This window comes from Rhizobium sp. 10N414, from assembly GCF_056394785.1.
In genome coordinates, this window is record NZ_JBFTIN010000019.1 from 1 (window position 1) to 54751 (window position 54751).

Annotated in this window: 59 protein-coding genes and 1 other RNA gene (1 of these 60 cut by a window edge); 21 read left to right on the plus strand and 39 right to left on the minus strand. The window is 61.2% G+C overall.

Translation table 11 applies throughout. From position 1 onward, the window contains the following. Positions 1–289: 289 nt before the first annotated feature. Positions 290–925, plus strand: coding sequence for a LysE family translocator (locus tag AC1DE4_RS17785; RefSeq protein WP_169682573.1), 636 nt, complete (start codon positions 290–292; stop codon positions 923–925). A gap of 1 nt (position 926) precedes the next feature. On the opposite strand, the gene AC1DE4_RS17790 is transcribed toward AC1DE4_RS17785, so the two are convergent. The 3 genes from AC1DE4_RS17790 to AC1DE4_RS17800 are packed head-to-tail and all read right to left on the minus strand — an operon-like array spanning position 927 to position 2292. Then, positions 927–1478: a DUF4865 family protein gene (locus AC1DE4_RS17790; protein ID WP_169682575.1), complete on the minus strand. Its 552-nt coding sequence runs from the start codon at positions 1476–1478 to the stop codon at positions 927–929. Next, the gene (locus AC1DE4_RS17795) at positions 1475–1876 is read right to left on the minus strand and encodes a cupin domain-containing protein (protein ID WP_169682578.1); all 402 of its coding nucleotides are present in this window, start codon (positions 1874–1876) and stop codon (positions 1475–1477) included. Before AC1DE4_RS17795 ends, AC1DE4_RS17790 begins: the two co-directional genes overlap by 4 nt. After that, on the minus strand, positions 1873–2292 hold the full coding sequence (locus tag AC1DE4_RS17800; RefSeq protein ID WP_018858905.1) for a tautomerase family protein: 420 nt from the start codon (positions 2290–2292) through the stop codon (positions 1873–1875). Before AC1DE4_RS17800 ends, AC1DE4_RS17795 begins: the two co-directional genes overlap by 4 nt. A gap of 108 nt (positions 2293–2400) precedes the next feature. Here AC1DE4_RS17800 and AC1DE4_RS17805 point away from each other — a divergent pair, with 108 nt between their 5' ends. After that, positions 2401–3330 carry a LysR substrate-binding domain-containing protein gene (locus tag AC1DE4_RS17805; RefSeq protein WP_018858904.1) on the plus strand — a complete coding sequence of 310 codons (930 nt, stop codon included), beginning with the start codon at positions 2401–2403 and terminating at the stop codon, positions 3328–3330. Here the strand turns inward: AC1DE4_RS17805 and AC1DE4_RS17810 are convergent. After that, positions 3321–4265, minus strand: coding sequence for a GlxA family transcriptional regulator (locus AC1DE4_RS17810; RefSeq protein ID WP_112646239.1), 945 nt, complete (start codon positions 4263–4265; stop codon positions 3321–3323). The genes AC1DE4_RS17805 and AC1DE4_RS17810 overlap by 10 nt on opposite strands. Positions 4266–4384: 119 nt before the next feature. Between AC1DE4_RS17810 and AC1DE4_RS17815 the strand changes: the two genes are divergently transcribed. Next, the gene (locus AC1DE4_RS17815; RefSeq protein WP_192241705.1) at positions 4385–5182 is read left to right on the plus strand and encodes an SDR family NAD(P)-dependent oxidoreductase; all 798 of its coding nucleotides are present in this window, start codon (positions 4385–4387) and stop codon (positions 5180–5182) included. Between the two features lie 34 nt (positions 5183–5216). Here AC1DE4_RS17815 and AC1DE4_RS17820 read toward each other — a convergent pair whose 3' ends face one another. The 8 genes from AC1DE4_RS17820 to AC1DE4_RS17855 form a co-directional block, all read right to left on the minus strand. Then, the gene (locus AC1DE4_RS17820) at positions 5217–6191 is read right to left on the minus strand and encodes a threonine ammonia-lyase (protein ID WP_018858901.1); all 975 of its coding nucleotides are present in this window, start codon (positions 6189–6191) and stop codon (positions 5217–5219) included. Positions 6192–6333: 142 nt separating this feature from the next. Next, a complete protein-coding gene (gene ggt, locus AC1DE4_RS17825) occupies positions 6334–8073 on the minus strand; it encodes a gamma-glutamyltransferase (RefSeq protein ID WP_477882349.1) in 1740 nt (579 codons plus the stop codon). Between the two features lie 97 nt (positions 8074–8170). Continuing rightward, complete coding sequence (locus AC1DE4_RS17830) at positions 8171–9244, minus strand: alpha/beta fold hydrolase (RefSeq protein ID WP_192241703.1); 1074 nt, start codon at positions 9242–9244, stop codon at positions 8171–8173. A gap of 63 nt (positions 9245–9307) precedes the next feature. Then, positions 9308–9922, minus strand: coding sequence for a tetratricopeptide repeat protein (locus tag AC1DE4_RS17835; RefSeq protein WP_112646231.1), 615 nt, complete (start codon positions 9920–9922; stop codon positions 9308–9310). Between the two features lie 103 nt (positions 9923–10025). Continuing rightward, complete coding sequence (gene ykgO / locus AC1DE4_RS17840; protein ID WP_003582204.1) at positions 10026–10151, minus strand: type B 50S ribosomal protein L36; 126 nt, start codon at positions 10149–10151, stop codon at positions 10026–10028. Between the two features lie 164 nt (positions 10152–10315). Next, positions 10316–11392 carry a 5-(carboxyamino)imidazole ribonucleotide synthase gene (locus AC1DE4_RS17845; protein ID WP_192241702.1) on the minus strand — a complete coding sequence of 359 codons (1077 nt, stop codon included), beginning with the start codon at positions 11390–11392 and terminating at the stop codon, positions 10316–10318. Then, positions 11389–11883, minus strand: coding sequence for a 5-(carboxyamino)imidazole ribonucleotide mutase (gene purE / locus AC1DE4_RS17850; RefSeq protein ID WP_018858896.1), 495 nt, complete (start codon positions 11881–11883; stop codon positions 11389–11391). The genes AC1DE4_RS17845 and purE overlap by 4 nt, the downstream gene beginning before the upstream one ends. A gap of 16 nt (positions 11884–11899) precedes the next feature. Continuing rightward, entirely contained in the window at positions 11900–12103 is a 204-nt protein-coding gene (locus AC1DE4_RS17855) for a YdcH family protein (RefSeq protein WP_025660870.1), read from the minus strand. A 230-nt stretch (positions 12104–12333) separates the two neighbouring features. Here AC1DE4_RS17855 and AC1DE4_RS17860 point away from each other — a divergent pair, with 230 nt between their 5' ends. Further along, the gene (locus AC1DE4_RS17860) at positions 12334–12507 is read left to right on the plus strand and encodes a YdcH family protein (protein ID WP_018858894.1); all 174 of its coding nucleotides are present in this window, start codon (positions 12334–12336) and stop codon (positions 12505–12507) included. Between the two features lie 154 nt (positions 12508–12661). Here the strand turns inward: AC1DE4_RS17860 and AC1DE4_RS17865 are convergent, their stop codons facing one another. Together AC1DE4_RS17865 and AC1DE4_RS17870 are read right to left on the minus strand one after the other, a co-directional pair. Further along, positions 12662–12922 (minus strand): ArsR/SmtB family transcription factor, encoded by a 261-nt coding sequence (locus tag AC1DE4_RS17865; protein ID WP_018858893.1) that lies wholly within the window; start codon positions 12920–12922, stop codon positions 12662–12664. A gap of 69 nt (positions 12923–12991) precedes the next feature. Continuing rightward, positions 12992–13756, minus strand: coding sequence for a sulfite exporter TauE/SafE family protein (locus AC1DE4_RS17870; RefSeq protein WP_018858892.1), 765 nt, complete (start codon positions 13754–13756; stop codon positions 12992–12994). Positions 13757–13863: 107 nt separating this feature from the next. On the opposite strand from AC1DE4_RS17870, the gene AC1DE4_RS17875 reads away from it, so the two are divergent. Further along, entirely contained in the window at positions 13864–14517 is a 654-nt protein-coding gene (locus tag AC1DE4_RS17875; protein ID WP_018858891.1) for a thiamine phosphate synthase, read from the plus strand. Between the two features lie 10 nt (positions 14518–14527). After that, positions 14528–15610 carry a tetratricopeptide repeat protein gene (locus AC1DE4_RS17880; protein WP_018858890.1) on the plus strand — a complete coding sequence of 361 codons (1083 nt, stop codon included), beginning with the start codon at positions 14528–14530 and terminating at the stop codon, positions 15608–15610. 56 nt (positions 15611–15666) lie between these two features. On the opposite strand, the gene AC1DE4_RS17885 is transcribed toward AC1DE4_RS17880, so the two are convergent. Together AC1DE4_RS17885 and AC1DE4_RS17890 are read right to left on the minus strand one after the other, a co-directional pair. Then, a complete protein-coding gene (locus AC1DE4_RS17885) occupies positions 15667–16407 on the minus strand; it encodes a 3-oxoacyl-ACP reductase family protein (RefSeq protein ID WP_477882352.1) in 741 nt (246 codons plus the stop codon). Positions 16408–16478: 71 nt separating this feature from the next. Further along, on the minus strand, positions 16479–17057 hold the full coding sequence (locus AC1DE4_RS17890; RefSeq protein ID WP_018858888.1) for a TetR/AcrR family transcriptional regulator: 579 nt from the start codon (positions 17055–17057) through the stop codon (positions 16479–16481). Between the two features lie 214 nt (positions 17058–17271). Here AC1DE4_RS17890 and AC1DE4_RS17895 point away from each other — a divergent pair, with 214 nt between their 5' ends. The 3 genes from AC1DE4_RS17895 to AC1DE4_RS17905 all read left to right on the plus strand — a co-directional run bounded on the left by AC1DE4_RS17895 (position 17272) and on the right by AC1DE4_RS17905 (position 20309). Continuing rightward, positions 17272–18072: an inositol monophosphatase family protein gene (locus tag AC1DE4_RS17895; protein WP_018858887.1), complete on the plus strand. Its 801-nt coding sequence runs from the start codon at positions 17272–17274 to the stop codon at positions 18070–18072. A 101-nt stretch (positions 18073–18173) separates the two neighbouring features. After that, on the plus strand, positions 18174–19274 hold the full coding sequence (locus AC1DE4_RS17900) for a hypothetical protein (protein ID WP_018858886.1): 1101 nt from the start codon (positions 18174–18176) through the stop codon (positions 19272–19274). A 3-nt stretch (positions 19275–19277) separates the two neighbouring features. Next, positions 19278–20309: a peptidoglycan -binding protein gene (locus AC1DE4_RS17905; RefSeq protein WP_025660877.1), complete on the plus strand. Its 1032-nt coding sequence runs from the start codon at positions 19278–19280 to the stop codon at positions 20307–20309. A 2-nt stretch (positions 20310–20311) separates the two neighbouring features. Here AC1DE4_RS17905 and AC1DE4_RS17910 read toward each other — a convergent pair whose 3' ends face one another. Together AC1DE4_RS17910 and AC1DE4_RS17915 are read right to left on the minus strand one after the other, a co-directional pair. Further along, positions 20312–21562 (minus strand): RNA polymerase sigma factor, encoded by a 1251-nt coding sequence (locus AC1DE4_RS17910; RefSeq protein WP_477882354.1) that lies wholly within the window; start codon positions 21560–21562, stop codon positions 20312–20314. Positions 21563–21569: 7 nt separating this feature from the next. After that, positions 21570–21908, minus strand: a complete 339-nt coding sequence (locus AC1DE4_RS17915; RefSeq protein WP_025660879.1) for a YciI family protein — start codon at positions 21906–21908, stop codon at positions 21570–21572. A gap of 221 nt (positions 21909–22129) precedes the next feature. Between AC1DE4_RS17915 and AC1DE4_RS17920 the strand changes: the two genes are divergently transcribed. After that, positions 22130–23770 carry an FAD-binding dehydrogenase gene (locus AC1DE4_RS17920; RefSeq protein ID WP_018858882.1) on the plus strand — a complete coding sequence of 547 codons (1641 nt, stop codon included), beginning with the start codon at positions 22130–22132 and terminating at the stop codon, positions 23768–23770. A gap of 30 nt (positions 23771–23800) precedes the next feature. Here AC1DE4_RS17920 and AC1DE4_RS17925 read toward each other — a convergent pair whose 3' ends face one another. The 4 genes from AC1DE4_RS17925 to AC1DE4_RS17940 form a co-directional block, all read right to left on the minus strand. Next, positions 23801–23989 carry a YegP family protein gene (locus AC1DE4_RS17925; protein WP_018858881.1) on the minus strand — a complete coding sequence of 63 codons (189 nt, stop codon included), beginning with the start codon at positions 23987–23989 and terminating at the stop codon, positions 23801–23803. A gap of 150 nt (positions 23990–24139) precedes the next feature. Further along, the gene (locus AC1DE4_RS17930; protein ID WP_477817567.1) at positions 24140–24304 is read right to left on the minus strand and encodes a hypothetical protein; all 165 of its coding nucleotides are present in this window, start codon (positions 24302–24304) and stop codon (positions 24140–24142) included. Further along, positions 24304–24579, minus strand: coding sequence for a hypothetical protein (locus AC1DE4_RS17935; RefSeq protein WP_477882357.1), 276 nt, complete (start codon positions 24577–24579; stop codon positions 24304–24306). Before AC1DE4_RS17935 ends, AC1DE4_RS17930 begins: the two co-directional genes overlap by 1 nt. Positions 24580–24726: 147 nt before the next feature. Further along, positions 24727–26529 carry an ABC transporter transmembrane domain-containing protein gene (locus AC1DE4_RS17940; RefSeq protein WP_026372007.1) on the minus strand — a complete coding sequence of 601 codons (1803 nt, stop codon included), beginning with the start codon at positions 26527–26529 and terminating at the stop codon, positions 24727–24729. A gap of 193 nt (positions 26530–26722) precedes the next feature. Between AC1DE4_RS17940 and rpmE the strand changes: the two genes are divergently transcribed. Beyond that, the gene (gene rpmE / locus AC1DE4_RS17945) at positions 26723–26944 is read left to right on the plus strand and encodes a 50S ribosomal protein L31 (protein ID WP_007527409.1); all 222 of its coding nucleotides are present in this window, start codon (positions 26723–26725) and stop codon (positions 26942–26944) included. 62 nt (positions 26945–27006) lie between these two features. Here the strand turns inward: rpmE and AC1DE4_RS17950 are convergent, their stop codons facing one another. Next, on the minus strand, positions 27007–27246 hold the full coding sequence (locus tag AC1DE4_RS17950; RefSeq protein ID WP_018858877.1) for a hypothetical protein: 240 nt from the start codon (positions 27244–27246) through the stop codon (positions 27007–27009). Positions 27247–27250: 4 nt separating this feature from the next. After that, entirely contained in the window at positions 27251–28825 is a 1575-nt protein-coding gene (locus AC1DE4_RS17955; protein WP_192241700.1) for a winged helix-turn-helix domain-containing tetratricopeptide repeat protein, read from the minus strand. Between the two features lie 118 nt (positions 28826–28943). Here AC1DE4_RS17955 and AC1DE4_RS17960 point away from each other — a divergent pair, with 118 nt between their 5' ends. Then, on the plus strand, positions 28944–29378 hold the full coding sequence (locus tag AC1DE4_RS17960) for a cupin domain-containing protein (protein ID WP_477882359.1): 435 nt from the start codon (positions 28944–28946) through the stop codon (positions 29376–29378). Positions 29379–29397: 19 nt separating this feature from the next. Continuing rightward, on the plus strand, positions 29398–29880 hold the full coding sequence (locus tag AC1DE4_RS17965; RefSeq protein WP_018858874.1) for a RidA family protein: 483 nt from the start codon (positions 29398–29400) through the stop codon (positions 29878–29880). Positions 29881–30226: 346 nt separating this feature from the next. On the opposite strand, the gene rcdA is transcribed toward AC1DE4_RS17965, so the two are convergent. From rcdA to AC1DE4_RS17980, 3 genes are all read right to left on the minus strand, one after another. Further along, on the minus strand, positions 30227–30742 hold the full coding sequence (gene rcdA / locus AC1DE4_RS17970) for a protease adaptor protein RcdA (protein WP_018858873.1): 516 nt from the start codon (positions 30740–30742) through the stop codon (positions 30227–30229). 377 nt (positions 30743–31119) lie between these two features. Next, positions 31120–31311, minus strand: coding sequence for a DUF1192 domain-containing protein (locus tag AC1DE4_RS17975; protein ID WP_018858872.1), 192 nt, complete (start codon positions 31309–31311; stop codon positions 31120–31122). Positions 31312–31333: 22 nt separating this feature from the next. Then, a complete protein-coding gene (locus AC1DE4_RS17980) occupies positions 31334–32614 on the minus strand; it encodes an MFS transporter (RefSeq protein WP_018858871.1) in 1281 nt (426 codons plus the stop codon). 170 nt (positions 32615–32784) lie between these two features. On the opposite strand from AC1DE4_RS17980, the gene AC1DE4_RS17985 reads away from it, so the two are divergent. Next, complete coding sequence (locus AC1DE4_RS17985; RefSeq protein WP_018858870.1) at positions 32785–32949, plus strand: hypothetical protein; 165 nt, start codon at positions 32785–32787, stop codon at positions 32947–32949. Here AC1DE4_RS17985 and AC1DE4_RS17990 read toward each other — a convergent pair. The 8 genes from AC1DE4_RS17990 to tkt all read right to left on the minus strand — a co-directional run bounded on the left by AC1DE4_RS17990 (position 32946) and on the right by tkt (position 42431). Beyond that, on the minus strand, positions 32946–33863 hold the full coding sequence (locus tag AC1DE4_RS17990) for a PhzF family phenazine biosynthesis protein (protein WP_018858869.1): 918 nt from the start codon (positions 33861–33863) through the stop codon (positions 32946–32948). The two genes, AC1DE4_RS17985 and AC1DE4_RS17990, sit on opposite strands and share 4 nt — an antisense overlap. A gap of 140 nt (positions 33864–34003) precedes the next feature. Then, positions 34004–35029 carry a class I fructose-bisphosphate aldolase gene (locus AC1DE4_RS17995; RefSeq protein ID WP_113471236.1) on the minus strand — a complete coding sequence of 342 codons (1026 nt, stop codon included), beginning with the start codon at positions 35027–35029 and terminating at the stop codon, positions 34004–34006. 222 nt (positions 35030–35251) lie between these two features. Then, complete coding sequence (locus AC1DE4_RS18000; RefSeq protein ID WP_018858867.1) at positions 35252–36454, minus strand: phosphoglycerate kinase; 1203 nt, start codon at positions 36452–36454, stop codon at positions 35252–35254. A 70-nt stretch (positions 36455–36524) separates the two neighbouring features. Then, positions 36525–38375 carry a potassium/proton antiporter gene (locus tag AC1DE4_RS18005; RefSeq protein ID WP_018858866.1) on the minus strand — a complete coding sequence of 617 codons (1851 nt, stop codon included), beginning with the start codon at positions 38373–38375 and terminating at the stop codon, positions 36525–36527. Positions 38376–38710: 335 nt separating this feature from the next. Next, complete coding sequence (locus tag AC1DE4_RS18010; RefSeq protein ID WP_018858865.1) at positions 38711–39031, minus strand: hypothetical protein; 321 nt, start codon at positions 39029–39031, stop codon at positions 38711–38713. A 92-nt stretch (positions 39032–39123) separates the two neighbouring features. Then, on the minus strand, positions 39124–39252 hold the full coding sequence (locus AC1DE4_RS18015) for a hypothetical protein (protein ID WP_018858864.1): 129 nt from the start codon (positions 39250–39252) through the stop codon (positions 39124–39126). Positions 39253–39385: 133 nt separating this feature from the next. Next, positions 39386–40396 (minus strand): type I glyceraldehyde-3-phosphate dehydrogenase, encoded by a 1011-nt coding sequence (gap, locus tag AC1DE4_RS18020; RefSeq protein WP_018858863.1) that lies wholly within the window; start codon positions 40394–40396, stop codon positions 39386–39388. Positions 40397–40457: 61 nt separating this feature from the next. Next, entirely contained in the window at positions 40458–42431 is a 1974-nt protein-coding gene (tkt, locus tag AC1DE4_RS18025; RefSeq protein WP_192241699.1) for a transketolase, read from the minus strand. A 335-nt stretch (positions 42432–42766) separates the two neighbouring features. Between tkt and AC1DE4_RS18030 the strand changes: the two genes are divergently transcribed. The 3 genes from AC1DE4_RS18030 (at position 42767) to ssrS (ending at position 43648) form a co-directional block, all read left to right on the plus strand. Then, a complete protein-coding gene (locus AC1DE4_RS18030; RefSeq protein ID WP_025660886.1) occupies positions 42767–43039 on the plus strand; it encodes a DUF4164 domain-containing protein in 273 nt (90 codons plus the stop codon). A gap of 13 nt (positions 43040–43052) precedes the next feature. Beyond that, positions 43053–43430, plus strand: a complete 378-nt coding sequence (locus tag AC1DE4_RS18035; RefSeq protein WP_018858861.1) for a cell division protein ZapA — start codon at positions 43053–43055, stop codon at positions 43428–43430. Between the two features lie 59 nt (positions 43431–43489). Further along, positions 43490–43648: non-coding RNA, 6S RNA (ssrS, locus tag AC1DE4_RS18040), on the plus strand. 478 nt (positions 43649–44126) lie between these two features. Here ssrS and AC1DE4_RS18045 read toward each other — a convergent pair. Then, positions 44127–44363 carry a hypothetical protein gene (locus tag AC1DE4_RS18045; RefSeq protein WP_477882364.1) on the minus strand — a complete coding sequence of 79 codons (237 nt, stop codon included), beginning with the start codon at positions 44361–44363 and terminating at the stop codon, positions 44127–44129. A 534-nt stretch (positions 44364–44897) separates the two neighbouring features. On the opposite strand from AC1DE4_RS18045, the gene gnd reads away from it, so the two are divergent. From gnd to AC1DE4_RS18065, 4 genes are all read left to right on the plus strand, one after another. Then, positions 44898–45917 carry a phosphogluconate dehydrogenase (NAD(+)-dependent, decarboxylating) gene (gnd, locus tag AC1DE4_RS18050; RefSeq protein ID WP_018858858.1) on the plus strand — a complete coding sequence of 340 codons (1020 nt, stop codon included), beginning with the start codon at positions 44898–44900 and terminating at the stop codon, positions 45915–45917. 153 nt (positions 45918–46070) lie between these two features. After that, complete coding sequence (locus AC1DE4_RS18055; RefSeq protein ID WP_477882366.1) at positions 46071–48179, plus strand: mechanosensitive ion channel family protein; 2109 nt, start codon at positions 46071–46073, stop codon at positions 48177–48179. A gap of 250 nt (positions 48180–48429) precedes the next feature. Then, entirely contained in the window at positions 48430–51033 is a 2604-nt protein-coding gene (mprF, locus tag AC1DE4_RS18060; protein ID WP_018858856.1) for a bifunctional lysylphosphatidylglycerol flippase/synthetase MprF, read from the plus strand. After that, the gene (locus AC1DE4_RS18065; protein WP_025660890.1) at positions 51030–52412 is read left to right on the plus strand and encodes a virulence factor family protein; all 1383 of its coding nucleotides are present in this window, start codon (positions 51030–51032) and stop codon (positions 52410–52412) included. Before mprF ends, AC1DE4_RS18065 begins: the two co-directional genes overlap by 4 nt. Positions 52413–52433: 21 nt before the next feature. On the opposite strand, the gene AC1DE4_RS18070 is transcribed toward AC1DE4_RS18065, so the two are convergent. The 3 genes from AC1DE4_RS18070 to ruvA all read right to left on the minus strand — a co-directional run. Next, complete coding sequence (locus tag AC1DE4_RS18070; protein WP_192241695.1) at positions 52434–52997, minus strand: DinB family protein; 564 nt, start codon at positions 52995–52997, stop codon at positions 52434–52436. 36 nt (positions 52998–53033) lie between these two features. Further along, positions 53034–54074 (minus strand): Holliday junction branch migration DNA helicase RuvB, encoded by a 1041-nt coding sequence (gene ruvB / locus AC1DE4_RS18075; RefSeq protein WP_007527359.1) that lies wholly within the window; start codon positions 54072–54074, stop codon positions 53034–53036. A 79-nt stretch (positions 54075–54153) separates the two neighbouring features. Next, positions 54154–54751, minus strand: the 3' portion of a protein-coding gene (gene ruvA / locus AC1DE4_RS18080) for a Holliday junction branch migration protein RuvA (RefSeq protein ID WP_477882369.1). It continues 20 nt past the right edge of the window; the window shows 598 of its 618 coding nt (coding positions 21–618); its start codon lies beyond the right edge, outside the window; its stop codon occupies positions 54154–54156.

Consider the following 54751-nt stretch of genomic DNA (forward strand, 5'->3'; position numbering starts at 1 on the left):
GCCAAACCTGGGGTGGCCCAGCAAGTGGCAGCAAATGCCGGTCGCTGGTGGCGCAACAGCGGCAAGCTCCTTAACGCCACCCTCACCATTAGATGGGCTGACCAACTTGGAATGCCCAGGCTCGTCTAACCTCAATCTCTCGAACCGCCTGGTGCGGACCCGCATGCCGGGTGGTGTGGCAGGGGTGCGATCACATCGAGCGCCCCCTATGCCGATTTCAGTCAGCCCACGCCCCTTGTGTATGGCCGATGCACGTGCAAGTTTCCCCTGCAGAGATCGGGAGGGCACCATGCAGACAGTCACACTTCTTGCGTTCGCAGTCGTTTCCTTCGTGGGTATTGCCACGCCGGGGCCGACCGTACTCCTGGCAATGACCAACGGCTCCCGCTACGGTGTCAGGCGTGCCGCTGCCGGCATGGTTGGAGCGGTGCTCTCGGATTTTGTCCTGATCGGCGCCGTTGCGATCGGTCTCGGGGCACTGCTCGCGGCTTCCGAATTCTGGTTCTCGGCCCTGAAGTACGTTGGGGCAGCCTATCTGGCGTTTCTCGGGATCATGATGCTCTGGTCGAAAGGCACGATCGATGCGGCGTTGAGGCAGGGGGCGGCGGATGCGGGCGGGACGCCGGTTTCGATCGCGTTGAAGAGCTTCATGGTCGCAGTCACCAATCCGAAGGGCTACCTCTTCTTTTCGGCCTTCCTACCGCAGTTCATCGATCCGACCGGCCTGCAGGCAACGCAGTATGGCGTGCTGGCACTGGTGTTCGCCTCCCTCGATTTCATCATCATGCTGGCCTATGCCGTGTTCGGCGTGCAGGCCGTCCGATTCCTCACGACGAACGGCGCGTTGTGGCTTGAGCGCGCCTGCGGCTGCGCGCTGTTGGCGTTGGCCGGTTCGCTTGCGCTCTATCGTCGGGCGGCGGCCTGATTTAGGGCAGTGATACGTGTCCGACACGATAGATCTGGCCTGAACCTGCAATGAGCGGCGCCGATCGGCGCAAGCTGAAGCGCACCAGCGTCCAGTTGGTCGGCTCGAAGGCCGAAACCGAGGCCAGGACGTCGGCCTGTCGTGCTTCTCGTTGCGCCTGCCTGACCTCCACGTCTCTGATCTCGGCGAGCGCGGAATAGGGCTCGATGGCGACTATCTCTGTGGTAACGAATTTTGCCTCTGCAATCGCGGAGGCGGTTTCCGCGTGCCATGCGATCCAGGTCTTCACGCGAGGCCAGCCGAAGGACTGCATCAGTCCCTCGAAGCCGGTGCCGGTAAGAAAGTCGCTGGCGCGCTCAGGCTGCTGCCAGAGATAGAAGGGCGCATAGAGGTTTTCGCGGGATCCGAACTCGCCTCTGCGGGCACTGAGGTAGGCCTTGAAGCCGAGACCGGGAAATCCGTCCAGCATCGGTCCCTTGTCGCGGATGCGCCGGTCGATGATCGACATGTCGTAATCGGCCGGAAGGGTGAAGCTGTACTGCATCGCCATCATGAGAGGATCTCCACCGGCTCAAGCCAGTCGACGTTGCGGCCGGCTTCGGTTGCCTGAATACTGAGATAGCTGAACGGGCTGTCGTGTCCGGCGCCGTGCCAATGCTTCTCGCCGGCGGCGAACCAGACAGCATCTCCGACCAGCAATTCGTCGACTGCCCCACCTTCGCGTTGCGCCAGACCCTTGCCTGATAGAACATAGAGCAGCTGCCCGCGCGGATGCCTGTGCCAGCGTGTGATCGTGCCCGGATCGAGCGTCGCCCGCATCGCCGTGTTCTCGCCGTCGGCTGTTCCTTCCAGCAGCATCTCCACCCAGAAGGGTGCGGTGGCAATATCAACGGGCGAGCGGACGGCATTGCCCGGACGCTGGATCGTCATACGTTCAGGGTTGCCCATCATGCCGCACTCCCGAAGGCGCGGGCTTCCCAGCCGGGTTCGCTCATCTGCGCCTTTCCGTCGCCGAACGACCATTCATCCGGTGATGTGGTGGTGACGACGATCATGATGTCTTCCGGCCGGATTCCCGGCGATTGTCCGAGAAGCTCGGTGGCCCGCTTGAAAAAGGCCTGGCGGGTCTCGGTCGAGCGCGGCTTTCCGGCGGTGATGGCGAAAAGCACGAAGTCGTCGGAACGCGGTCCGGCAAGATAGTTGCGGTCGAAGATCAGTTCGCCCGGTTCATGCTGGTGGATGATCTGGAAACGATCGGCGGGCGGCACGTTGAACGTCTCGACCATGGCGCGATGAATGCTGTCCGCAACAGCGCGCAAATACTCCGGCGACTTGCCGCGCAGTAGAGAGATACGAACAAAAGGCATGGCGAGTTCCTTTGAGTGAATTCTTGACAGGAGAAGCATCGCACGCCACGATAATGCTGAAAATCAGAATTGTTTGAACATACGATTCACAAAAACGGGACGAAAGTGATGCGACGGACGATCTTCGATCTCGATGTTCTCAGAACCTTTGCGACCGGAATGGAGCTCGGCAACTTCGCGCGAGCGGCTGACCGGCTCGGCCGCTCGACCTCGGCGGTCAGCGCTCAGTTGAAGAAGCTCGAGGAGCAGGCGGGCACGCCGATCTTCCGCAAGGCGGGGCGCGGCCTTGCGCTCACCGATGCCGGCGAGACGATGCTGGCCTATGCGCGGCGGCTGCTGGAACTCAACGACGAAGCGGCTGCAGCGGTAAAGAGCATCGAGCTCGAAGGCTGGGTGAGGCTCGGATTGCAGGAGGATTTCGGCGAGGTCTTGTTGCCCGACGTGCTCGGCCGTTTTGCGCGCGCGCATCCGAAGGTCCGCATCGAGGCGCGCGTGGTGCGCAATGTCGAATTGATCGAGCGCGTCACATCAGGAAAGCTCGATCTGGCACTCGCGTGGAGCGATGGCACGCTGACGCCGCATTGCGAGCAGATCGCCGAAGTCCCGATGCGTTGGATCGGGCCGGCGGAAGCAGCTGTTGACTGGAGCCTCGGCGGCGGCGAGCCGATGCCGCTCGCCTCGCTGGAAGCCCCGTGCCTGTTGCGCTCCGCGGCGACCAAGGCGCTCGACGCGGCGGGCATTCCGTGGCGGCTTGCCTTCGTCAGTCCGAGCCTCGGCGGATTGTGGGCGGCGACGGCCGCTGGGCTCGGCATTACCATCCGCACACCGATCGGGCTGCCGCGAAAGGTCAAGCCGCTTGTTGCAGACGCAGCCGGCTTGCCGGAGCTTTCCTCGCTCGGTCTCGTCCTGCATCGCGCCGAGGCGGAGCCTGGGCCGGCGACGGCGCGGCTTGCGTCCATCATGTTGCAATCGGTGCGGGAGGCCGTCGCTGATGTCGTGCCGCAGGCGGTCCGCCCGGCGGCGAGAGCCTATGCCTGATATTCGCGCTGCGCGTTGCGGCGGATCGCTTGCGGTGGCTGGCCGAAAGCGCGCAGGAATGCGCGTCGCATCCTCTCACGATCCGCGAAGCCTGTCTCCGTGGCAACGACGTCGATCGGATGCCGGCCCTGTTCCATCATCAGCCGGGCCGCCTCGAGGCGCAGGTTCTCCACCGCTTTTGCGGGCGATTGCCCTGTCTCGGCGCGGAAGGTCCGACTGAACTGGCGGGGGCTGAGCGCCGCTGCTTCTGCCAGTTCTTCGACGGATAGCGTGTTCTTCAGGTTGCTGCGCGCATGGGCCAGCGCCTTCTGGATCCTGTCCGATTTGGGTTCCAGTTCCAACAGCGCGGAAAACTGCGACTGGCCACCGGCCCGGCGGTGGTAGACGACGAGCTTGCGGGCAACGGCGCGGGCGATGTCGGCGCCGTGATCCTTCTCAACCATGGCAAGTGCCAGATCGACCCCGGCTGTCATGCCCGCCGAGCTCCAGACAGAGCCGTCGATGATGAAGATGCGATCCTCCTCGAGCCTGACCTTGGGGTAGCGCGATTGCAGCTCTCGAGCGAGCAGCCAATGCGTCGTGGAGCGCCGGCCGTCCAGCACACCCGCGTCGGCAAGCAGAAATGCACCGGTGCAGATCGAGGCGACGCGGCGGGAGGCGGCAAGCGCGTTGCGGATGAATTCGCCTTCTCCTGGGGTCGGCAGCTTGATGCCGACGGCGCCCGACACCAGCAGCGTATCGAAAGCGGGATCGTCGAACCGCGTCGTCTCCATCGTGACACCGAAGGAGCCGCGCACCGGCCCACCGGTCTCGGAGAGATAGGCGATGTCGTAGACCTGTTCGCCGAGTTCGAGGTTGGTGAACTCGAAGGCGGAGATGGCGGCGAGGCTCATCATCTGAAAGCCGGGAAAGAGCAGGACGGCAATGCGCTGCATGGTTCGAAACTCCGTTTGTCCTAAAAGGTTGTTTATATGACATTCAAGACATTGGCAATCAGGCGTAAGACTCTCCTCAGGCCAACAGCAGGCGCTGTTGCCCAACACGGAGAACGACAATGACCGAGCAGCACAAAGGAACCGCACTCGTTACGGGCGCATCATCGGGGATCGGCGCCATCTACGCCCACCGGCTCGCAAAGCGGGGCTACGATCTCATTCTAGTCGCGCGCAATGCCGAGCGCCTTTCCGAGCTTGCGACCAAGTTGACCCGGGAGACGGGCAGGACGGTTGAAACGGTGCCTGCTGATCTCGGCAACAAGGCTGATCTGGCGCGTGTCGAGGCGGTGTTGAAGAACGACCGCAGCATCACCCTTCTGGTCAACAATGCCGGCGTCGGCGGCACCGCGCCGCTGCTGGCCTCCGATGTCGACAAGATGCAGGCGATGGTCGATCTCAACGTTACAGCGCTGATGCGGCTGACCTACGCAGCCGTGCCCGGTTTCACGGCCCGCGGCGGCGGCTCGATCATCAACATTGCGTCGATCGTGGCGATCGCGCCTGAAGTTCTGAATGGGGTCTATGGGGCAAGCAAAGCGTTCGTTCTTGCTTTCAGCCAATCGCTGAAGCACGAGCTGGCGGATAAGAATATCCGCGTTCAGGCGGTGCTGCCGGGGGCGACGGCGACCGAATTCTGGGGCATTGCCGGTACGCCGGTCGAACACCTGCCGACCGAGATCGTCATGCAGGCGGAAGACATGGTGGATGCGTCTCTTTCCGGCTTTGACCAAGGTGAATTCGCGACGATCCCGGCGCTCGAGGATGCCGGATTGCTGAAGGCCTACGAGGATGCACGCCAGGCGCTGATGCCGAACCTGTCACGGTCGGCACCCGCGACGCGCTACAAGGCTGCGTAGCGTAAGAGACGGGGTGGGCAGGCTTGTTCTGCCTCTACCCGTGCCGGGCCAGTGCGCCGGCGAAGATATCGGCGTCGACGTTGCCTCCCGAGGTGACGACGACGACGTTGTCTTCCTCCATCTCATCGCCGTGGAACAGCGCTGCGGCAAGGGCGACCGCGCCGCCCGGTTCGACGACAATCTTCAGCCGCACAAAGGCTATCACCATGGCGCGAAGCGCCTCCTCGTCTGTCACGACGATACCGGGGCCGGCAAGGCGCTGCAGGATCGGGAAGGTGATATTGCCGGGCTGTGGGGTAATGATCGCATCGCAGATGGAGCCGGTCATCGCCGCGTTGCGCTCGATCTTGCCTGAGGCCAGCGACCGTGTCGTATCGTCGAAGCCTTCAGGCTCGCAGGGACGCACGCGGAACGCAGGCGCGCTAGCCTCGAGCGCAAGCGCGATCCCCGACGTCAGGCCGCCGCCGCCGCAGGGCACCAGCACCTCGGCAGCCTTGATGCCTTCCTCTTCCGCCTGTTCGGCGATCTCGAGACCCGTCGTGCCCTGGCCGGCGATCACCTGGGGCTCGTCGAACGGCTTGATCAGGGTCAGCTTGCGTTCGCCCGAAAGCTTGGCGCCGATGGCGTCGCGATCCTGTGTGGCGCGGTCGTAGAGCACGACTTCGGCGCCGAGGGCGCGGGTGTTGGCAATCTTCAGTTTCGGGGCGTCCGACGGCATGATGATCACCGAAGGCACGCCATGAAGCTTGGCGGCGAGCGCCACACCCTGCGAGTGATTGCCTGACGAGAAAGCGATGACACCGTGCGCGCGTACGGCCGAATCGAGTGCGGAAACGGCGGACCAGCCTCCGCGGAATTTGAAGGAGCCGGTATGTTGGAGGCACTCGGCCTTCACGAACACCCGCCGTCCGGCAAGCTCGTCGATGAAGGGAGAGGAGAGAAGGGGTGTGCGGCGCGCATGTCCGCGCAGACGGGCGCGGGCGGCAACGATCATTTCAATGCTGGTCATGGAGACTCTTTCGAATGACGGTACGCCCCTGCATAAGGCTACACGTGATGCTTGTGAACGACGACTTTGTCACCGTGACACGAAAAGCGCCATACTACGCGCCAGCATCAATGGCGACTACCTCCGCGCTCGCATCCGACAATCAGTATCCGCCGGCGGAGCCCTCGGAGGCGCGGCTGTCCATCGCGCCGTTGTAGCGTGCGCCGCCACCCTTCTCGATATCGGCGAGGCTCTTTCCGCCGACAAGGATGCCGGCGGCCTGCCCCCATTGCGGCGGGCCGCTGCCGTCATCCAGTGTATGGCCCATGGCGATCAGCGCCCGGATCGTATCAGGCGAGAGCGTGTAGGGCTCGAGATAGATCTTGTCCGGCTGCCATTGGTGGTGAATGCGTGGGGCGTTGACCGCCTGGCTGATGTCCATGCCGAAATCGATGACGTTGAGGATCGCCTCGAGGGTGATGGTGATGATGCGCGATCCGCCGGGGCTGCCGATGACCATGAAGGGCTTGCCGTCCTTGGTCACGATCGTCGGGCTCATCGAGGAGAGCGGCGTCTTCTTCGGCGCAATCGCATTGGCCTCGCCCTGAACGAGACCGTAGAGGTTCGGAACGCCAGGCTTCGAGGTGAAGTCGTCCATCTCGTTGTTGAGCAGGATGCCGGTGCCGGGCGCGACAACGCCAGCGCCGAAGGAACCATTCAGCGTATAGGTGACCGCGACGGCATTTCCTTCATCGTCGATGATGGAATAATGCGTGGTCTCGACGCTTTCCTTGGCTCCGAGCGGCTTCAGGTCGGCCGACGTGCCGGATTTATAGGGATCGATCTTGGCGCGGATCGCCTTGGCGTAGCTCTTGTCGAGCATTGTCGACATCGGGTTCTCCACGAAGTCGGGATCGCCGAGGGCAGCGTTGCGGTCGACATAGGCATGGCGCATCGCCTCTACCATCAGGTGAACCGTCTCAGCAGAACCGTAGCCGAGGAAGGAGAGCGGGTAATCCTCGAGCACGTTGAGGATTTCGCAGATGATGACGCCACCGGAGGAGGGGGGAGGCGAGGAGATGATGTTATAACCGCGGTAGCTGCATTCGACGGGCTTCAGTTCACGCACCGCGTACTGCTCGAAATCCTCCTTGGCGAGAATGCCGCCCTTCGCCTGGCTCGCCTTGGTGATCGCGTCGGCCGGCATGCCCTTATAGAAAGCGTCGGGCCCTTTGTCGGCGATGCTGGAAAGAACGGCGGCGAGGTCGGGTTGCACCAGTTTTTCGCCTGCGGCGTATGGCTTTCCTTCTGCTTTCAGGAAGATCTTTGCAGCGGCTTCATCCTTCGCAAGCCTCTTGGCGCTGCCGGAAATGTTGGCCACGTCGCCTTGTTCCAGCGTGAAGCCTTCCTTGGCGTAGCGAATGGCCGGCGCCAGCAGATCCTGTCGCGACTTCGTGCCGTATTTTTCTCGCGCCGTCTCGAAGCCCATCACGGATCCGGGCACGCCGACGGCGAGATAGCCGTCGAGGCTGGCGCGGGGAACGATATCGCCCTTCGCATCGAGATACATCGTCTTGGTGGCTGCGAGCGGCGCGCGCTCGCGGAAATCGAGAAATGTCGTCTTCCCGTCCTTCAGCCGGATCGTCATGAAACCGCCGCCGCCGATGTTGCCGGCCGTCGGATAGACGACCGCGAGGGCGTAGCCAACCGCAACCGCGGCATCGACGGCATTGCCGCCGTTCTTCAGGACACCGACGCCGACATCGGTCGCCAGATGCTGTGCGGTCACCACCATGCCATGTTCGGCTTCAACGGGCGCGGGCGAGGCGGCGAACGCCGACGGTGCAAGTGAGAGCGACAGTGCGGCGGCAACCGCGAATATTCTGATGTTGGGCTGATCCATGACTTCCCTCAAAGCATGACGGTGCGATGGATATGGGACGCAACGAGCGCTCGGCAATGCACTGCGCTCAGCAGTGGTGTGTTCCGTTACTGAAAGGTTAGTTTTCGGTTGCGACGGGCCCGGACAGGCTGGCTGGATCGCCGAAGGGCGCGGCAATGTCTGGCGGCCGCGCGGGCTTTTGGTGCACCAAGCGGTGCTCGGCCTGGCGGGCGGCGGCCTGGAGGTCGCGAGCGGCGCCGCCGATCTTCTCCATGGCGGCAATGGCGACGTCGGTGACCATATAGTCCGGCTTGTGGCCGAGGCCCTGTATCTTCACTAGTTCGGAGCCGGCGATATCACGGGCCAGCCCCTGCGAATGAATGTGTTCCCAGACGATGGCATCGCTGTCACCGGTGATGATGACAGCAGGTGCGGTGATCCTGGAATATTGCGGAGAATGCGCCTTGAGGTAAGCCAGCAGGCGGGTGCAGTCGATGGCGTTGTTGTAGAAGGCGCGCGGACGCAGCGCCAAGGTGGGGCCTGTCTTCGCGATATAGTCTTCCGGGCGCGGATTGGGACGGAAGACGTTCATCGTCGCCTGCTCCAGCCGTCGCAAACCTAGCGGCACGACAATGGCGTGGGTAAAGAGCCAGCCGAGCATGGGCATTGCAGCCAGGCGATAATACCAATCGATGCCGCCCGGCCAGGGATGAGTCGCGGGGGCGAGAAAGAGCAGGCCTTCCGTCTTGTCGGGATGGCGCACGCCGAAGGCGGCCGCGATGGCGCCGCCGAAGGAGTGGCCAACGATGATAGCCCGTTTGATTCCCCGCTTCTCCATCAGCGTTGCGATCGCGTCCGCCTGTCCGGACGGCAGGGCATTCTCGGGGCGGCCGCGTTCCGAGTAGCCATGACCCGGCCGGTCGACGAACAGCATCTCGGCACGGCCCTCTAGCGATCCCAGGAAGGCGCCGACTTGATCGAGCAGATTGCCGCCTGCTCCGTGGATAAAGACCAGCGGCGGTAGATCGGCGGTTTCGGGACGTGGAACATGGACGGCATTCAGCTGGTAACCGCCGATATCGGTAAGTTCGCCAATATTGGGATAATTGGCCTCGAACTGCCGTTCCATGTAGATGGAGTAGCCAACAGCGGCGGCAACAGAGGCAATGAAAGCGGAAGCTTCGGCAAGCATGGCAATATCTGCTGAAATCACGTAACCAAGGCTAAGATTGGGCTGCGCGCGCCGCCGTCAAGATCAGGTGCGGCTGCCGGCCAGCTTTTCGGAGAGTGTATTCATCTGCTCCTGGGCGCTTCGATTGGCAGGATAGATCGCCAGGAAACGTTCCCAGGCTTTCAGGGCCAGCGCGTCGTTGCCCGTTTCCATTAGAATGGCGGCCATGCCGGAGAGCGCGCCGAAGTGGCGGGGCTCGATGTCAAGCACGCGCTCGATGTCGGACATGGACTTGCGATAGTTGTCATTGGCGTAGTTGAGCGTCGCCCGGCGATTCCAGCTCTCTGCGTAATCCGGCTTGAGGGCGATCGCCTGATCGAGGAAGTCGAGGGCGGCGGCGGTGCGCTTCTCCTGGATCGCCTTGTCGGCCCACTGCATCAGGAGATTAACGGTCGCGCTGCCCGAGTCGTTCCACTCGGTACGGATTTCATCGGCGATACCGCTTGCTTTGTCAGGGTCGCGCTCGCGCTTCAGCTGTTCGAAGAGCTGATTCACATGCTGCTTGGGTGAGAGGTTTGCGTCCGGCTGCTCGACGATGACATCCTTGTCCGCAGCTGCGGCAGGGAAAACAGGAGCGAACAAGAAAAGGGACAGCGGCAACGCCGCGCAGGTCATAGCAAAAAAACGCATGGCGGACATAGTAGCCCGCCATCGCTGAAGATCAAAGCAATTTGATTTGATTGCAGAAGCAATCCCCGGACGGCGGGCGCAGAATGCCACGAAGCCGTACAGGCGCGCTATATCAGCCCTGACGAGCCTTGTAGCGCGGATTCAGCTTGTTGATGATGTAGATGCGGCCCTTGCGGCGAACCAGGCGGTTGTCACGATGACGAGCCTTGAGCGACTTGAGCGAATTCTTGATCTTCATTGTTTTGATCCGCGATGTTTGAGGGGGAATTCACATTCGCCCGTATCTATTACATTCAAAAGCGCGCTCAGGGCGCGCTCTTCAGGTTGGGCGTGCAGATAACCCGACGGTTCCGCTGTGTCAACCACATGACGGTGTTTTTCCCGGGGCCGAAGCGGCTTTTGTCAGGGAAAAACCGGCAATTTTGCGGTCAACGTGGTGACGTGGCCCATCTTGCGGCCGGGGCGGGATTCCGTCTTGCCGTAGAGGTGGACCAGCGTGTCGGGTCGCTGCAGCCAGTCGGGCAGGGCCAGAATATCGTCACCGATCAGGTTCTGCATGACGCAGTCCGAGTGGCGGTCGGCATTGCCGAGCGGCATGCCGGCGACGGCACGGATATGCTGCTCGAATTGCGAGACAACGCAAGCGGCTTCCGTCCAGTGACCGGAGTTGTGGACACGGGGCGCCATTTCATTGGCGATCAGGCTGCCGTCCGCGAGCACGAAGAATTCGATGCCGATGACACCGAGATAGCCGAGCGCCGCCAGGATCTTCTCGGCGGCTTCGCTGGCGGCGGCTGCCGTTTCCGCAGCGATGGACGCGGGTATGGTCGACGTGTGCAGGATGCCATTGCGGTGAATGTTTTCGGCTGGGTCGTAGCAGGCGACGGTGCCGTCGGCCGCGCGCGCCGCGATGATCGAGATCTCGCGCTCGAAGGCAACGAAGCTCTCGAGAATGAGCGGCACGTTGCCGAGTGCTGCAAAGGTGCCATCCGGCGCATCGGCTGCGGAGCGGAATACTCTCTGTCCCTTGCCGTCATAGCCGAGGCGGCGGGTCTTGAGAACGCCGCGTCCGCCGAAGTCCTTCAGGGCCGCTTCGAGATCGGCTTGGCTGTCGACCGCGTGGAAGCCCGCCGTCGGGATGCCGCATCCATTGATGAAGCGCTTTTCGACCAGCCGATCCTGTGCGGCCTCGAGAGCCTTCGGCGGTGGATAGACCGGGACCTTGCTTGCAAGGGTTTCGGCGGCGGTTACCGGGACATTCTCGAACTCATAGGTAACGACGTCGCAAGCCTTCGCAAGTTCGGCCAGCGCTGCAGGATCGTCGTAGGCGGCGACGATCTGTCCGTTGGCGACCTGCGCTGCTGGACAGTCGGCCTGCGGTTCCAGGACGACGGTGCGGAAGTTCAGTCGTGCAGCGGCCATGGCAAGCATGCGGCCGAGCTGGCCGCCGCCAATGATGCCGATCGTTCTTACTGTCATAGGTCGTCCATCGGATATTCGGCTACCGCGGCGCTCTGGCGCTCGCGCCATTCGTCGAGCCGGTCGGCAATCTCTTCGTCCGACAATGCCAGTACGGCTGCTGCCAGAAGAGCAGCGTTGATCGCACCCGCCTTGCCGATGGCAAGCGTGCCGACCGGGATGCCGCCCGGCATCTGGACGATGGAAAGAAGACTGTCCTGACCTGACAGTGCCTTGGATTGGACCGGGACGCCGAAAACTGGCAGCGGCGTCATGGCTGCGGCCATGCCGGGAAGGTGGGCCGCGCCGCCGGCGCCAGCAATGATCACCTTGAAGCCTTCATCGCGGGCGGACTTTGCGAAGTTCACCAGGCGATCCGGTGTGCGGTGGGCCGATATTATGCGCGCATCATAGGGAATTTCGAGCGCCTCCAGCGTGTCGGCGGCGTTCTTCATGGTCTCCCAATCGGACTGGCTTCCCATGATGATGGCAACGGATGGTCTGTCTGTCATCGTCACGGCGTTCCCTTCAGGCGATGATGTCAGGGATGATCTGGTCTTCCAGCTTGGACAGCTTGTCCTTGATGACCAGTTTCTTCTTCTTCATGCGCTGGATGCGCAATGCGTCGCATCCAGTGGCAATCATGGCGTTGATGGCGGCGTCGTAATCCTCGTGCTCCTGGCGCAGTCTTGCGACCATGAGCCTGATTTCCGCCTGTTCCTGATCGGCCATTTTGCATTCCCCATAACCGTCTTCGGACATCGTCCGTTCTGCCGATAATTTCCGCAAGCTCCTATCACCAATTGGAGGTAACGGCTAGCGGCTGTTCGTCATGATTTTGCCACGTGTTCTCCTTGCTTTCACCTTCGACAAGGCTTCAAAAATATGTCACAGTCGAAGGGTTGACGCCTTGGATCTCCGGCGGTGTTGGCCGGGGAGAGGTAAGAGGAAGGAAGGGTCAAATGACTGTTCAAGCTCATCTTGAGTCACTCCAGAAAAAGCATGTTGCTCTCGAGGAGGAGTTGCATTCGCTTATGACATCCCCCTCCCGAAACGATAATGAAGTAGCTGAGTGCAAACGCAGAAAATTGCGGATCAAGGACGAGATTGAGCGCCTTAAATCATCCTTCCATTGAGTAGGATGCAATAAATCAACGAACGCGGCCCTAGGCGAGGAGGGCAAAACTCCAATTTCACCAAAAGCTTAGACCAGTTCGTGCTCGACAGGCGGTTATGGCGCCGGCTCCGACGGAAAGTCGCGAGCCGGCGTCCTTCGTTTGAGCGGTCGGGCTAGGCCCAGAACTGATCGAGCCAGAGATTGAGCCTGTCGAAGCCGCGATTGTTGACCGCATAAATGCGTCGGGTGCCTTCTGCGGTCACCGAAACCAGATTGCAGTCCAGCAGCGCCTTGAGGTGCTGGGAGACGGCGGGGCGGCTGATCGGCAACCCCTCGGCAAGTTCGCTCACGGTCTTCGGCGCGCGTCGCAACTCCTCCAGCAGGAAGCGCCGGTGAGGGTCGGCTATCGCGGTGAAGGGATCCACGTTCGACATAGCGAAAACGCTACGTCAAACGGCGCAATCGGGCAAGGAAATTGTGCGACGCAACGAAACCCAAAATTGTCAGAAACCCAAGCCTTCCTTCGCGATCAGGACGGCGGCAATGAGCGCCATGGCGTACATGAAAGGGTAGAAGATCGCGGGCTTCATCCGGCGCACGCACCAGGCGCCGGCAATCGTCGCAAGCGGCGCGAACGGCAGCAGCGTGGCCGATGTGGAGAGGTTCTGCGTGTCGAGCTGGCCGAGCGCGAAGTAGGGTATGAGCTTGACGGCGTTGAGAATTGCGAAGAAGCGGACGCTGGTTCCCGTATACTCCCGTGGCTGCATCTGCAGCGGCAAGGCATAGATCTGGAACGGTGCTCCGCCGGCATGAGCGACGAAGCTGCCATAGCCGGACAGGCTTCCCCACGTCGTCGCAAGCAGCGGCCGTTGGGCTCGAGGTGGCGTATGCTTTCCGGCTGCCGGGCCGAAGTTGTTCCAGAAGTAACGAAGGCAAAAGAGGATGGTGACCGCGCCGATGACGACGCGAAGCGCACTGCCTGGAACGAGCGCCGAAGTCGCCCAGCCGAGCCCGATGCCGAACAATGCGCCCGGCAGCATGATCTTCAGCGTTGTCCAGTCGCCGTGTCCGCGCCAGATCACGAGCGAGATCATGTCCATGAAAACGAGGATCGGGAGCAGGATCGCGGCGGCCTGAACGGGCGAGACGACGAGAGCGAGAAACGGCAATCCGATCAGCGACAAGGCATCACCCATGCCGCCTTTCGCCAATCCGACGAGGATGACAGCAGGAACGGCGGCGTAGTAAAATGACAAGTCCATCGGCATGCTTTTGAAATCCTCCACTTGCCAGTCCCGTCTAACGGAACTACTCACACGAGACGAGTGCAGATAGGCCGCAAAACGACCTGTCCTGCTGTAAATGGAAAGAGTTCATGACCGAACCGGAAAACCGCTGCCGCCTAGTTCTGATCGCGCCCGACATTGCCGATGTCGACGAGCAGGCGAAGATCGTCGGCGACGCCTTGAAGGGCGGTGATGTCGCCTCGGTGATCGTACCGCAATACAGCCTCAATGACGGCGAGTTCCAGAAGCACGCCGAGAAGCTGGTTCCCATCATTCAGGAGTCAGGTGCGGCCGCACTGCTAGCGGGCGACAGCCGCGTCGTCGGGCGCAGCAAGGCGGATGGCCTGCATCTAACCGGTCCGGCGAGCGAAATTTCCGAAGCGATCGACAAGTATGCCGACAAGCTGATCGTCGGCGGCGGCAATGCCGCTGATCGCCACCATGCGCTTGAGATCGGCGAGGAGCGACCGGACTACATCTTCTTCGGCAAGCTCGACGGCGACATCAAGCCGGAGGCGCACCCCAAGAACCTCGCGCTCGGCGAGTGGTGGGCTTCGATGATCGAGATCCCGTGCATCGTGATGGGCGGTACGGATCCAGCTTCCGCACTGGCCGTTGCCGAAACCGGCGCGGAGTTCGTCGCGCTGCGGCTGGCGGTTTTCGCGGACGCCGGGCTTGCGCCGTCCATCGTCGCCGAGATCAATGCGCTCTTGGACGAAAAAGCGCCACGGTTTGAGGATTGATATCGCGCTCATGCCGATCCTAGCCCGTCATCTGCGCCTGTCCGCTGCCTTTACTGTCGCCATTTTGGTGGGATTTACCCATGGCGCTTCGGCCCAGGTTGTCGACAATGTCGTGACACGGCCACTGGCGACCGCCCCAGAGTCGCTCAAAGCCGGGCGGCCGCAGACCGATGGCACGGGACCCTCGACGGGCGTTGGCGTTTTCGACCGCATGGGTGCGAAGTTGCCGGACCTGCCGCCGGAAAAGGATTATAAGGGCGTTGTCGATGAGGCCTACGGCGCCTATCAGCGCGGCTACTATCTGACGGCGATGGAAAAGGCTCTGGCCCGGGCACAACTCGGCGATCCGGCAGCGCAGACGCTTATGGGTGAGCTTCTGGCGGACGGGCTGGGCGTCAAACGCGACATGAAGAACGCGGCCTTCTGGTACAGCAAGGGTGCGGAAGGCGGCGACGCTGCAGCAATGTTCAAATACGCGCTGATGCTGATCGAGGGCCGGTACGTCAAGCGCGACAAGGCCAAGGCCGACGAATACATGCACAAGGCGGCCGATGGCGGAAATGCTTCGGCGCAATTCAACTGGGGCCAGATCCTCACGACCGACAATCCCGGCGACAAGGGATTGAAGCTTGCCCTGCCTTATTATGAGAAGTCTGCCGAACAGGGCATCGCCGACGCGCAGTATGCGGTGGCGGAGATTTACGCCTCGCTGCCCGACTTGCCGGAGGAAAAGAAGCAGCTGGCGCGCGAATGGATGGCACGTGCTGCGCATGCCGGCTTCGACACCGCCCAAGTCGATCTTGGCATCTGGCTGGTCAACGGTCAAAACGGCCCGCGCGATTTCGTCAAGGGTTTCCAGTGGCTGAGGCTTGCCGCCAATCGTGGCAACGTCGTTGCGCAGAACAAGCTCGCGCACCTCTATATCAACGCGCTTGGAACCAAGCCGGATCCTGTCGAGGCCGCGAAATGGTATGTCCTGTCGCGCCGCGCTGGTCTGCCCGACCCGGAACTTGAAGACTTCTATCTCGGCATCGAGGACGACCAGCAGAAGGCGGCCATCGATGCTGCCAACAAATTCCGCCGGCTTCAGTGATTTAACCCCTGAAAGGCTCTGAACGGACCGGCGGCTCGTGCCGCCGGCTTTCTGTCTCAGGCGAGATAGCCGCCGTCGATCGTCAGGCTGGCGCCGGTGATGAAGGACGCTTCTGAACTTGCGAGATAGGCCGCAAGGCTTGCAATCTCGCGGTCTTTTCCCATGCGACCGAGGGCAATCAACCCCTTCAACATCTCATTGGCATGCGGATCGGTATTCATGTCCGTCTCGGTAGGCCCGGGCTGGATCGTGTTGACGGTAATGCCGCGCGGGCCGAGATCGCGCGCGAGGCCGCGCATCATCGCAGCGACTGCGCCCTTGGTCATGCTGTAGACAGCGGACGTCGGAAAGCCGCTGCGTTCCGCGGTCACGCTGCCGATGGTGATGATCCGACCGCCTTCATGCATATGTTTCGCTGCGGCCTGCGTGCCGGCAAAGACGGCCCGCACATTGACGGCGAACATGCGGTCGAAGTCCTCCAGAGGGAAGGTTTCCAAGCTATTCAACAACAGGATTCCTGCGTTGTTGACGAGAATGTCGATGGAGCCAAAGTGATCGGCAGCCTTGTCGATGGCTCGCTGCAGTGCTGCGGCATCCGCGCTGTCGGCTTGAATGGCAAGTGCCCTGCCGTCCTTCAACTCGATCTCAGCTTTGATTGCTTCAGCTTTCTCCTTGGAATTGGCAAAGGTGAAGGCGATTGTGGCGCCATCCATCGCCAGCCTGCGAACGATCGCCGCGCCGATGCCGCGTGAGCCGCCGGTCACGATTGCGACCTTTCCTTCAAGTGGTTTCGTCATTTTCATTTCTCCTTATTGGACTGTTTAATCTAGAATAGGGTGCGGAAAATCAGCGCTCTTCGATTGGGCTGTTATCGAAGGCTGCGGATTGCGAGACTGGCGATGGTGCGCAGGGTTTCGGGGCTTGCGCCGTTGCGGGCGCTGACTTTCATGCCGGATAGGGTGGCACCGAGAAACTGGGTGGCGGTTTCGGGATCGATTTCCGCCGATAGCTGGCCTTTCCTCTGGCCATCCTTCAGCAGCGTGAAGATTGCCTTGGCAAGCATTGCCGAGGCGCTGTCAGTCAAGGTCGCCACATCTGCGTCGGTGCGGCCAAACTCGCAAATCGCGCTGACGCCGAGGCAGCCCTTCGACGCCTCCGAGGCAGGTCGAGATGCGAAGGCGAACAGGGCAGCCTCCAGGGCATCAAGCGGTTGCGCGCCGTTTTGCATGTCCGCGATGATGCGCAGAATACTGTCGGTATTGTAACGCTTCAGAGCCTGGAGGTAGAGACTGCGCTTGTCGCCGAAGGTATCATACATGCTCTGCCGGCTGATCTTCATCGCCGCAAGCAGGGTGTCGGTGGAGCTGCCCTCATAGCCATGCTGGGAGAAGACGCCGATCGCAGCGTCGAGAGCATTGTCTTTGTCGAATTCCTTGTGCCTTGCCATGGACACGCAAATAGCAATTCCGGATCAATCTGTCCAGAAATATTTGAGTCGCATTTCTCCGTCGGCGTCGTGGTTCTACGGTCTCCTCTTGAAATTTTCCCGATTTTGTGGTCTTGAGGCCGCCAATCTTATCGAGCGCCGCCTTCTCCGGCGATCAGGGACCTTTCCCACCCTGACAGCGCATACCGTTTACCGCTCAAGGAAAAGTGCTCACATGGCTCGTTCAGCTCTCCTCAATGTCATGGTTCAGGCTGCCATCAAGGCAGGCAAGTCGCTGGGACGTGATTTCGGGGAAGTGCAGAACCTGCAGGTCTCGGTGAAAGGCCCGGGCGATTTCGTCTCGAATGCTGACCGCAAGGCCGAAAAGATCGTTAAGGACGAACTGCTGAAGGCCCGCCCGACCTATGGCTTCCTCGGCGAAGAGAGCGAGGAAATCAAGGGCACGGACGGAGCGCATCGCTGGATCGTCGATCCGCTCGACGGCACGACAAACTTCCTGCACGGCATCCCGATGTTTGCGGTATCGATCGCGCTCGAGCGCAACAATGAAATCGTGGCTGGTGTCGTCTTCAATCCTGCGACGGACGAACTCTACACCGCTGAACGCGGCGGCGGCGCCTTCCTGAACGATCGCCGTCTGCGTGTCGGCGCACGCCGCGTGCTGTCTGATTCCGTCATTGCCTGCGGCGTGCCGCACCTCGGCCGCGGAAACCACGGCAAGTTCCTCGTTGAACTCCGGCACGTCATGGGCGAAGTTGCCGGGATTCGTCGCATGGGCGCGGCGTCGCTCGATCTCGCCTATGTGGCTGCCGGTCGGTTTGATGGCTATTGGGAAACTGCGTTGTCGGCCTGGGATATCGCTGCGGGCATCCTGCTCATCCGCGAAGCCGGCGGCTACGTGTCCGATTGGGAAGGCGGCTCGTCCATTCTCGAGACGGGCTCGGTGGTTGCAGGCAACGAGTATATCCAAAAGGCATTGCTTGAAGTCGCCAAGCGCCCGATCCCGGCTCGGTAAATCGCTGTTGTAAAGGCACGGTTTTCGTTCCGCGCATACTTCAATTCGGCACAATGTTGCTCTAGTCTCCGGCTGAAATGAATCCGGAGGCTGCGGAACCTATGGAAAATGTGAATGTGGCTGAGTTCGGCTCGACCGAAAAAACCACGGGTAATTACAGCTATAAACTTTCCAGTCCGATGCCGTTTCTTTGGACGATGGTGCTGTTTCTGATTATCGTCGGGTTCATCGCAGCCATTCTTTTCCGGCAGACGCAGACCGCTTTCATGCACAATCCGGGCCTTAACGGTTTGATCCTCGGCGTATTGGCGGTCGGTATCATCCTCGTCTTCAGCCATGTGCTGTCGTTGCGCCCGGAAGTACGGTGGTTCAATTCGTTCCGCGCTGCAGGCAGCGCCGACAAGGTCGGCCGCAATCCGAAGCTGCTTGCTCCGATGCGGACTCTGATCGGCAGCCGCAGCGCTTCGGCGGGAATCTCGACGGCGGCGTTTCGCTCCATTCTCGATTCCATTGCCAACCGCCTCGATGAATCGCGCGACGTGTCGCGCTACCTGATCGGCCTCCTCGTCTTTCTCGGCCTGCTTGGTACGTTCTGGGGTCTTATCGGCACGATCGGTTCGATCAGCTCGGTTATTCAGACGCTCGACGCGGGTTCGAACGGTTCGACCGATGTTCTCGGAGCGCTGAAGGAGGGGCTTTCGATGCCGCTTTCGGGCATGGGCCAGGCATTCTCGTCGTCGCTGCTTGGCTTGTCAGGCTCGCTCATCTTGGGTTTCCTTGATCTGCAGGCAGGCCGTGCTCAGAACCGCTTCTACATGGAGCTGGAGAACTGGCTTTCGTCAGTGACCGACGTCGGCTCCGATGTGGCGATCCCGACCATCAATCCCAACTCGGCGGTCTCACCGGACGACGTTCGGGCGCTCTCCGAATATATGCGCCGGATCTCAGAGGAAGGCAGCGGCGGCACCCAGAGGTCGGTTGCGGCAATGGCAAATCTTGCCGAAGGCATTCAGGGCCTAGTCAAGAACATGCGCAATGAACAGCAGATGCTTCGCGACTGGATCGAGGCGCAGCAGGACGAGACGAAGGCGATGCGGCGCACGCTCGATCGCCTGGCTGAGAGGATCGGCTCGCAGGAAAAGCACGGCTCAGGCGAACGCTCTCAACGCATGCAGCAACCCGAAAAGACCGAGGGCAAGTAAGCCATGGCTCTTGCCCGCAATCGTCGCCCCCAACGCGCGGTGGACTACTGGCCAGGTTTCGTTGATGCACTATCGACACTGCTGATCTCCATCATGTTCGTGCTGACCGTCTTCGTGGTCGGACAATATATCCTGAGCCGTGAGATTACGGGCCGGGACGAGGTGTTGAATCGGCTGAACAGCCAGATCAACGAATTGACGCAGCTTCTCGCCCTGGAGAAGGGAAGCAAGCAGGACCTCGAGGATAGCGTCGCCAATCTGCAGGCCTCCCTAGCGTCCGCCGAGAGCGAAAGATCCCGCCTGAAGGCGCTCCTTGATGCTGGGTCGGGCGGACAAAGCGCTGCGGAAGCACGTGTCGGCAACCTGACGAAGGAACTCGACGAACAGAAGCAGATGAGTGACCGGGCGATGAGCCAGGTCGAGCTTCTCAACCAGCAGATCGCCGCCTTGCGCAGCCAGATCGCCGCTGTCGAAGCTGCTCTGCAGGCTTCCGAGCAGAAGGATCAGAGTTCGCAGGCGAAGATCGCCGATCTCGGACGGCGCCTGAACGTCGCTCTTGCGCAACGCGTGCAGGAGCTCAACCGCTACCGGTCAGACTTCTTCGGGCGCCTGCGCGAGATCCTGTCCGACCGCGAGAATATCAGGATTGTCGGCGACCGCTTCGTCTTCCAGTCGGAAGTGCTGTTTCCCTCGGGCAGTGCGGATCTCAATCCGGACGGGCAGGTCGAGATGGCAAAGCTTGCGACGGCGCTCCTCGACGTTGCCAAGGAAATTCCGCCTGAGATCAACTGGGTACTGCGTGTCGATGGGCATACGGACAATGTGCCGCTCGCGGGCACCGGACGATATGTCGATAACTGGCAGCTGTCGTCCGCGCGTGCGATCTCGGTCGTCAAGTTCCTGATTTCCCACGGCGTGCCGGCCGACCGTCTCGTCGCCGCCGGCTTCGGCGAGTTCCAGCCGATCGCACCAGGCGACACGCCCGAGGCGCGCGCAACCAACCGTCGTATCGAGCTCAAGCTGACCGAGAAGTAGGGTTACGCGACGCCCGACCGAACGTCGGTGAGGCGATCCATCAGGAAACAGCGCACCGCCGGGCTGTCGCTGAGGCCGATTGCCGAAAGGTAGGCGGCCTCTGCCGCCGGATAGTCTCCAACTTCCGTCAGCAAGTGCGCGCGAACGGCCCAATAGGGCTGGTAGGCTCTGATTTCCCTTGCGTCCATGGCGTCGAGAGACGCCAGCCCAGCTTTGGGTCCCTTCGTGCGACCGAGGACGGCGGCACGGCTGACGCGGGCGCCGATCGTCGGCTGCATCATCAGCAGCGCATCATACAAGATCACGAGAGCGTCCCAGTCCGTCAGGCCTGTCAGCCGGCGGGCGGCATGAACGGATTGAATGGCGGCCATGCACTGGAACGGACCGAAGCGGTTGGCGGCGCCGGCCTTGCGGAGCAGCGTGTCGGCTTCGGCGAGCATGATCGCATTCCAGCGATCCGTCGACTGCTTGTCGAGCGCGATGTACTCGCCCTCGGCATTGTGCCGCGCGGCACGTCGACCCTCGCAATAGAGCATCAGGGCAAGCAAACCGATCACCTCTGGCTCTTCGGGAAGCATTGAAAGCAGCGCCCGGCAGAGCCAGATGGCTTCGCTGGAAAGGCCACTGCAACCGCCATCGGCGCCATCGAGATTGTCCCAACCAAGCCCGTAGGCCGCGTAGATTGCGGAAAGAACGGCGGACAGACGCTCGGGCAGCGAGTGTCGATCGGGTATGGCAAACCCGATGCCGGTATCGCGAATGTTCGCCTTGGCCCGGACCAACCGCTGGCCCATGGCGGCAGGCGAAACCACGAAGGCCTGCGCGATTGCTTTTGCGTCGATGCCCAACACGACTTGCAGCATCAGCGGCGTGTGAATGCCTTTGTCGATTTGCGGATGAGTGCAGGCGAAAAGCAGCTTCAGGCGTTCGTCGGGCAACGCGTCTGTGGCCACTTCGTTCATCCTCGCCTCGGCCTCCTCGAAGGCCAGGACGATCGTTGGTCGCGCATTCTCGCGAACGGATCGATGGCGTGCAGCTCGCATGAGGTTGCGCCGCGCAGCGACCAGCACCCACGCCTCCGGCCTGTCGGGGATGYCGCGTTCCGGCCAGACCCGCAGAGCATCGACGAGCGCTTGTGACAACGCATCCTCGGCGGCCGGCAGATCGCGGGAGCGGGCCGCCAGGAAGGCGACCAGCTTGCCATAGGATTGACGCGCCACCCTTTCGGCGACGCGTTCGGCTTCGACCGTCATGTCCGCCTCACATCTGAAGGCGAGGGCGCACTTCGACCGAACCTTCTGCGGAGACCGGAACCCGGGTCGCCCATTCGAGCGCCGTATCGAAGTCCGGTACGTCGATCAGATAGAAGCCTCCCAACTGCTCCTTGCCCTCAGGGTATGGACCATCCTGCACGTCGTGGTCCTCGCCCTTGCGCCGCACCACCGTGCCGGTTTCGGGCGCGGTCAGGCCGGCGCCGCCGGTCATGATGCCGGCTTGGATCAGAGCCTGCGTGTAGGCGATCCAGCCGTCGCGGTAGGTGGGATCGGCGCGGCGGGCAAAATCCCGCGACGATTCGCGAACGATGAGCGCGTATTGCATGTGTATTCCTCCAGAATGGTTGTGTTGACCGGCGTGCAGGCATCTAAGAACCAAAAGCAGAAAGCTGCAACGCTTGGGGGATCGGCGGTAGACCGTTCCGAGAGAATGAGACTCGGCGTTGGCTCATTTCGACATCCGGCCAAAAAAATTTCACGGCGGAAAAGTGGCGTTGTCGCCGGGCGGGGCTCCGCGTAGGCTCGTGTCGTTTGGGGGAGAATGCTTTGATTGAATGTGATGTGCTGGTCATCGGCGCAGGACTTGCCGGGCTTGTGGCGGCGGCGGAGGCAGCGGAGCGCGGACGGAAGGTCTGCATCGTCGAGCAGGAGGGCGAACAGAGCGTCGGTGGGCAGGCATTCTGGTCTCTGGGCGGGCTGTTCTTCGTCGACAGCCCTGAACAGCGGCTGCTGGGCATTCGCGACAACCTCGGCCTGGCGCGACAGGACTGGATGGGGTCCGCGTCATTCGACAGGCCGGAAGACTACTGGCCGCGTCGCTGGGCAGAGGCCTATCTGGAGTTCGCCGCAGGCGAAAAGCGTTCATGGCTTTATCAGCAGGGAATGCGCTGGTTCCCGGTGGTCGGTTGGGCCGAGCGGGGAGGCGGCTTGGCGCACGGCCACGGAAACTCCGTACCGCGCTTTCATGTGACCTGGGGAACCGGGCCGGCTGTGCTTGCCCCCTTTGTTCGCCGCGTGCGCGAAGCGGAAGCGAAGGGCCTTGTTACGCTTCTGTTCCGGCATCAGGTGGATGATCTTCTCGTTCAGGACGGCGTCGTCTGCGGCGCCCGCGGCTCGGTCCTTCAGCCCGATGCTTCCGTGCGAGGGCGGGAGACAAACCGTATGTTTTCGGCGCTCTTCGAGGTTCGGGCCGGCGCGACGATCGTCACATCAGGGGGTATCGGGGGTAATCACGACGCGGTGCGCCGGAGATGGCCGGTCGATAGGTTGGGGCGGCCCCCGGCCGAAATGGTCGCCGGCGTGCCCGCCCATGTAGACGGTCGAATGATCGAGATCGCCGAGCGTGCTGGCGGGCGGGAGATCAATTCGGATCGGATGTGGCACTACACGGAGGGCGTGAGGAATTGGGACCCGATCTGGCGCAATCACGGCATACGCATCCTGCCGGGTCCCTCCTCCTTCTGGTGCGACGCCTGGGGTAACCGCTTTACTCCGCCAGCGATGCCCGGCTTCGATACGCTGGGGACTCTGAAGGCGATCTGCGCAACCGGGCAGGACCACAGCTGGTTCATCCTGACCAAGGCAATCATCAAGAAGGAGTTTGCCCTTTCCGGTTCCGAGCAGAATCCCGATATCACGGGCAAGGATATCCGCCTGCTTCTCAAGCGGTTGGGCAAGGAGCCGCCGGGGCCGGTTCGTGCGTTCATGGACAAAGGCGAGGATTTCGTTGTTCGCGACACGCTGGAATCGCTTGTCGACGGCATGAACGGGTTGACGGGTGAAAAACGTGTGGATGCGAGCCGCCTCAGGACGCAGATCGAGGCGCGCGACAGGGAGATCGCCAATCCCTTTGCCAAGGACGCACAGGTGGTCGCCATTCGAGGGGCGCGGCGCTATCTCGGGGATCGCTTGATGCGGACGGCCAGGCCGCATGCACTGCTTGACCCCAGGGCCGGGCCGCTCATTGCCGTGCGGCTGCACATCCTGACACGCAAGTCGCTCGGTGGTCTGGAGACGGATCTATCCGCGCGCGTGATCGGCCATGGTGGCGATCCGGTTCCGGGGCTTTATGCGGCGGGTGAAGTGGCGGGTTTTGGTGGTGGAGGTATGCACGGATACAATGCGCTCGAGGGAACCTTCCTCGGCGGCTGCATCTTTTCCGCCAGGGTAGCCGGGCGGGCAGTTTAAAGGCGGCGTTTGTGGCGCCGCCTTATGTGATCAGGCCTCAGCCTTCGTCGTGTCGACGACTTCTGCGCCGGGAGAATTCTTCTTGATGGATTCGATGGCGCTGAGCGCCGATGCCTTGGCTTTATAGCCTTCGGATCCGAACATGGCTTCGCCATTCGGAGCTTTGAAACGGAAACGGAACTCGCCAGCCTTGTCCTTGTAAACTTCGAACTTATACATCGATTTTTCTCCCGGAATCAGGATGTTGTCCTATCTGCAGGTGCAGCCTAGAACAAAAAACGCAACTATTCCATCGGGATATTTGCGCGCTTTGCAACCGACGCGACTGACGGGCCGTCAGGGACGACAAACGCCCCTGATGTATAGGTCTTATGGTTTGAAGATCGAGAAGACCGACGAAAACTTGTTGATCAGGTAGGGCGCAAAGAGCACCAGGCCGGAATAGAAGAAGTTGGCGCCCTTCGTCATATCGGGGATCTCGTTGCCGCTGGCGAAGCGATGGAGGCAGGCAAGGCCAAAGCCGACATAGAGCATCAGGATCGCGACGGTTCCGACAAGCGCGATAAAGCGGCTCGGCTCGCCTTCATCATCGTGACGGTGAGAGGGACTTGCCCTGCGAGCGCATTGCCGGCGGCATCAATGGCGTTTCCGGCCGTATCAGTCTTCGTCAAGGCGACTTCCTCCGACAAGGCATCGGTGAGCGACCAATCCCGGGCCTCCCGCAGCGAGCGATAGCACAGCAGCATCGATATGACGACGGCTACGGCGACGAGAACGACTAGCATCTGGGCAAAGCTTATCGAGTTCAACTGAGCCTCCCCTCAGAACGCGACGACATGGCGTTCACCCAAACCGGGTGTAATCTTTGCGTGCATTATGTAAATATACACGCAAAGATTACACGCCGTTGCAACCGGCGGAGGCCGGGGGTCGAGGAAGAGCGTGTGGTCAGGCAATCATCTTGCAGCGGCGAGAAAGTCCCCGGCGCCGGTTTCGAACTGCAGCCTCGCAAGCTTGGCGTATATGCCGCCCTCCCTGATGAGGCTCTGATGTGTTCCCTCTTCGACAACGCGTCCCTGATCCATGACGAGGATACGGTCGGCCTTCAGCACGGTCGCGAGGCGATGGGCGATGACGAGCGTGGTGCGGCCGGTCATCAACCCGTCGAGGGCCTTCTGCACAAGCGTTTCGCTTTCGGCGTCCAGGGCCGACGTCGCTTCGTCGAGAAGCAGGACCGGTGCGTCCTTGAGGATGGCGCGGGCGATGGCGATGCGCTGGCGTTGACCGCCGGAAAGCGTGATGCCGCGCTCTCCCACCTCGGTGTCGTATCCCTTCTCCAAACGAGCGATGAATTCGTCGGCCTGTGCAGCGATCGCGGCGGCCCGCACCTCTTCGCGGCTTGCCTCGGGACGGCCGAAGGCGATGTTGTCGTGAATGGAAGCCGCAAAGATCGTGACGTCCTGGGGCACGATCGCTAGGCGCTTGCGCAGTTCGTCTGGGTCGCTGCTGCGTGCATCCACTCCGTCGATCATCACGGCGCCCTTCTGCGGGTCATAGAAGCGCAGCAGCAGCGAGAAGACGGTGCTTTTTCCGGCGCCGGAGGGGCCAACGATCGCGACGGTTTCGCCGGGAGCGACGCCGAAATTCAAGCCATGCAGCGCGGATCGCTCCGGCCGTGAGGGATAGGCGAAATGCACGTCGGTAAACTGGACACGGCCTTGCGCCGGAGCGGGCAAGGCAACGGGCGCAGCCGGTGCGGAAATCGGGGAAACCTCGTCGAGCAATTCCGTCAGCCGATCGGCCGCTCCCGCGGCCTGCGAGAGCTCGCCCCATACCTCGGAGAGTGCGCCGAGCGAGCCTGCGGCAATGACGGAGTAGAGAAGAAACTGGCCAAGAGTGCCTGGCGACAACGTGCCGGCGAGGACGTTATGGGCGCCGACCCAGAGAACGGCGACGACGCTGCCGAAGATGAGGGTAATGGCGATGCCGGTCAGCAGGGCGCGCGAGCGAATTGCGGCCCGGGCAGCGTCATAGGCGGTTTCGACGGCCATCCCGTAACGCGAGGCGGCGGCATCCTCGCCCCCGAAGGCCTGGACGGTACGGCTGGCCGCAATCGTTTCGTTGGCGAAAGCAGAGGCGTCGGCCAGCGTATCCTGAGCCGAGCGCGAGCGCTTCCGGACGGAGCGGCCGAAGCCGACCAACGGAAAGACGATCAACGGGATCGCACCGATCACCAGGCTGGACAGCTTTGGCGACGTCACGATCATCATGCCCATCGCGCCGAGACAGAGAATGAGGTTGCGCAGGGCGACGGAGGCCGTCGCGCCGACAGCCGACTTGATCTGCGTCGTGTCCGCCGTCAGGCGCGAGACGATCTCGCCGGACTGGTTGACGTCGAAGAACGAGGGAGACAGGCGCGTGACGTGATTGAAAACATCGCGGCGCAAATCGGATACCACACGCTCACCAAGGGTGATGACGAAGTAGTAGCGAAGGGCGCTCGCGATGGCGAGCACGATCGCCATGATCATCAGCATCAGGAAATAGCTGTTGATGAAACTGCCGTCGGCCTGTGTGAAGCCATGGTCGATCATGCGGCGGACGGCGAGCGGCAGAGCAAGCGAAGTGACAGCGGCAAGTGCCAGGGCGGCAAGCGCCCCTGTGACCATGCCGCGATAGTGCATCACATAGGGTGTCAACCTGCCGAGCGGCTTCAGCGAACGAGACTTCTTTTCCTCGGGTTGCCCTGCGTATGCCAATTCGTCTCCGATCGCCTTCGACACCGCTCATCCGCGGCTGATGGCTCTTGTTATCCTGCCGGCCTTCATGTATAGGCAGCCCATCCTAATGGGAAGCCGTAGCCTTTTGCGTCTGCGGCTTCATTTATTCAATCGGTCCTCTTGTCGCAACGAATATGCGTCAAATTGGACGTTGCATGGCAGGAAGATTGTTATGAAGGCAGATATCCATCCCGACTACCACACGATCAAGGTAGTCATGACCGACGGCACCGAATACGAAACCCGCTCGACCTGGGGTTCTGAAGGCGCAGTCATGAACCTCGAAATCGACTCCAAGTCGCATCCGGCATGGACTGGTGGCAACCAGCAGCTCATGGACCGCGGCGGTCGCGTTTCCAAGTTCAACAAGCGTTTCGGCGGCCTTGGCCTCTAATCGCTGTCGCTTGGCAGAGTTTGAAAGAGCCCCGCTTCGGCGGGGCTTTTTTGTGGAATTGCTCAGGAGATAGCACCAAGCCGATTTCCAGCATCCACCACGGCAGCTTTGCGCCGTGAGTGGACTTCGACACGCTCGTGACGGGCGACCGACTTGTGGCCGGAGAACGAACCCGCTGCGCGTTTCTGGCATGGGAAAAGCGATAGCAGACATTCAACGATCCGGATTGAGGTCTCGAGCTGACCTGCTTCGTTATTGCCGCCGCTCGGCAGGAACGTCGCGAGAGGGTGGAAAGCGGTCATTTGCCTAGTCTTCAGGAAAGATGGCGTTACGATCGGAACCGGTCGTTTGATGTTCTGCCTCTTGCAGCAGGCCCTCGAGACGGGTCGCCCATTCCTTGTTGCTATCTCTGAACGGACCAAGCGCATCGCCGGCAGGCTCCGGGAGATCGCCTACAGCGGCGGAGAAACGGCGAGCCTCCTGACTATGTCCCAACGCCGTGTGGCAGCACGCCTGAATGCGGAGCAGCGCCGGCCAGTCAGGCCGCGCCTTTAGCGCCATTCGTCCCGTGTCAAGTGCGCCCTCGACGTCGCCCGAAAAGAACAGCGCAAGCATCAAGAAACTGAACCAGGCCGCATTCTGCGGATCATGGGGGTTGAGTTCGAGGCCCCTCGCCAGGGGCTTTCGCGCGCCGGCCGCATCGCCCACGAAAAGGCGGGCCATGCCGAGGACGAGATACCCCAAGGCGAAGCTAGGACCGAGTTCGATGGACCGCTCGGCTGCGAGGATCGCCTGGTCAGCCCTGCCTGTGTAGGCCGACACAATCGCCAGCGCATAGTGCGCATACGGATTTCGGGCGTCGAGATATATCGCCCGCAAGGCCGCATCGAGACCTTCCTTCCCGTCCGCGGCGGGATTTTCTGTCCAGCCATAGGCGATGAGGCCTGCGTTGACCCGTGCCCGCCAGATCTGCGCCTCTGGAAGCATGGGATCGAGCTCCGCGGCCTCCCGGAAGAATCGCCTTGCGAGAAGATGGGTTGGCTGCGTTACCTTGTGAAAATTGAATGTACCTTGCCGTACAAGGTCCCATGCGGTCACGTTGCCGGTGTGCGGAGCAACCTGAAGTCCATGCCGCAACAGCAGTTCCGGCTCGACCGCCGCTGCAATCCGCTCGGCGATGGCGTCCTGCACTGCAAATACCTCGGCCACCTGAAGATCGTAATGTTCGGACCAGACAGTGGCATCCTTTATTGCGTCGGCAAGGTAAACCGATATCCGCATCCGATCGCAGGTATGCCGGATGGCTCCATCCACCAGAAAATCAACGCCAAGTTCGTGCGCGATAGACTTCGGATCCCTCGGGCCATTCCTCATTGCGAAACTCGCCCCACGCGACGCGACGCGGAACCATCGGAACCGGGCGAGCGCCACGATCAGGTCGTCGGCGATACCGTCGGCCAGATATTGTCTCTCGGCATCTCCGCCAAGATCCTCGAAAGGCAGTACTGCGATCGCGGGGCTGGATCTCGCCTCCGCATGCCCTTCGCTACCGGGTCCGTCGGTCCGGCTCTCCACCGGACCGGAAAATCTGTATCCCACCCGTGGGACCGTAACGATCCAGTCGCCGCCGTCTGATGCCGGGCCGAGCAGCTTGCGAAGGGCAGCAATCTGAACGGAAAGATTACTCTCCTCGACGGCGAGGCCCGGCCAAACAGCATCCATCAGCGCCGACTTGGCGACGATGCGCCCATCTGCCGCGAGCAGAACGGCAAGCAGCGAAGCGCCGCGGGCGCCGATGGCGACAGGCCTGTTATCACGGAGAAGGCATCCGTTCTCGGTAATGAACTCGAAGGGGCCGAATACAAGGTGCTGGGTGTTCATGACTTGGGAATGATACGCCCGATTTCGCAGTTTTCGGAATTTTTCGGCCTTCGTTCAGGACTTGCGCCGGCTCCGCGCGCAGATTCAGCTCCATGCAGCAGTTGAAGTGGTGGGAACGATGGAGAACGAAACAATGCAAGCGAAGAATGCTCATGCATCAACCGCGAAAATCGTACGCGGCAGTGACAGCTATGTCGCCGAGCAGGGATCTGTCTATCGCTCGGGAGTCTCGGCGGAGAGCGTCGGATCCAGCATGCTGTGGCTCGGGATGATCTCGCTACCCGCAGGACGACGAACCAGCGCCCATCGCCATCAGGGACACGAGACGGCCCTGCTTATGACCGCGGGCAAAGAGATCGAGATTTGGTCGGGGGCCGAGCTTGAACGATGCGAAAAGGTCCTCCCCGGCGACTACCTGTTCATTCCGGCCGGCGTTCCGCATCTTGCCGTGAACCGCAGCACGGAAAACGCCGAGTTCCTCRCTGCCCGCAACGACCCCGCAGCGAACGAGAGTGTCGTGCTGATGCCGGAACTTGACGACATCGTACCCTAATCAGGCTCAGAGGTGCGCTATGGCGATCATCGAACAACGTCTGGCCGCTATGGGTCTGGAACTGCCCGAGCCTCTGAAAGTTCGCGAGGGGCTGCGTATGCCTTTCGCCTGGGTCCGGGTGCGCGGCAACCGCGCCGACATATCGGGTCACGTCGCGTGCAGCCGGGATGGGACATTGGCGAAACCCCTCGGCAAGGTCGGGACCGAGGTTTCGCCTGAGCAGGGTTACGCGTCAGCGCGGCTCGTTGCCCTGGCTCATCTCGCGAGCCTCAAGCGGGCAGTCGGAAACCTCGATCGGGTTACGGCGTGGCTGCGCGTCTTCGCCATGGTGAATGTTGCTCCGGGTTTCAATGAGACCCCGCTGGTCACAAACGGTTATTCCGATTTGATACTGGAGCTGTACGGCCCTGACGTTGGCGCCCACGCCCGCTCGTCCATCGGCATGGCCATCCCTTTGAATGCGCCTGTAAACTGCGAAGCGGAAGTGGAAATTGACGGGTGACCCCTTAGGGTCGGTTCACGACCTTTGCGGGGTGCGGCGCGAATGACGTTCATGGCGCAACCGCGACCTCCAGCTGTCGTCGCCGCCAACGTCTGCTTTTCGGACGGGGCAAAGCTGTTCTCCACGACCGATATGGTTTAGTGTTTCGGGTGCCGTCAGGCATACGAAAGCCTCCCATGCAGGAACCCGCGGGTCCGCAAGGGCCGGAAGGAGGCAGGAGGTGTCCCTCCTTGCGTCAACGCATTTGCTGCCTCGCCACTACGTTGAGTCGCGTGGTTGTTGTGCGCACAAAGAAAAACCGGCTGCGCGGGACGCCGCCGGTTTCGTGAATTCAGGTTGCGGCGGTTCAGTTGTTGCCGAAGGCCGTCTGCAGCAGGCTCAGCTGAGCCTGTACGCTGTTCTGGTTGTCGGGAACGATCGGGGCTTCCGCCGGACGGTAGATTTCGCGATCGAGCAGGGCGACACGATTCTGCAGGCGCAACGAGCGTTCGATCAGGTCGCGGAAGGATTCCGGCAGATCGCCCCAGCCCGGCGCATTGCGGTCGACGTTGAAGCCGTCGAGGCGAACCTTGTTCTTCTCGGCCAGAACCTGATCGCGCGACATCTCGCCATTGTTGACGGCGCGCTGCAGCAGTAGCCAGGAGGCCATCTGCATCAGGCGGGTGGTCAGGCGCATCGATTCAGCGGCATAGAGGACGGATGCCATGCGCGGCAGAACCTTGGAGGCAGCGCGGCCCTGGCCATCGAGATAGGCGGCGGTTTCTTCAACCAGCGACATGCCTTCCGAATATAGTGTCTTGAACTGCGAGGATGCGGCAGCGCGACCTGCAAAACTGATCGTGTTCAATCCAAGCTCTGACATTTAAACAGTCCCTGTTGCACGCATCTACTTATGGTCAGGTAACGCCAGTCGAAGGGAAAAAGTTTCCTCGGCCAGTCTTTATGCGTTTAAGATGGTAGCTTTAGCCGAATTGCGCAAGGCGTTTCTTAAGAAAGGGTTAACTTCCACAGTTTCATGGAAATGGTCCCCAGCGCAATAAAAAAAGAAGAGCCGCAAAAGCGGCTCTCAAGGTAAAACAGGGAGAAAAATCAGACCAATTCACCGCATGGAAAACTGTCTGAGATCCAGAGAAGAACTGGATGAGTACAGTAATACCTTATAAAGCTTAATGGCCGCTTAAACCTGTCTCGGATTAACACTCTTCGGTCGTTAGCTTTCTGCAATAGTCAGCCGACGAATTACGAGCGGAAGAGGCTCTCCGCCGCTGATCTTGTCGATGTCTTGCTGGCAGCTTCCGCCTCGAGTCTTACGATTTCCGCCTTGAGCAGCTCCACGCGCGCTCTCAACTCGTCGACCGATAGGGTGGAGAGGTCGGCCCCGATCTCGTGGGCAACCTTCTTCTGCGGCCGGTCATCGTCGATGAAGCTCATATGCTATCCTCCCTTGTATGCCTCAGCTATATTTTAGGGCAGGATCGCCGGTTTCGGGAGTCTTGCCGGTTCCGCGGTCGGCAAGCGACATGCTTTCGGGCGTCAGCGTCTGCGATGTAGCCGTCGGAATGGTGGTAAAGGCGTCGCGATCGCCGGCGGGAACGGCGGCGCGCATGCGGCTGCGGATGATGGCATAGGCGGTGATCAACACATGGGCGATTGCCGTCACCAGGAAGAGGGCGTGCGGATTGATCATCGACATGACGGGGCCGCCGATGGTCGGGCCGATGATGGTGCCGATGCCGTAGAGGAGCAACAAGCCGCCCGAAACCTTTACGAAATCCTCTGCCGAGGCAAAGTCGTTGGCGTGCGCAACCGCGATCGGATAGAGGGTGTTGGCAACGGCGCCGTAAAGGACGACGAGGCCGATGATGAAGGCCGGTGACGATGGTTGCAGGATGGCGATCAACAGGCCGGCGAAGGCCGCGATGGCCGACATGGCTGCCAGCACATAGCGCCGGTCGATGCGGTCGGAAAGCCGCCCTGCCGGCAGCTGCATCACGGCGCCCGCGAAGATGGTGGAGCTCATCATGATGGCGATGCTGGTGTCGGACAGGCCGGAGCCTGCGCCGAAGACAGCGCCCAGCGTTCCGTATGCGCCGTTGGCGATGCCGACGAGGAGAATGCCAAGGCAGGAGACCGGGGAGTTGCGGTAAAGGGCCGGAAGATCCAGCTTCACGGCCTTCAGCGGCTGCGGCGAGGCTGCGGTCGAGAGCGTCGTCGGCAGCATCGCGATGCAGTAGAAGATGCCGCAGACCATGAACAGGACAGGCGTGCGAACATCCTCGAGCGGGATCATCATCTGACCCGCCACGACGCCGAAGAGCGTGATGGCGATATACAGCGAGAAGATTGCGCCGCGGCTCTCGTTTGTGGCGCGCTCGTTCAGCCAGCTCTCGATGATCATCGAGGTGCCGGCGGTCGCAAAACCGGTGACGGCGCGCAGCAGCACCCACCAGACGGGGTGGATGATAATGCCGCTGACCAGGGCGATGATCGCGATAATCGCAATGAAGCCGGAGAAGGCACGGACATGGCCAACGCGGCGCACCAATTTCGGCGCGACGAGGCAACCGATGACGAAGCCGGCAGCCCAGGACGTGCCGAGCAGGCCGAGCGTGGTTGTCGCGTAGCCTTCCAGGTTGCCGCGAACCGGAAGCAGGATGCCCTGCAACCCATTGCCCATGAAGAGAAACAGCGTCCCGAAGAGAAGCGAGGCGACGGACAGCAGATTTCTTTTCATATAGCCAGACTCTATGCGTTGATTGCAAAGACAGATGGCAACACGGAGTGTCGCCCAGCCTCGAGATGATTGATTGTGCCCCCAAATGCCTTTACGGCATGAATAAATGCAGTCGTGACGTGAAAAAATGTCCGTCCTGTGACATTCAGAAGAGATGGAAAAATAAAGACATGACGAAGCTGATCGCTCTGCTGCTCATCTTGGCGATGGCGATTCAGCTGATCAAGCCGCTGGGCGTTCCGGGGCTGCGGCGGCGCATGGATTTCTGGAAGATCGCCCTGATCGCGTTTGGGGTCTGGGCGGTGGCGCTGCTTGGCCGCGATCTGTTCGTTTAGTACGTGATTTCGCCGCGCATGACCGGCGCGCAGCTGCCCGAGATCGTCACATCGGAAACGATGCCGTCCTTCTTGACGGCTTCGATGCCGATGATGCTGCGGCGTCCCATCTCGACGCCTTGCTCGATGGTGAGCGAAACGTTCATGTCCGCATCCGGCTCCAGCGAAACGAGGTAGGCGCCGAGGGCTGCCGAGGCGCTGCCGGTCGCCGGATCCTCCGGAACGTTGTCGAGCGGCGCGAACATCCGGGCGCGGATCGTCCACGGCTCTTCCTGGGAGCGCACATAGACGAACAGCGAGAAATCGTGATTGCCTTCGGCAGTCGGGCCGGCGGCATCCTGGAAATAGGTGAGGTTCGGGCGGGCGCGACCGAGGGCGGCAAGGTCTGCCAGTTCCGCGACGGCGAAACTCAGTCCAACGGAGGCGACAACCGGTCGGTGCTTCGCCACCCGGATTTCCTGCGGCTCGATCACTATACAGCGCGCAACGGTTTCCTCGGATATCGTGTTGCCGATGGTGAGCGGCTTCGGCGCACGAATCGATGCCGACAGCACCTCACCGTCGTCACGCTTCAGGTTGACCTCGACGAGACCCGCCTTCTCTTCGAAGCGCAGGCTGTCGCCGACCGGCCGTCCGAAGACCTCGCGCTGTTGGCCGAGCACATAAGCCGTCCCGACGTTCGGATGCCCCGCAAAGGGAACCTCCATGGTGGGTGTGAAGATGCGGACACGGGCGGTATTTACCGGATCTTCTGGCGGCAGCACGAAGGTGACTTCCGAATAGCCGAACTCGGCGGCAATATTCTGCATGTCTGCGTCCGTCAGGCCACGCGCGTCCGTCATCACGGCGAGCGGGTTGCCTTCGAAGCGAGTAGAGGTGAAGACATCGACTGTCGTGAAGGCAACGGTTCTCATGGCGGCTCCGAGAGGGCTGATACCACGATCTCTACCGGCGATCCGCCGGCTGCAGAAGCCGGAAAGTTGTCGCCCTTACAATGCAGAAACCGGCCGTCTGCGACGACCGGTTTTGCTTTTCTTGTCGATCAGAAGATGGCTTAGGCCGCCTTCTCCAGATCCTTCTTCCAGCTGCCCTTGGCGGCGAGGCTGTTCATTTCGGCGCGGTGGGCAAAGGCACGCTGGCCGGCGGCAATGTTTTCCTGCTTGCCGCCCCAAGCCTTCAGTGCCGTATCCTGCAGTGCGCGGCCGTAGGAGAAGGTCACAGTCCACGGCAGGTCATAACCGGAGTTGATCGCGGAAAGATGCGCCGACGCTTCTTCGGTGGACTGGCCACCCGAGAGGAAGGCAATGCCGGGAACGGCCGACGGAACGGTGCGCTTCAGCACCTCGACCGTGCGCTCGGCGACCTCGGCGACGGAAGCCTTGCGGGCGTTCTTGCCGTCGATGACCATGTTCGGCTTGAGGATCATGCCTTCGAGGCTGACGCGGGCGTCTGCCAATTCCTCGAAGACGGTGCGCAGCGTCCATTCGGTGACCTCGGCGCAGCGATCGATGTTGTGGTCGCCTGGCTTGCCGTCCATCAGGCATTCCGGTTCGACGATCGGCACGATGTTGGCCTGCTGGCACAGCGCGGCATAGCGGGCGAGGGCGTGGGCGTTGGCTTTCATGGAGCCCCAGGTGGGCAGCGTGGAGGAGATTGCGATAACGCCGCGCCACTTGGCGAAGCGGGCGCCGGCTTCATAATACTTCGCAAGACGGTCTGCGAGGCCGTCGAGGCCTTCGGTGATGGTTTCGCCGGGATAGGCTGCCATCGGCTTTGCGCCGATATCGACCTTGATGCCCGGGATGCTGTCGGCCGCACGGATGACGTCGACAAGGGGCGTGCCGTCTGCTGCCTTCTGGTGGAGGGTCTCTTCGTAGAGGATCACGCCGGAGATATACTGACGCATCGCGTCTTCGGTGCGGAACAGCATTTCGCGGTAGTCGCGACGGCTCGTTTCCGTCGATTCAAGTCCGATCGTGTCGAACCGCTTCCCGATTGTGGCTGTCGATTCATCTGCTGCAAGCAGCCCGCGGCCACCAGCCACCATACGCACGGCAATGTCTTCCAAACGTTCGCTCATATCGTTTCTCTCCACAGCAAAAAAATCGTCAACCAGTAGATATAGGTCGCGGATAACAGAAGTTTATGGGTGGGAAAACGGCAGCAAAATTGTCTGAAACGTTTGAATTTTTTTTAATCGTTTGAAAGTTTGGGCTTTTGTACTCCAAATGAGCAAAAGACCGCGGAGCTTTCGCGCCGCGGTCTATCTACATGTAAAATTTGTTAAATTCGTTCGCTTGAATTATTTGTGCTTGTTGAGCACAGCGACACCGGGGAGCACTTTGCCTTCCATCCACTCAAGGAAGGCGCCGCCGGCCGTCGACACATAGCTGAAATCGTCGGCCACGCCGGCGTGGTTCAACGCCGAGACCGTATCGCCACCGCCGGCCACCGAGGTGAGCTTGCCGGCCTTCGTGCGCTCGGCCGCAAATTTCGCTGCCGCGACGGTTGCCTTGTCGAAAGGCTCGATCTCGAACGCGCCGAGCGGGCCATTCCAGACCAGCGTATTGGCGCGCTCGATCCATGCCTTGATCGCCTCGACCGACTTCGGGCCGACGTCCAGCACCATAGCGTCATTGGGGATCGCGTCGATTGCGACCGTTTCGTTGGCGGCGTTTGCCTTGAATTCGCGGGCAACGACGCCGTCTTCCGGCAGAATGATGGCGCAGCCGGCCGTGGCCGCTTCGATCATGATCTGCTTGGCGGTGTCTGCAAGATCGTGCTCGCAGAGCGACTTGCCGACATTCGTGCCGCGGGCGGCAATGAAGGTGTTTGCCATGCCGCCGCCGATCACCAGCGCATCGACTTTCTTCACAAGGTTCATCAAGAGGTCGATCTTGGTCGAAACCTTGGCGCCGCCGACGATGGCGACGACAGGACGGGCCGGGTTGCCGAGACCACTCTCAAGGGCCTCAAGCTCGGCCTGCATGGTGCGGCCCGCATGGGCGGGAAGATGATGGGCGAGGCCTTCCGTCGAGGCATGTGCGCGGTGGGCAGCAGAGAAGGCGTCGTTGACGTAGATGTCGCCGTTCGCCGCAAGCGCCTTGACGAAATCGGGGTCGTTCTTCTCTTCGCCCTTGTGGAAGCGGGTGTTTTCCATGAGCAGGATGTCACCGTTCTTCATCGCACCAACTGCCTCCGCTGCTGCTGCGCCGATGCAGTCGCCGGCGGTTGCCACGGAGTGGTCCAGCACCTCCTCGACGGACGGAGCGATCAGCGACAGCGAAAGGTCCTGCGACGGGCCATCCTTAGGGCGGCCGAAGTGCGCCAGCAGGATGACCTTGGCACCTTTGTTGGAGAGCTCCAGGATCGTCGGGGCAACACGCTCGATGCGTGTGGTGTCGGTTACTTTGCCGTCTTTGACCGGAACATTGAGGTCAACGCGAACGAGGACGCGCTTGCCGGCAACATCGTTGAGGTCGTCGAGGGTCTTGAAGGAAGGCATGGAAAAATCCGTTCGTTATTGCCCAAAAGATGCGGCGACCATAGCAAGGATGATCGCAGACGCAAGGCACTCATTGCGGGTTTTGATCGCCCTTGGCTGATGCCGCCGCAGCCGCTGCTTCCCGGCTTCTGCGACCTTTGATGCGGTCGCGGATGCGATCGATGATGTCGTGCAAATTGAGGAAGATCGGCAGGGTGGTGGCGGGCTCTACAGCCTCCAGCGACATGCCGACCGAAGTGATGTGGTCCTGATCATCGAGATCGCGGACGATGAGAATGATCGAGCCGAGACGGACCCGGTCCGCATAATCCGCCTTGCCGCCCAGACGATGCTTCATCAGTTCGGCGATCGTCAGCCCTTTCTCGGATTCGTTCAGCAGGCCGGGGCCATAGGCGGCGTCGAGATCGGCCGCTGGCCGGGCGGGCGATAGCGCGAATGCGCCGAAGAAATCGGCGTCATCCTCTTCCACCGGCGCGCGGCTGGCAAAGAGCTTGTCGAGCAGCCGCGAGTAGGACGGCACGACGAACAGATAGACGAGGTCGTTCTCGCGTAGCCGGCCCGCATATTGATAACGCATCGACTTGCCGTCGCGGATGACGAGCGACGGCGTCGCCCAGCGCGGGATGCGTTCGCCGCGAAGCACCGGGCTGTCCTTGATAACGCGGTAGGAGAGGAGCTCGTGGTTTGCCGCACCCGGCAGATCGACTTCGACCTTGTCGACGGCACCCATGCGCGGCGGGATGATGAGCCCCAGCTTCTTGGCGACCGGCTTGATCGTCCAGCCCTGCACGAGAAGCGAGACGAGCACGATGATGAAGGCGGTGTTGAAATAGATCTGGCTGTTCTCCAAGCCGCCGAGAATGGGCATGATGGCGAGCAGGATCGAAACGGCGCCGCGCAAGCCGACCCACGCGACAAAGCCGATCTCCCGCTGCGTATAGTCGAAGGGGAGCAACGAGAGCCAGATGGCGAGGGGGCGCGCGATGAAGATCAGGAACAGGGCGAGCAGCACGGCGGGAACGGCAATCGCCGGAAACTGCGACGGCATCGCAAGCAGTCCCAAGACCAGGAACATAATGATCTGGGCAAGCCAGGTCATGCCGCTCTGGAAGCGCTTGATAGAGGCATGGCCTTGCAGCTTGCGATTGCCCGCGTAGATGCCGGCGACATAGACGGCAAGGAAGCCGCTGCCGCCGACCGCGCCCGTCGCCGAAAAGACCAGCAGCGCCAGGGCCAGCACGAATATCGGGGTCAGGCCGCGATCGGTTTCCAGCTGGCTGACGATCAGCGAGATCATCATGCCGCCGAGCAGACCGAGGATGACGCCGAGGCCCATCTCCTGCACGAACATGGCGAGCATACCGATGTTGATGCCGTGATAGCGCTCGCCGCTGGCAAGGATCTCTACGAGGGCGATGGTCAGGAAGATCGCCATCGGGTCGTTGGTTCCCGATTCAACCTCCAGTGTCGAGCGCACCTTGTCACGAATATTGATGCCGCCGATGCGCAGCAGGAAGAAGACGGCGGCAGCGTCGGTGGAGGAGACGATCGAGCCGAGCAGCAGGCCTTCCAGCCACGTGAAGTTCAGCAGCCACATGGCGGCAACACCAATGAGTGCCGCTGTTATCAGAACGCCGACCGAGGCGAGCGTCAGAGAGGGTATCGCCGCAAGCTTGAAGGCTTGGACCGGCGTTCCGAAACCGGAGTCGAACAGGATGACGGCAAGCGCGATGGAGCCGAGGAAGTAGGCCAGATAATTGTTGCTGAACTGGATCCCGAGGCCATCAGATCCAGCAAGCAGGCCGATCGCGAGGAAGAGCAGGAGGAGGGGGGCGCCGAAGCGGAAGGCGAGCAGGCTGGAGAATGCGGCGAGAAGCACGAGCGTCGTCGATACCAGTACGACGATATAAAACGCTTCCATGCCTGTCCCCTTACCCGCAATTCAATGCAGACCGCCCCCGGTCCCGCAGTCTATCCAATCGCCCTTTCGTGGTCACTCAAGCCCGCTATGAGTAAACGGCAAAACAAACAGGATGGGTAGGCCTTGCGGTCGACCCCGTGCTGTTTTGCGGCTTCATGCTGCTGTTTTGGCGTGCCTGACGGCAAAACCGGGTGAGTGCTCACGAAGGAGCATGAATCGAGTGTATGAGCAAATCGGGCGATAGGAGGGCAGAAGTTGCGCTCTCGCGCGTTTCCTCTCAATCAATGAGCGGTCATGGAGAAGCGCACCGTCGGCTTCTTGCCCGATCGCGCTGCTCAGGCGTCTTCGTCCTCATCGTCCTCGTCATCGACGATGTCGGAAATCGGGATCAGAAAGACGACAAATTCATCGTCAATCGTTCGCTCCGGATCATCGTCGAACTCATAGGCGTGCTCGACTTCGCTTGCCTCTTCGGCGGTCGCCTTGCGCAGCTTGAGTTCCGTGACGCCGTCCCAGACCGGCTTGCCCTGCGATTGCAGAACCGTCAGATCCTCGCGGAAATCCTCGGCCTCGAAGAAATTCTCGGCATCATCGGCATTCTCGGAGCGAAAGCTTGCGATCGCCTGTCCGCCGATCTCGATCGTAAAGTAGTCCATCAAAATTCTCTTTCGCTTCTGTGCCGTCCAGCTTCGATGAACAGTACGGTGATCGGCTGCGGCGCGCCAGTCTAATCGTTCGGGCAAACGGACTATCGAGGTCCCATGACGCGTGTGGACGCCATTAACGGCTGCCCTTCGGCGATCTGCTTCGAGTTGCGCCCGCCAACAAGGCTGAGACTCAGCACGCTCGCAATCATGAGCAGAACGATGATTGTCATGAGAATTCTCATGGATGAGTCCGCCAGCCAACATCCGGCATTATCTTGTCTCTATGACGCTAGTCAGGTTGGCTTCAAAAGAAAAGCGGCCCGGTCGCCCGAGCCGCTTTCGACGATTCATGTCGGGACGCTCTTAGATGAGCTTTGCGAAAGCGACAGCCGTATCAGACATGCGGCTGGAGAAGCCCCACTCGTTGTCGTACCAGGACAGGACGCGCACGAAGTTGCCTTCCATGACCTTCGTCTGATCCGTTGCGAAGATCGAGGAGTGGCTGTCGTGGTTGAAGTCACGGGAAACGAGCGGCTCGTCAGTGTAGCCGAGGATGCCCTTCAGCTTGCCGTTTGCGGCAGCCTTGATCGCTTCGTTGATTTCGCCGACGGTCGTGGCCTTCTTGGCAACGAATTTGAAGTCGACGACCGAGACGTTCGGGGTCGGAACGCGGATCGACGTACCGTCAAGCTTGCCCTTCAGATGCGGAAGGACGAGGCCAACGGCCTTGGCGGCGCCCGTCGACGTCGGGATCATGGACAGGGCTGCGGCGCGGGCACGGTACAGGTCCTTGTGCATGGTGTCGAGGGTCGGCTGGTCGCCGGTGTAGGAGTGGATGGTGGTCATGAAGCCGTGGTCGATGCCGACCGCGTCATCGAGAACCTTCACAACAGGCACGAGGCAGTTCGTCGTGCAGGATGCGTTGGAGATGACTAGATGCTCCTTGGTGAGCTGGTCATGGTTGACGCCGAAAACGACAGTCAGGTCGGCGCCGTCGGCAGGAGCCGAAACGATGACGCGCTTTGCGCCGGCCGTCAGGTGCGCGGCAGCCTTGTCGCGGGCGGTGAAGATGCCGGTGCATTCCATCGCGATGTCGACGCCGAGTTCCTTGTGCGGCAGCGTTGCCGGGTCCTTGATCGCGGTCACCTTGATCGGCTTGCCGCCGCCAACAGTGATCGTGTCGCCCTCGACCTTCACCTCGGCCGGGAACTTGCCGTGGATGGAGTCGTAACGCAGCAGATGGGCGTTGGTCTCGACCGGGCCGAGGTCGTTGATGGCAACGACTTCAATGTCGGTGCGGCCGGATTCGACGATAGCGCGGAGAACGTTACGGCCGATGCGGCCGAAGCCGTTGATGGCAACCTTTACAGTCATGTGCATTCACTCCCTAGAGATGGGGCTTGCGGATTGAGTTGGAGAGCGCCGAAGCGCTCTCTTAGAGGTTTGCTTCTGCGGCAGCGACCACGGCGTCCGCGGTGATGCCGAAATGCTCGAATACCTTCTTTGCCGGACCGGACGCGCCGAAGCCCTTCATGCCGACGAACGTGCCTTCCGGACCGATGAAGGCATCCCAGCCTTCGCGGACGGCGGCTTCCACGGCGATCTTGACTGGCGAGTTGCCGATGACTTCCTTGCGGTATGCTTCCGGCTGCTCAAAGAACAGTTCGGTGCAGGGAACGGAAACGACACGGACGCTGACGCCCTTGGCTTCGAGCGTTGCACGGGCGGCAACGGCGAGCTCGACTTCAGAGCCGGAAGCGAAGATCGTCACCTTGGCGTCGGCTTTGCCGGCGAGCGTGTAGGCGCCGAGTTCGCAAAGGTTCTTTTCGCTGTACTCGGTACGCACTGGCGTCAGGTTCTGGCGGGTCAGCGCGAGCGCGGACGGGTGTGTCTTCGACTTGACGGCGATCTGCCAGCATTCGGCAGTTTCAGTCGGGTCTGCCGGGCGGAAGACCCGTAGATTCGGAACGGCGCGCAGGCCGGCGATCTGCTCGACCGGCTGGTGCGTCGGGCCGTCTTCACCGACGCCGATCGAGTCGTGCGTTAGGACGTGGACAACGCGGATGCCCATGAGGGCGGCCAGGCGGATCGGCGGTCGGCAATAGTCCGAGAAGATCAGGAAGCCGCCGCCGTAGGGGATAAGGCCGCCGTGCAGCGCGACACCATTCATGGCCGAAGCCATGCCGTGCTCGCGGATTCCCCAGTGCATGTAGCGCCCGGCGAAATCGGTCGGCGTGATCGAATGCATCTGGCTGGTCTTGGTATTGTTCGACGGCGTCAGGTCGGCGGAGCCGCCCAGCGTTTCCGGCAGGAAGCCGTTGATGACCTCAAGCGCGTCTTCCGATGCCTTGCGGGTGGCAATCATCGGCTTGGTTTCGATCAGCTTCTTCTTGTAGGCGCTGATCGCGGCGTCGAAGCCTTCCGGCAGGTCGCCGGCGAAGCGGCGGGTGAACTCAGCCTTGTGCGCGGACTTGGCGAGGCCGTCTTCCCAGGTCTTGACTGTTTCGACCGAGCGGCTGCCGGCTGCGCGCCATGCGTCGAGAACGTCGGAAGGAACGACGAAGGGTTCGTATTCCCAGTTCAGCGCCTTGCGGGTCGCCGCGATTTCATCGGCGCCGAGTGGGTTGCCGTGAACCTTATGAGTGCCCTGCTTGTTCGGAGCGCCGAAGCCGATGATCGTCTTGCAGGCGATGAAGGTCGGACGGTCGGACTTGTGAGCGGCTTCGATGGCGGCGGCAATGGCAGCCTGGTCGTGGCCGTCGATTTCGATCGTGTTCCAATGAACAGCCTTGAAGCGAGCAACCTGATCGGTGGAATCCGACAGGGAGATGGCGCCGTCGATGGTGATCGAGTTGTTATCCCAGAAGAGAACGAGCTTGTTCAGCTTCAGATGACCGGCAAGTGCGATCGCCTCGTGGCTGATGCCTTCCATCAGGCAGCCGTCGCCGCAGATGGCATAGGTGTAGTGGTCCTGAAGCTCAGAGCCGAACTCGTCGCGCAGCTTGCGTTCGGCGATCGCCATGCCGACGGCATTGGCAATGCCCTGGCCGAGCGGGCCGGTCGTCGTTTCGATGCCGGTCGCATGACCGTATTCGGGATGGCCGGCGGTCTTCGAACCGAGCTGGCGGAACTGCTTCAGGTCCTCGATCGTCATGTCGGGGTAGCCGGTCAAATAGAGCAGCGAGTAAAGCAGCATCGAGCCGTGGCCGGCCGACAGCACGAAGCGGTCGCGGTTCGGCCAATGCGGCTTCTTCGGGTCGAACCGCAGATACTTCGTGAAGAGAATCGTCGCTACGTCAGCCATGCCCATCGGCATGCCGGGATGCCCCGAATTTGCCTTTTCGACTGCATCCATGGCGAGGAAACGGATCGCATTTGCCATCCGGTCGTTTTGTTCAGGAGAGGTCATGGCTATTCCACGGGTTCCGGGTGTCGGGGGATGGCCTCGAGCCTGTGGAGACCATCAATGAGAGCGGGTGACACATAGCAGTTGGAACGGCCAAGTCAACAAATGGAAGGCCCTCCGGAGGCCTCTCCAATCGATTTTAGACATTTGATCATCGATTTTTACAAAAGTTGAATAGGCGCTAAGGCGGCAGTTGATTTTCGTCATCCACAGAATAGGTCTGCAGCCGCACGGCCAGCTTTATTGACGTGCCGTTGGCGAGGTGCGTATCCTTTTGGAAATACTGGATCGGTCTCGGGCGCCGATTCGCGGGTCTTGTGCGGGGAACCGGTAGAGACATGACGCCTACAGGCAAAATGGAAGCAGCACTCAACGAGCTCAGGCAAGCCATCTCCGGGCTTGAAAACGCAGTCGAGATGCGCATCGAGCACCAGCGGGAGCAGGGCGAAATCGAAGGCGAGGTACGTCGTATTCATGCCGATCGCTCGAAGCTTGCCCAGGAACTGGACCAGGCCGAATTCCGTGCGAACCGGCTCGAGGAAGTCAATCGCGAGGTCTCGCGGCGGCTGGTGACGGCCATGGAGACGATCCGCGCGGTTCTGGACCGATAGAAAGGCGCGATACATGGCGCAGGTAACGGTAACGATCGACGGCAAGGCCTATCGCATGGCCTGCGAGGAGGGTCAGGAAGACCACCTGACGGACCTCGCGACGCGCTTCGACAATTATGTCGGGCACCTCAAGGGGCAGTTCGGCGAAATCGGTGACCTCCGCATCACCGTCATGGCTGGCATCATGGTCATGGACGAAATTTCGGAGCTCACCCGCCGCGTCGCCGGGCTTGAATCCGAACTCGATTCGTTGCGGAACAGCAGTGATAGCGTTCTCGCGGCAAACGCCCGCACCGAGGAGGGCCTTGCGGCGGCCTTGGGTGAGGTGACGAGCCGTATCCGCAGCATCACCGACAAGCTGAACGGCCGTGCGCCCGCCGAACTCAATTAAATAGGGGCGGCGTCGCCGGCCCTCTGGCGCAGCGCCCAAATCGGCCTTATATAGCGGAGTGCGGTCTGCGCCTCTCGACAGGAACCACAATCCCTGGGGCCATACTCGATCCAAAGGGAGCTGTCCCTGACCAGGCTCGTGGGCCTGGACACACGGTGCCCACCTACGTTTGTAGGCGCCCAGGATCGTAAACATCCATCGGTTGTCGTGGATCGCACTTCCCAAAAATCCGTACACGCTTACTGCTGTTGGGGCACGATGGATATCTTTCCGTCTGCTTTCTCAATCTTGTACATCCCGATCCCGGCCCCAGGTCCCAGGCGAAGTCTGGCGTATAAGTAATCAGGTGGGGTCATGGCCGCCGTCTGTCGCTTGATCATGAAGTTATTGATCTGCTGATCCACTAGCGGCGTTTTCGATATGATCAGAAAAATCCAGCTATTCCTTCCGTAAGGCGATTTGGTGAAGTAGATTTGCGGTCGAACAAAACGTTGTCGAATTGCAGATCGGGGTCTGGATTATCCTCGATGCTGCCAATCGCGGTTTAGCTTTGGAGCGCATCTTCTTTCTTCATATTGTTTATAGCTGTTTCCTGCGCGGTAATGTTGCTTCGCAGGCCCTCAAAGGCTTCGCGGCTCTGTTCGTTGTAGCGATAACTCGCATAGATCCACCAAGCAGTGCTGAGAACGGTGCAGATTACTCCGCACGCCACTGCGATATGAAAATAGATCCGAAATCGGTGTAGAGCCCCTTCTTGATCTCGCTGTTGCTCGTCGAGGAGAACAGGTATCGATACAAGAAGACGAGACCGGTCGGAATAACACACATGAAGACGAGTGCGAAGAAAAACGGGCCGTATTTCTCGGCAGTGATCGTCGCGTGTTCCGGTTGATCTATAAGTTCCTTTAGTTTGATCAGATCGATGTCCCTCACCTCACTGAAGTATTCCCTGGACCGGGCCCATAGACGTTGCAGGTGCAGTAGGCGGAGGGCGGACCGAAGCCCGGGCATATTCCAAACTGCGTGACGCACGCGCGCGGACCCTGCGGTGGGACGCCCTGCATTTGCATCTGGTAGACGACCTGCGGCGGACATGACTGCGCCATGAGGCTGTCCGGATAGAGGCATAATCCGATCAGCAAGGCAGCAGACTTCATCGCTCAGACCCCACAATTCCCCAGGAGCACTTTGAAAGTAAAGATTGCCACAGTTAGTGCAGAATCACAACTATTGAACGAACATTACAATAATGCCCGTTATGATGGTATGCGGTTGTGGTAGACGCTGTCTATCCTGAAATGCTTTCCGGTGATCCGCTATTGAAGATTCTCGATGGAATAGGCGGACCGCGGTCCGCCGACGACAATGCCTGTCGGTTGCTCCGAATGTGACAGAGACTTCTCTTGCTTGCTGTATTGCGAGTGCTAGTTTCCGCATCTTATCGATTTAATTTCCAGGAGACTTGAGATGCAGCTTGGCATGGTGGGTTTGGGCCGCATGGGCAACTACATGGTCCAGCGATTGATGCGCGATGGCCATGAATGCGTCGTCTACGACGCGAGGCCTGAAAGCGTTGCTGATCTCGTCGGCAAGGGCGCTGTCGGCAGCGCCTCTCTCGAGGAGTTTGTTTCGAAGCTGTCGCGCCCGCGCGCGGTTTGGCTGATGCTGCCGGCGGCGATCACGGACAAGGTCATCGCCCAGCTTCTGCCGTTGCTGCACGACGACGACATCATCATCGACGGCGGCAATTCCTACTATCACGACGATATCCGGCGAGGTGCCGAGCTCATCACCAAGGGCATTCACTACGTTGACGTCGGTACCAGCGGCGGCGTTTTCGGCCTGGAACGCGGTTATTGCCTGATGATCGGGGGCGAGAAAGGAATCGTCCAGTCGCTGTCGCCCATCTTCGCGTCTCTGGCGCCGGGACAGGGAGTCATTGCTCCTTCAGAGGGGCGCACTGCTCATCCGGAAAGCACGGCCGAGCAAGGGTATCTTCATTGCGGTCCGCATGGCGCCGGTCATTTCGTCAAGATGGTGCACAACGGCATCGAGTATGGCCTGATGGCCGCCTATGCCGAAGGCCTGAATATTCTGAAACATGCCAATGTCGGTGCGGCCACGCATGCGGTCGATGCCGAAACTGCGCCTTTGGCGCATCCCGAACACTATCGTTACGATTTCAACTTGCCTGATATTGCCGAAGTGTGGCGTCGCGGGAGCGTCATCACCTCCTGGCTGCTCGACCTGACGGCCGACGCGCTGCATGTCGATCCGGTCCTCACCAAGTATGCCGGCCGTGTTTCCGATTCCGGCGAGGGCCGCTGGACGATCATGGCGGCGATCGATGAAAGCGTCCCGACGCCGGTGCTCAGTGCGGCGCTTCATGGTCGCTTCTCCTCGCGCGACAACGACGAGTTCGCCAACAAGGTGCTGTCGGCCATGCGTGCGGGCTTCGGCGGTCACGTCGAGAAGCCAAAGGGCTAGGCTGAAACTTTTCGTTTTCCAAGCCCGCGCAGCGCCGCCTGTGCGGGCTTTCCTTTTATACAGCGGGATATATTGTCTATACAACGGGATACATTGTCGAGAGATTGCATTTAGGGCAAGGGATCACGGGTCTGGCAATGGGGCGCGCGTGGCATGATGCAACTACTGATATCGATGGCATTCGCCCTCGCCGTGGCCACGAGCGCCGCGGCTCAGACCGCCAACCCGCCGTCGCCGCCTTCCACGCCCACGACTAGTGCGGCTCAACCGCCGGCGGAAGTTCGGCAGATGCTCGAGCTGATGCAAACGCCACAGGTGAAGGAGTGGATGGCGACGCAAATGAAGGCGGCGCCGACAGCCACCCTGACGGAGGCCGGCGAAATGTCGGCGCTCTCCGAACTCGTCGGTCATGCGCGCCGCCATGTCGAAATGGTCTCCGGGGCGGCGATGGAGTTTCCCGGCGAAGTCGAGACCGCGTCTGAAGTCGTCGAACGCGAGGTCGCGCCGACGGGCTGGCTGCTGATTACGACGGAGGTCATTGCCCTTTTTCTCACCGGAGCGATTGTCGAGCTGCTGTTCCGTCTTATCGTGCCGAAACCGCGAATCCGACGGACCGACGACGAGGTCGTCACCGTTGCCCACCACGCTGCGGCAAATCTGCTTTATCGCGTCGTTCCCGCAATCGTTTTTGCGATGGCGACACTGGTGCCTTTGCTCGCTTTCAACTGGCCTCCGATCACGCGGTCCATGGCCATCGCGATTGCAGTCGCACTCATCGTCGCCCGCTTTACCGTCGCGCTCGGGCGGCTCCTGGTCGCCCTCGTTACCTTGCCGCGTGCGGATGGCGAGCGCCAGATTTCGCGCGCCAGGGGGCTTGTCTGGTTCCGGCGTTGCGCGACCTTCGCGATCTACTTCGCATTCGGCTGGGCGGTGATCCAACTGATGGTGCCGCTCGGCTTTTCCGAGGGCGCGCGCTACTTTGTCGGCTACATTCTCGGCATCGGGCTCTTCGCCATCGCAGTGGAGGCGATCTGGCACCGTCCGGTGGAGGAGGGAGAGCATCGCAGCTTCACCGTTTCCTGGGGGCTGACGCTCTATTTCGCTTTCCTTTGGCTTCTCTGGGTTTCAGGGTTCAACCTGCTGCTCTGGCTCGGGATCTATGCCGTGCTCCTGCCGCGTGCTCTCTCGGTTGCAACGCTGGCCGTTCGTTCCCTGCACCAGGCCGAGGCGGGCTTTCTCGCCGGGCGCCGGATTGCGACTGTGCTTCTCGACCGTGGCGTTCGAGCCCTTATCATCACGGCCGCGGCTTTCTGGCTTGGCCGCATGATCGGGCTTGCGGCCGATCGCATGGCCGCCGGCGAGACCATGCTCGATCGGCTTGCCCGTGGCGCGATCGGCGGCATCGTCATCCTGCTCGCTGCCGATCTGTTGTGGCACCTGGCGCGCGCATACATCAACGGCAAGCTCGATGACTCCAGGATCGAAGGCGCGATAACGGATGAGGAAAAAGCCAGCCGCGCCCGCCTGCAGACATTGCTGCCGATCTTCCGCAATATCCTCGCCGTGGTCATTGCTGTCATTGCTGTACTGATGGTGCTGTCGGGCCTCGGGGTCGAAATTGGCCCGCTGATCGCCGGTGCCGGCGTGGTCGGCGTCGCCGTGGGCTTCGGCGCACAGACCATCGTGAAGGATGTCATCAGCGGCATGTTCTATCTTTGGGACGATGCCTTCCGTGTCGGCGAGTATATCGAGAGCGGTAGCCACAAGGGCGTTGTTGAAGCCTTCAGCCTGCGCTCGGTGCGGCTGAGGCATCACCGCGGGCCGCTGACGACGGTGCCGTTCGGCGAACTCGGCGCGGTCAGGAACCTCAACCGAGACTGGACGATCGACAAGATTACCCTGAACGTCACCTACGACACCGACCTCGTGAAGGCGAAGAAGGTGATCAAGCAGATCGGACAGCAACTGCTGGATAATCCCGACTACAGTCCGCACATCATCGAGACGCTGAAGATGAAGGGCGTGGAACAGTTCGGCGAGTTCGCGATTGTCATCCGGCTGGCAATGATGACCAAGCCCGGCGAGCAATTCGTCATCCGACGCAATGCCCTGGCCATGATCCGCAACGCCTTCAAGGAAAACGGCATCGAGTTTGCTGTGCCGACGGTGCAGGTTTCGAGCGAAGGGCACGAGTCCGAGGCGCATGCAGCCGCCGCCCGCCATCTTTCGCAACGCTCGAATTCAGATGAGCCCGCGGCGTAGCATCCGGGACTCGCTTATCGGAGCGGGCTAGCCTCGTTTAGTGCTTTTTGCCGCTCCAACCCTGTCAACGTTACGAAATTGCAATGTGCGCCGGCGTGCCCTGCGCCAAATTTGCCCCAATTGGAGATGAAGCAGGCGAGATCGGCGGTTCAGGGTAGGGCAGGCTGCGCACTCATAGAGCTTGCGTGCCGCGCATGTTACGTGTTTCGGACATGATTCCCACCAAACTGGAATATTGCGGCGGTACGAGATGTCGGGACACGGCAAGTTAGAAGAAATCGAAGACGCCGACGAATCGTCGGTACGTGGATTCTTCAGGCGCTACCGTGCGCACCTGACAGCGCTGGCGACGCTCGCGCTGTTCTGTCTCGTCGGCTTCGCAATCGTGCAACTGACGAACGAAGTGCGATATGACGACGTCGTTCAGGCGCTGGCCGACACCAAGGTCAGCTCGATTTTTCTGGCCCTCCTGTTCACCGGCATGAGCTTTCTTGCCCTCGTTTTCTATGACGTCAATGCCATTGAATATGTTGGCCGCAAGCTGCCATTTCCGCAGGTGGCGCTGACCGCCTTCAGCGCCTATGCGGTCGGCAATACGGCGGGCTTCGGGGCGCTGAGCGGCGGTGCAATCCGCTATCGCGCCTATTCGCGCCTCGGCCTGACGCCTGAGGAGATTGGCCGGGTCATCGCATTCGTGACGCTGTCGTTCGGCCTCGGGCTTGCGGGCGTTGCCGCTATCTCGCTCCTGATCATCGCCGATGAAATCGCGCCTCTGATCAATGTCGGCAGCCTGACCCTGCGGCTGATGGCCGGTATGGTCATTGCCGGCCTCGGCGTCATCATGTTCCTGGGACGCGAGGGGCGCGCAGTCCACCTCGGTCCCGTCTCGGTCCGATTGCCGGACTCGCGCACATGGTCGCGGCAGTTCCTGGTGACCGCCTTCGACATCGCCGCCTCGGCGACCGTCCTTTATGTCTTGCTGCCACAGGCCGCGATCAGCTGGCCGGTATTCCTGGCTGTCTATGCCATTGCGGTTGGGCTTGGAGTGTTGAGCCATGTACCGGCCGGCCTCGGTGTGTTCGAGACCGTTATCATCGCTTCGCTTGGCAGCGCAGTGAACATCGACGCAGTGCTTGGTTCGCTGGTTCTCTACCGCCTGATCTATCACGTTCTGCCGTTGCTGATCGCTGTGCTGGCCGTCTCGGCAACCGAGCTTCGCCGGTTTGCCGATCACCCGGTTGCGTCAGGCATCCGACGGATCGGCATCCGGCTGATGCCGCAGTTGCTCTCGACCCTATCGCTCCTCCTCGGCGTCATGTTGATCTTTTCGAGCGTGACGCCGACGCCGGACCAGAATCTCGAGTTTCTTGCGAACTACCTGCCGTTGCCGCTCGTCGAGGGGGCGCATTTCCTCTCCAGCCTGCTCGGGCTGACACTGGTCGTTGCGGCACGCGGTCTCGGCCAGAAGCTCGACGGTGCCTGGTGGGTGTCGATCCTGTCGGCCGCGGCGGCGTTGACCTTGTCGCTGCTGAAGGCGATTGCACTGGTCGAGGCCTGTTTCCTCGGTTTCCTGATCTTCGGCCTGTTCGTCAGCCGCCGGCTGTTTCGCAGACATGCGTCCCTTCTCAACCAGACGCTGACGGCCTCATGGCTGACGGCGATCGCCGTGATCTGCGTCGGTGCGATCGTGATCCTGCTCTTCGTCTATCGTGACGTCGAATACAGCAACGAGCTCTGGTGGCAGTTCGAATTTGCCGGCGAGGCCCCGCGCGGTCTGCGCGCCGTGCTCGGCCTTACGATCATTTCCTCGGCGATTGCGATCTTCAGTCTGCTCCGTCCGGCGACGGTCAAGCCGGAACCTGCTTCCACCGACGCGTTGCAGCGGGCGGTCGGTATCGTCGAGAAGCAGCGCTTTGCCGACGCCAATCTGGTGCGCATGGGCGACAAGAGCATCATGTTCTCGGAGAAAGGCGACGCTTTCATCATGTATGGAAGGCAGGGGCGCTCCTGGATCGCTCTTTTCGATCCGATCGGGGAGCGCAGCGCCATTCCAGAGCTGGTCTGGCGTTTCGTGGAGTCCGCACGCGCCGCCGGCTGCCGCGCAGTCTTTTACCAGATCTCTCCGGCGCTTCTTTCGCATTGTGCCGATGCAGGGCTGCGTGCCTTCAAGCTCGGCGAGCTTGCCGTTGCCGATTTGAAAACCTTCGAGATGAAGGGCGGCAAGTGGGCAAACCTGCGGCAAACCGCGAGCCGCGCGCAACGCGACGGCCTTGAATTCGAGGTTATCGCGCCGGAAGACGTTCCCGCCGCAATGGATGAGCTTGGCTCGGTTTCGAATGCGTGGCTCGAGGATCACAATGCCAAGGAGAAGGGTTTCTCGCTCGGTGCGTTCGATCCAGACTATATCGTTGCCCAACCCGTCGGCATCCTGAAGCGCGAAGGCAGGATCGTGGCCTTCGCCAACATCCTGATCACCGCCGCGAAGGACGAGGGGACCATCGACCTGATGCGGTTCTCCCCGGATGCGCCGAAAGGGTCGATGGACTTCCTCTTTGTCCAGATCATGGAATATCTGCGCGACCAGGGGTTTGCGCATTTCAATCTCGGCATGGCGCCGCTTTCGGGCATGTCGAAGCGCGAGATGGCGCCGGTCTGGGACCGCGTCGGCAGCACCGTCTTCGAACACGGCGAGCGGTTTTATAACTTCAAGGGCCTCAGGGCCTTCAAATCAAAGTTCCATCCGCACTGGCATCCGCGGTATCTTGCGGTTTCGGGTGGAGGCAATCCGATGATCGCTCTGATGGACGCAACATTCCTGATCGGCGGCGGATTGAGAGGGGTAGTGAGGAAATGATGAAAAGACACCTTCTTGCAGCCGTCTGCGCCCTGTCGCTGTCCGTTCCGGCGGCAATGGCGGCGACCGAGACGACACAGAGCTTCGAGACCGGGCTCATTCCTTCGCCGCATATTTTCCTGCCCGAAGGCGACGTGAAAGGCGCCGTTGTGCTGATCTCGGATGGCGCCGGCTGGGGCGATAATGAGAAGGCAGAGGCAAACCGTCTCGTCGAGCAGGGAGCCGTCGTCATTGGCATCGATTTCGTGGCCTATATGGAGGCGCTCAGAAACTACGACGTCAGCCAGAATGACGGCTGCATCTACATGGTGTCCGATCTTGAATCGCTGAGCCAGCAGGTACAGCGCGCGGCGGGCAACAGTGCATACCATCTGCCGATCGTTGCCGGCGTCGGCGAGGGCGGTGCGCTGGCGCTGGCGATCGCGGCGCAGACCCCGGATGCGACGATCGGCCAGACGCTGGCGATCGATCCAGTTGCCGGGATTCCGCTTACCAAGGAACTGTGCACGCCGGCGAAGAAGCAAACGGTCGGCGACCGCATGATCTATGGGCTCAGCGAAACATCGCTGCCGGACCCGATCATCGCCTCGTTTACGGCGGCAGCACAAAAGGAGGGCCGTGCGCATGTCGAAGAACTCAAGAAGCAGCACTCGGACATCGATATCCGCGATTCCGGGGACGATGCCCAGACGACGCTTGCCGACACGCTCTCGGACCTGATCGACGCCTCCGGCAGTGCTGACAATCCGCTCGGCCTCCCGCTCACCATTCTCGATGCCAAGCCGGCTTTCGACACGATGGCGGTCATCTACTCCGGTGATGGCGGGTGGCGCGATATCGACAAGGAGGTTGGTGCGGCGCTGCAGAAGCAGGGTGTGCCGGTCGTCGGCATCGACTCGCTGCATTACTTCTGGTCGGAGCGCCAGCCGCAGCAGACGGCGGACGATCTCGGCAAGATTATCGAGCTTTATCGCAAGCAGTGGAAGGTGAAGCACGTTCTGCTGATCGGCTATTCCTTCGGCGCCGATGTCGTGCCTGCCGCGTTTACGCGCCTGAAGCCGGCCGCCAAGGCAACCGTCGCGCAGATGTCGCTCCTGTCCCTGTCGCATGAGGTCGATTACCAGATCTCCGTCATGGGCTGGCTCGGCCAGAAGACGGAAGGTGCGGGCGGCGATCCGGTTGATGACCTGAAGAAGGTCGACCCCAAGATCGTCCAGTGCATCTACGGAAAGGAAGATGACGACGAGGTGGCCTGCCCTGATCTCAAGGACAGCGGTGCCGATGTGATTGCCCTTGCCGGCGATCACCACTTCGATGAGAACTATGAGCTCTTGAGCAAGACGATCATCGATGGGCTGAAGGCGCGGCTTCAGGACTAGGCTGCGTCGCGCCGCCCCAGGCTAGCGCATCAACTGCTCTTCACTCCAGCCGAGAGCGGCGATATCGCCGCTCCGGAAGCGACCATCATCGGCAACGATGAATTCATCGAGCTGCGGTGGATGTACGCTCGTTCCTGCCAACATCGCATGAACCTGGCCGCGATGATGCGTCTGGTGTTGGAACAGGTGGTTCAAAACGTCTTCCATCCGCTCGCGCTGAATGCGCCCCGAACGATGGATCTCGGTCGTCGACGCCAGCTTTTCCGGCGTTGCCGGCTCGCAAAGCGCGACCAGCCGACGATCGACTTTGGCCTGCTCTGCGGCAAGCGCCGCGATGTCGTCGAATGGCTCCTCGACATCCCAGGCGGTAGGCCCAAGCATGCCGCCTTCGAGCGCATCAACGTAAAACCAGTCGACCGTCAGAATATGGTTGAGCGTCGCCTTGATCGACGGAAAGAAGCTTACGCGTGCCGCCTCGAACTCTCCCGGCTTCAACCTGCTGCAGGCTTCATGCAGGCGATGGTTCGCAAGCGCATTGTTATAGGCAAGCTTCCGTGTGGTCCTGCATGGGTCGAAAGTCGGCATCGGTAACTCCGTTTCTTGACGGGCAACCCGCAAGGGTCAGTCGTCCTCCTGGAACAAGCGAAACTGTGCCGCTTCCAGATCCTTTGGGGGCTGCATGCCAAGGTGCTTCCAGGCCGTCGCGGTCAGGACGCGGCCGCGTGGGGTGCGCTGAATGAAACCCTGCTGAATCATGTAGGGCTCGATGATGTCCTCGATCGCGTCGCGTGGTTCGGAAAGCCCTGCGGCGATGGTTTCGATGCCGACGGGGCCGCCGCCGAAATTGACCGCGATCATGTTGAGGTAGCGCTTGTCGAGCTGGTCGAGGCCCATGTTGTCGACGAGCAGCCGGGTCAGCGCCTCATCGGCAATCTCGCGGGTGACGGCTTCAGCCTTCGCCACTTCCGCGAAATCGCGCACGCGCCGCAGCAGGCGACCGGCAATACGCGGCGTTCCACGAGCGCGCCGGGCGATTTCCCGTGCACCCTCGTCGGTCATGGGCAGGTTCATCAGGCGTGCGCCGCGTCGAACGATCAGCTCCAATTCCTCGACGGTATAGAAGCTCAGGCGGACGGGAATGCCGAAACGGTCGCGAAGCGGCGTGGTCAAAAGGCCAAGGCGGGTCGTTGCTGCAACGAGGGTGAATTTCGACAGGTCGATCTTGACAGAGCGCGCGGCTGGTCCTTCGCCGATGATGAGGTCGAGCTGGAAATCCTCCATCGCGGGGTAGAGGATTTCCTCGACGGCCGGGTTGAGCCGGTGAATTTCGTCGATGAAGAGCACGTCGCGCTCTTCGAGATTGGTCAGTAGAGCGGCGAGATCGCCCGCCTTGGCAATAACCGGACCGGACGTCGAGCGGAAATTGACGCCGAGTTCCTTCGCCATGATCTGCGCGAGCGTCGTCTTGCCGAGGCCGGGCGGGCCAACGAAAAGGACGTGATCCAGCGCCTCACCACGGTTCTTCGCCGCCTCGATGAACACCTTCAGGTTTGCGCGCGCTTCCGCCTGGCCGGTGAACTCGTCCAGCGACTGCGGCCGCAGCGTCACATCCAGGTCTTCGCCTCGTTTCTCGGCCGATATCAGGCGCGCGGCTTCACTCATGCTGGCATTTCCCAATCTTCAAACGCTCGTGACCAATACACCAAGCCGAACGCTTTTGGCACCCGCTCGGGCAATTGGATCAGCGAGCCAGTTCCTTCAACCCAAGGCGGATGAGCTTGGCGCTGTCGGCGCCTTCACCGGCGGTCTTCATTGCGGCGGCAACGGCATTGGCAGCCTGGTCGCGGGAATAGCCGAGGTTCGTCAGCGCGGATACCGCGTCGGCGACAGGGGCAGCGGCAACACCTTCACCGAGCTCCTGCTTGAGGCCGATGGTGGCCGACGCTTCTCCGGCGAAGGTCGGCGCCTTGTTCTTCAATTCGGTGACGATGCGCACGGCAACCTTGGGACCAACGCCCTGAGCGCGGGCGACTGCCGTGCGATCCTGCAGCGCGATGGCGTTCGCCAGTTCGCTGGGAGGCAGGGTCGAAAGGACGGCGAGAGCCACCCTTGCACCAACGCCCTGTACGCTCTGCAGGAGAATGAACCACTCTCTCTCGAGCGCGGTCATGAAGCCGAAGAGCTTCAGCTGGTCTTCGCGAACATAGGTCTCGATGAAAAGCACACAGGCCTCGCCCACCGAGCCGAGGCGGGAGAGCGTGCGCGCCGAGCAGAAGGCGACGTAGCAGACGCCGTGGACATCGACGAGGACGTAGTCATCGCCGATTTCATCGATGGTG

Bases quoted from the DNA above. Each gene is read 5' to 3' on its own strand.
- AC1DE4_RS17980 (WP_018858871.1), bottom strand. From the start codon at position 32,614: ATGAAAAGAAATCTGCTGTCCGTCGCCTCGCTTCTCTTCGGGACGCTG.
- rcdA (WP_018858873.1), bottom strand. From the start codon at position 30,742: ATGTCAGAGCTTGGATTGAACACGATCAGTTTTGCAGGTCGCGCTGCC.
- tkt (WP_192241699.1), bottom strand. From the start codon at position 42,431: ATGACCTCTCCTGAACAAAACGACCGGATGGCAAATGCGATCCGTTTC.
- AC1DE4_RS17875 (WP_018858891.1), top strand. From the start codon at position 13,864: ATGACCGAACCGGAAAACCGCTGCCGCCTAGTTCTGATCGCGCCCGAC.
- AC1DE4_RS17820 (WP_018858901.1), bottom strand. From the start codon at position 6,191: ATGACCAGCATTGAAATGATCGTTGCCGCCCGCGCCCGTCTGCGCGGA.
- AC1DE4_RS17855 (WP_025660870.1), bottom strand. From the start codon at position 12,103: ATGGCCGATCAGGAACAGGCGGAAATCAGGCTCATGGTCGCAAGACTG.
- AC1DE4_RS18030 (WP_025660886.1), top strand. From the start codon at position 42,767: ATGACGCCTACAGGCAAAATGGAAGCAGCACTCAACGAGCTCAGGCAA.
- gap (WP_018858863.1), bottom strand. From the start codon at position 40,396: ATGACTGTAAAGGTTGCCATCAACGGCTTCGGCCGCATCGGCCGTAAC.
- AC1DE4_RS17885 (WP_477882352.1), bottom strand. From the start codon at position 16,407: ATGACGAAACCACTTGAAGGAAAGGTCGCAATCGTGACCGGCGGCTCA.
- AC1DE4_RS17830 (WP_192241703.1), bottom strand. From the start codon at position 9,244: ATGCTTGCCGAAGCTTCCGCTTTCATTGCCTCTGTTGCCGCCGCTGTT.
- AC1DE4_RS17965 (WP_018858874.1), top strand. From the start codon at position 29,398: ATGGCGATCATCGAACAACGTCTGGCCGCTATGGGTCTGGAACTGCCC.
- AC1DE4_RS18010 (WP_018858865.1), bottom strand. From the start codon at position 39,031: ATGGACTACTTTACGATCGAGATCGGCGGACAGGCGATCGCAAGCTTT.
- AC1DE4_RS18000 (WP_018858867.1), bottom strand. From the start codon at position 36,454: ATGCCTTCCTTCAAGACCCTCGACGACCTCAACGATGTTGCCGGCAAG.
- AC1DE4_RS17915 (WP_025660879.1), bottom strand. From the start codon at position 21,908: ATGCAATACGCGCTCATCGTTCGCGAATCGTCGCGGGATTTTGCCCGC.
- AC1DE4_RS18015 (WP_018858864.1), bottom strand. From the start codon at position 39,252: ATGACAATCATCGTTCTGCTCATGATTGCGAGCGTGCTGAGTCTCAGC.
- AC1DE4_RS17785 (WP_169682573.1), top strand. From the start codon at position 290: ATGCAGACAGTCACACTTCTTGCGTTCGCAGTCGTTTCCTTCGTGGGT.
- AC1DE4_RS17925 (WP_018858881.1), bottom strand. From the start codon at position 23,989: ATGTATAAGTTCGAAGTTTACAAGGACAAGGCTGGCGAGTTCCGTTTC.
- AC1DE4_RS17955 (WP_192241700.1), bottom strand. From the start codon at position 28,825: ATGAACACCCAGCACCTTGTATTCGGCCCCTTCGAGTTCATTACCGAG.
- AC1DE4_RS17800 (WP_018858905.1), bottom strand. From the start codon at position 2,292: ATGCCTTTTGTTCGTATCTCTCTACTGCGCGGCAAGTCGCCGGAGTAT.
- AC1DE4_RS17880 (WP_018858890.1), top strand. From the start codon at position 14,528: ATGCCGATCCTAGCCCGTCATCTGCGCCTGTCCGCTGCCTTTACTGTC.
- AC1DE4_RS17905 (WP_025660877.1), top strand. From the start codon at position 19,278: ATGGCTCTTGCCCGCAATCGTCGCCCCCAACGCGCGGTGGACTACTGG.
- AC1DE4_RS17930 (WP_477817567.1), bottom strand. From the start codon at position 24,304: ATGCTCTATGTCGGCTTTGGCCTTGCCTGCCTCCATCGCTTCGCCAGC.
- AC1DE4_RS17810 (WP_112646239.1), bottom strand. From the start codon at position 4,265: ATGCAGCGCATTGCCGTCCTGCTCTTTCCCGGCTTTCAGATGATGAGC.
- AC1DE4_RS17890 (WP_018858888.1), bottom strand. From the start codon at position 17,057: ATGGCAAGGCACAAGGAATTCGACAAAGACAATGCTCTCGACGCTGCG.
- AC1DE4_RS17950 (WP_018858877.1), bottom strand. From the start codon at position 27,246: ATGACCGCTTTCCACCCTCTCGCGACGTTCCTGCCGAGCGGCGGCAAT.
- AC1DE4_RS18055 (WP_477882366.1), top strand. From the start codon at position 46,071: ATGATGCAACTACTGATATCGATGGCATTCGCCCTCGCCGTGGCCACG.
- AC1DE4_RS17870 (WP_018858892.1), bottom strand. From the start codon at position 13,756: ATGCCGATGGACTTGTCATTTTACTACGCCGCCGTTCCTGCTGTCATC.
- rpmE (WP_007527409.1), top strand. From the start codon at position 26,723: ATGAAGGCAGATATCCATCCCGACTACCACACGATCAAGGTAGTCATG.
- AC1DE4_RS18035 (WP_018858861.1), top strand. From the start codon at position 43,053: ATGGCGCAGGTAACGGTAACGATCGACGGCAAGGCCTATCGCATGGCC.
- AC1DE4_RS17795 (WP_169682578.1), bottom strand. From the start codon at position 1,876: ATGATGGGCAACCCTGAACGTATGACGATCCAGCGTCCGGGCAATGCC.
- AC1DE4_RS17790 (WP_169682575.1), bottom strand. From the start codon at position 1,478: ATGATGGCGATGCAGTACAGCTTCACCCTTCCGGCCGATTACGACATG.
- AC1DE4_RS17985 (WP_018858870.1), top strand. From the start codon at position 32,785: ATGACGAAGCTGATCGCTCTGCTGCTCATCTTGGCGATGGCGATTCAG.
- gnd (WP_018858858.1), top strand. From the start codon at position 44,898: ATGCAGCTTGGCATGGTGGGTTTGGGCCGCATGGGCAACTACATGGTC.
- AC1DE4_RS18065 (WP_025660890.1), top strand. From the start codon at position 51,030: ATGATGAAAAGACACCTTCTTGCAGCCGTCTGCGCCCTGTCGCTGTCC.
- AC1DE4_RS17835 (WP_112646231.1), bottom strand. From the start codon at position 9,922: ATGTCCGCCATGCGTTTTTTTGCTATGACCTGCGCGGCGTTGCCGCTG.
- ruvB (WP_007527359.1), bottom strand. From the start codon at position 54,074: ATGAGTGAAGCCGCGCGCCTGATATCGGCCGAGAAACGAGGCGAAGAC.
- AC1DE4_RS17815 (WP_192241705.1), top strand. From the start codon at position 4,385: ATGACCGAGCAGCACAAAGGAACCGCACTCGTTACGGGCGCATCATCG.
- AC1DE4_RS17860 (WP_018858894.1), top strand. From the start codon at position 12,334: ATGACTGTTCAAGCTCATCTTGAGTCACTCCAGAAAAAGCATGTTGCT.
- ggt (WP_477882349.1), bottom strand. From the start codon at position 8,073: ATGGATCAGCCCAACATCAGAATATTCGCGGTTGCCGCCGCACTGTCG.
- AC1DE4_RS17995 (WP_113471236.1), bottom strand. From the start codon at position 35,029: ATGAGCGAACGTTTGGAAGACATTGCCGTGCGTATGGTGGCTGGTGGC.
- AC1DE4_RS17975 (WP_018858872.1), bottom strand. From the start codon at position 31,311: ATGAGCTTCATCGACGATGACCGGCCGCAGAAGAAGGTTGCCCACGAG.
- purE (WP_018858896.1), bottom strand. From the start codon at position 11,883: ATGACAGACAGACCATCCGTTGCCATCATCATGGGAAGCCAGTCCGAT.
- AC1DE4_RS18005 (WP_018858866.1), bottom strand. From the start codon at position 38,375: ATGGAAGCGTTTTATATCGTCGTACTGGTATCGACGACGCTCGTGCTT.
- AC1DE4_RS17865 (WP_018858893.1), bottom strand. From the start codon at position 12,922: ATGTCGAACGTGGATCCCTTCACCGCGATAGCCGACCCTCACCGGCGC.
- AC1DE4_RS17895 (WP_018858887.1), top strand. From the start codon at position 17,272: ATGGCTCGTTCAGCTCTCCTCAATGTCATGGTTCAGGCTGCCATCAAG.
- AC1DE4_RS17845 (WP_192241702.1), bottom strand. From the start codon at position 11,392: ATGACAGTAAGAACGATCGGCATCATTGGCGGCGGCCAGCTCGGCCGC.
- ykgO (WP_003582204.1), bottom strand. From the start codon at position 10,151: ATGAAGATCAAGAATTCGCTCAAGTCGCTCAAGGCTCGTCATCGTGAC.
- AC1DE4_RS17990 (WP_018858869.1), bottom strand. From the start codon at position 33,863: ATGAGAACCGTTGCCTTCACGACAGTCGATGTCTTCACCTCTACTCGC.
- AC1DE4_RS17900 (WP_018858886.1), top strand. From the start codon at position 18,174: ATGGAAAATGTGAATGTGGCTGAGTTCGGCTCGACCGAAAAAACCACG.
- mprF (WP_018858856.1), top strand. From the start codon at position 48,430: ATGTCGGGACACGGCAAGTTAGAAGAAATCGAAGACGCCGACGAATCG.
- AC1DE4_RS18070 (WP_192241695.1), bottom strand. From the start codon at position 52,997: ATGCCGACTTTCGACCCATGCAGGACCACACGGAAGCTTGCCTATAAC.
- AC1DE4_RS17805 (WP_018858904.1), top strand. From the start codon at position 2,401: ATGCGACGGACGATCTTCGATCTCGATGTTCTCAGAACCTTTGCGACC.